Origin of the sequence: Mucilaginibacter agri (assembly GCF_009928685.1) — a bacterium.
GTDB lineage: Bacteria > Bacteroidota > Bacteroidia > Sphingobacteriales > Sphingobacteriaceae > Mucilaginibacter > Mucilaginibacter agri.
Genome location: NZ_WWEO01000041.1, coordinates 519,042 through 575,213, shown reverse-complemented (window position 1 = coordinate 575,213; position 56,172 = coordinate 519,042). Strand labels below are relative to the sequence as shown.

Annotated in this window: 59 protein-coding genes (2 of these 59 running past the window's edge); 27 read left to right on the top strand and 32 right to left on the bottom strand. The window is 42.7% G+C overall.

All coding sequences use genetic code 11. The annotated features are described in order from the left end of the window. Window positions 1-1,592, bottom strand: partial view of a TonB-dependent receptor gene (locus tag GSY63_RS09895; protein ID WP_166585621.1) — the 5' portion only. Its footprint begins 733 nt before the window's first position; the window shows 1,592 of its 2,325 coding nt (coding positions 1-1,592); its start codon is at window positions 1,590-1,592; the stop codon falls past the left edge of the window. Window positions 1,593-1,857: 265 nt separating this feature from the next. Here GSY63_RS09895 and GSY63_RS09890 point away from each other — a divergent pair, with 265 nt between their 5' ends. Together GSY63_RS09890 and GSY63_RS09885 are read left to right on the top strand one after the other, a co-directional pair. Further along, window positions 1,858-2,910 (top strand): sensor histidine kinase, encoded by a 1,053-nt coding sequence (locus GSY63_RS09890; RefSeq protein WP_166585620.1) that lies wholly within the window; start codon window positions 1,858-1,860, stop codon window positions 2,908-2,910. Then, a complete protein-coding gene (locus GSY63_RS09885; protein ID WP_166585619.1) occupies window positions 2,907-3,629 on the top strand; it encodes a LytR/AlgR family response regulator transcription factor in 723 nt (240 codons plus the stop codon). Before GSY63_RS09890 ends, GSY63_RS09885 begins: the two co-directional genes overlap by 4 nt. A gap of 165 nt (window positions 3,630-3,794) precedes the next feature. Here GSY63_RS09885 and GSY63_RS09880 read toward each other — a convergent pair whose 3' ends face one another. The 3 genes from GSY63_RS09880 to GSY63_RS09870 form a co-directional block, all read right to left on the bottom strand. Further along, window positions 3,795-4,904, bottom strand: a complete 1,110-nt coding sequence (locus tag GSY63_RS09880; RefSeq protein ID WP_166585618.1) for an FAD-dependent monooxygenase — start codon at window positions 4,902-4,904, stop codon at window positions 3,795-3,797. 77 nt (window positions 4,905-4,981) lie between these two features. After that, window positions 4,982-5,839 (bottom strand): AraC family transcriptional regulator, encoded by an 858-nt coding sequence (locus GSY63_RS09875; protein ID WP_166585617.1) that lies wholly within the window; start codon window positions 5,837-5,839, stop codon window positions 4,982-4,984. 47 nt (window positions 5,840-5,886) lie between these two features. Beyond that, the gene (locus GSY63_RS09870) at window positions 5,887-7,260 is read right to left on the bottom strand and encodes a hypothetical protein (protein ID WP_243749198.1); all 1,374 of its coding nucleotides are present in this window, start codon (window positions 7,258-7,260) and stop codon (window positions 5,887-5,889) included. 251 nt (window positions 7,261-7,511) lie between these two features. Here GSY63_RS09870 and yiaA point away from each other — a divergent pair, with 251 nt between their 5' ends. After that, window positions 7,512-7,979 carry an inner membrane protein YiaA gene (yiaA, locus tag GSY63_RS09865; protein WP_166585615.1) on the top strand — a complete coding sequence of 156 codons (468 nt, stop codon included), beginning with the start codon at window positions 7,512-7,514 and terminating at the stop codon, window positions 7,977-7,979. A gap of 173 nt (window positions 7,980-8,152) precedes the next feature. Here the strand turns inward: yiaA and GSY63_RS09860 are convergent, their stop codons facing one another. Then, window positions 8,153-10,603 (bottom strand): TonB-dependent receptor domain-containing protein, encoded by a 2,451-nt coding sequence (locus tag GSY63_RS09860; protein ID WP_166585614.1) that lies wholly within the window; start codon window positions 10,601-10,603, stop codon window positions 8,153-8,155. Between the two features lie 165 nt (window positions 10,604-10,768). Between GSY63_RS09860 and GSY63_RS09855 the strand changes: the two genes are divergently transcribed. Both GSY63_RS09855 and GSY63_RS09850 read left to right on the top strand, forming a co-directional pair. Continuing rightward, window positions 10,769-12,049, top strand: a complete 1,281-nt coding sequence (locus GSY63_RS09855) for an MFS transporter (RefSeq protein ID WP_166585613.1) — start codon at window positions 10,769-10,771, stop codon at window positions 12,047-12,049. 102 nt (window positions 12,050-12,151) lie between these two features. Further along, entirely contained in the window at window positions 12,152-12,634 is a 483-nt protein-coding gene (locus GSY63_RS09850) for an SgcJ/EcaC family oxidoreductase (RefSeq protein ID WP_166585612.1), read from the top strand. 4 nt (window positions 12,635-12,638) lie between these two features. Here GSY63_RS09850 and GSY63_RS09845 read toward each other — a convergent pair whose 3' ends face one another. After that, window positions 12,639-13,415, bottom strand: a complete 777-nt coding sequence (locus GSY63_RS09845; protein WP_166585611.1) for a GDSL-type esterase/lipase family protein — start codon at window positions 13,413-13,415, stop codon at window positions 12,639-12,641. A 49-nt stretch (window positions 13,416-13,464) separates the two neighbouring features. Then, entirely contained in the window at window positions 13,465-13,869 is a 405-nt protein-coding gene (locus GSY63_RS09840) for a VOC family protein (RefSeq protein WP_166585610.1), read from the bottom strand. Window positions 13,870-14,038: 169 nt separating this feature from the next. Between GSY63_RS09840 and GSY63_RS09835 the strand changes: the two genes are divergently transcribed. Beyond that, a complete protein-coding gene (locus GSY63_RS09835) occupies window positions 14,039-14,605 on the top strand; it encodes a dihydrofolate reductase family protein (RefSeq protein WP_166585609.1) in 567 nt (188 codons plus the stop codon). Between the two features lie 538 nt (window positions 14,606-15,143). Further along, the gene (radA, locus tag GSY63_RS09830; protein ID WP_166585608.1) at window positions 15,144-16,610 is read left to right on the top strand and encodes a DNA repair protein RadA; all 1,467 of its coding nucleotides are present in this window, start codon (window positions 15,144-15,146) and stop codon (window positions 16,608-16,610) included. A gap of 203 nt (window positions 16,611-16,813) precedes the next feature. On the opposite strand, the gene GSY63_RS09825 is transcribed toward radA, so the two are convergent. Beyond that, entirely contained in the window at window positions 16,814-18,193 is a 1,380-nt protein-coding gene (locus tag GSY63_RS09825) for an NHL repeat-containing protein (RefSeq protein ID WP_166585607.1), read from the bottom strand. Window positions 18,194-18,407: 214 nt separating this feature from the next. On the opposite strand from GSY63_RS09825, the gene GSY63_RS09820 reads away from it, so the two are divergent. Next, the gene (locus tag GSY63_RS09820; RefSeq protein ID WP_166585606.1) at window positions 18,408-18,884 is read left to right on the top strand and encodes a DUF4920 domain-containing protein; all 477 of its coding nucleotides are present in this window, start codon (window positions 18,408-18,410) and stop codon (window positions 18,882-18,884) included. An 86-nt stretch (window positions 18,885-18,970) separates the two neighbouring features. Here the strand turns inward: GSY63_RS09820 and GSY63_RS09815 are convergent, their stop codons facing one another. The 3 genes from GSY63_RS09815 to GSY63_RS09805 all read right to left on the bottom strand — a co-directional run bounded on the left by GSY63_RS09815 (window position 18,971) and on the right by GSY63_RS09805 (window position 23,399). Then, window positions 18,971-20,539, bottom strand: a complete 1,569-nt coding sequence (locus tag GSY63_RS09815; RefSeq protein WP_166585605.1) for a M28 family metallopeptidase — start codon at window positions 20,537-20,539, stop codon at window positions 18,971-18,973. A 316-nt stretch (window positions 20,540-20,855) separates the two neighbouring features. Continuing rightward, entirely contained in the window at window positions 20,856-21,551 is a 696-nt protein-coding gene (locus tag GSY63_RS09810; protein WP_166585604.1) for a response regulator transcription factor, read from the bottom strand. A 9-nt stretch (window positions 21,552-21,560) separates the two neighbouring features. After that, window positions 21,561-23,399: a sensor histidine kinase gene (locus tag GSY63_RS09805; protein ID WP_166585603.1), complete on the bottom strand. Its 1,839-nt coding sequence runs from the start codon at window positions 23,397-23,399 to the stop codon at window positions 21,561-21,563. 129 nt (window positions 23,400-23,528) lie between these two features. On the opposite strand from GSY63_RS09805, the gene GSY63_RS09800 reads away from it, so the two are divergent. Then, window positions 23,529-24,428: a hypothetical protein gene (locus tag GSY63_RS09800; RefSeq protein WP_166585602.1), complete on the top strand. Its 900-nt coding sequence runs from the start codon at window positions 23,529-23,531 to the stop codon at window positions 24,426-24,428. A 157-nt stretch (window positions 24,429-24,585) separates the two neighbouring features. On the opposite strand, the gene GSY63_RS09795 is transcribed toward GSY63_RS09800, so the two are convergent. The 3 genes from GSY63_RS09795 to GSY63_RS09785 form a co-directional block, all read right to left on the bottom strand. Then, window positions 24,586-25,620: an HAD family hydrolase gene (locus tag GSY63_RS09795; RefSeq protein ID WP_243749197.1), complete on the bottom strand. Its 1,035-nt coding sequence runs from the start codon at window positions 25,618-25,620 to the stop codon at window positions 24,586-24,588. A 104-nt stretch (window positions 25,621-25,724) separates the two neighbouring features. Further along, entirely contained in the window at window positions 25,725-27,356 is a 1,632-nt protein-coding gene (locus GSY63_RS09790) for an arylsulfatase (protein WP_166585601.1), read from the bottom strand. A 452-nt stretch (window positions 27,357-27,808) separates the two neighbouring features. Then, complete coding sequence (locus tag GSY63_RS09785; RefSeq protein WP_166585600.1) at window positions 27,809-28,168, bottom strand: DUF3127 domain-containing protein; 360 nt, start codon at window positions 28,166-28,168, stop codon at window positions 27,809-27,811. 77 nt (window positions 28,169-28,245) lie between these two features. Between GSY63_RS09785 and GSY63_RS09780 the strand changes: the two genes are divergently transcribed. The 3 genes from GSY63_RS09780 to GSY63_RS09770 all read left to right on the top strand — a co-directional run bounded on the left by GSY63_RS09780 (window position 28,246) and on the right by GSY63_RS09770 (window position 30,608). Then, window positions 28,246-29,418: a THUMP domain-containing class I SAM-dependent RNA methyltransferase gene (locus GSY63_RS09780; RefSeq protein ID WP_166585599.1), complete on the top strand. Its 1,173-nt coding sequence runs from the start codon at window positions 28,246-28,248 to the stop codon at window positions 29,416-29,418. Window positions 29,419-29,427: 9 nt separating this feature from the next. Then, window positions 29,428-29,925, top strand: a complete 498-nt coding sequence (locus GSY63_RS09775) for a hypothetical protein (RefSeq protein ID WP_166585598.1) — start codon at window positions 29,428-29,430, stop codon at window positions 29,923-29,925. 293 nt (window positions 29,926-30,218) lie between these two features. Continuing rightward, entirely contained in the window at window positions 30,219-30,608 is a 390-nt protein-coding gene (locus GSY63_RS09770) for an RNA recognition motif domain-containing protein (protein ID WP_166585597.1), read from the top strand. 135 nt (window positions 30,609-30,743) lie between these two features. On the opposite strand, the gene GSY63_RS09765 is transcribed toward GSY63_RS09770, so the two are convergent. Then, on the bottom strand, window positions 30,744-31,415 hold the full coding sequence (locus tag GSY63_RS09765) for a lipid-binding SYLF domain-containing protein (RefSeq protein ID WP_166585596.1): 672 nt from the start codon (window positions 31,413-31,415) through the stop codon (window positions 30,744-30,746). A 302-nt stretch (window positions 31,416-31,717) separates the two neighbouring features. Between GSY63_RS09765 and GSY63_RS09760 the strand changes: the two genes are divergently transcribed. Together GSY63_RS09760 and GSY63_RS09755 are read left to right on the top strand one after the other, a co-directional pair. Then, complete coding sequence (locus tag GSY63_RS09760; RefSeq protein ID WP_166585595.1) at window positions 31,718-32,362, top strand: DUF47 domain-containing protein; 645 nt, start codon at window positions 31,718-31,720, stop codon at window positions 32,360-32,362. Window positions 32,363-32,584: 222 nt separating this feature from the next. Continuing rightward, a complete protein-coding gene (locus tag GSY63_RS09755) occupies window positions 32,585-33,235 on the top strand; it encodes a response regulator (RefSeq protein WP_166585594.1) in 651 nt (216 codons plus the stop codon). A gap of 206 nt (window positions 33,236-33,441) precedes the next feature. Here GSY63_RS09755 and GSY63_RS24685 read toward each other — a convergent pair whose 3' ends face one another. Beyond that, complete coding sequence (locus tag GSY63_RS24685; protein ID WP_208094513.1) at window positions 33,442-33,732, bottom strand: hypothetical protein; 291 nt, start codon at window positions 33,730-33,732, stop codon at window positions 33,442-33,444. On the opposite strand from GSY63_RS24685, the gene GSY63_RS09750 reads away from it, so the two are divergent. Beyond that, window positions 33,626-34,009 (top strand): single-stranded DNA-binding protein, encoded by a 384-nt coding sequence (locus GSY63_RS09750; protein ID WP_166585593.1) that lies wholly within the window; start codon window positions 33,626-33,628, stop codon window positions 34,007-34,009. The genes GSY63_RS24685 and GSY63_RS09750 overlap by 107 nt on opposite strands. Window positions 34,010-34,026: 17 nt before the next feature. Here GSY63_RS09750 and GSY63_RS09745 read toward each other — a convergent pair whose 3' ends face one another. From GSY63_RS09745 to GSY63_RS09735, 3 genes are all read right to left on the bottom strand, one after another. After that, on the bottom strand, window positions 34,027-34,566 hold the full coding sequence (locus GSY63_RS09745; protein WP_166585592.1) for a hypothetical protein: 540 nt from the start codon (window positions 34,564-34,566) through the stop codon (window positions 34,027-34,029). A gap of 171 nt (window positions 34,567-34,737) precedes the next feature. After that, a complete protein-coding gene (locus GSY63_RS09740; RefSeq protein ID WP_166585591.1) occupies window positions 34,738-36,171 on the bottom strand; it encodes a sulfatase family protein in 1,434 nt (477 codons plus the stop codon). A 59-nt stretch (window positions 36,172-36,230) separates the two neighbouring features. Continuing rightward, window positions 36,231-36,950 carry an HAD family hydrolase gene (locus tag GSY63_RS09735; protein WP_243749196.1) on the bottom strand — a complete coding sequence of 240 codons (720 nt, stop codon included), beginning with the start codon at window positions 36,948-36,950 and terminating at the stop codon, window positions 36,231-36,233. A 108-nt stretch (window positions 36,951-37,058) separates the two neighbouring features. Here GSY63_RS09735 and GSY63_RS09730 point away from each other — a divergent pair, with 108 nt between their 5' ends. Beyond that, window positions 37,059-37,403 (top strand): ArsR/SmtB family transcription factor, encoded by a 345-nt coding sequence (locus GSY63_RS09730; protein ID WP_166585590.1) that lies wholly within the window; start codon window positions 37,059-37,061, stop codon window positions 37,401-37,403. Beyond that, window positions 37,400-37,825: an SRPBCC family protein gene (locus GSY63_RS09725; protein ID WP_166585589.1), complete on the top strand. Its 426-nt coding sequence runs from the start codon at window positions 37,400-37,402 to the stop codon at window positions 37,823-37,825. Before GSY63_RS09730 ends, GSY63_RS09725 begins: the two co-directional genes overlap by 4 nt. A gap of 163 nt (window positions 37,826-37,988) precedes the next feature. On the opposite strand, the gene GSY63_RS09720 is transcribed toward GSY63_RS09725, so the two are convergent. The 5 genes from GSY63_RS09720 to GSY63_RS09700 all read right to left on the bottom strand — a co-directional run bounded on the left by GSY63_RS09720 (window position 37,989) and on the right by GSY63_RS09700 (window position 41,154). Continuing rightward, a complete protein-coding gene (locus GSY63_RS09720) occupies window positions 37,989-38,399 on the bottom strand; it encodes a nuclear transport factor 2 family protein (RefSeq protein WP_166585588.1) in 411 nt (136 codons plus the stop codon). 93 nt (window positions 38,400-38,492) lie between these two features. Further along, window positions 38,493-39,596 (bottom strand): Gfo/Idh/MocA family protein, encoded by a 1,104-nt coding sequence (locus GSY63_RS09715; protein WP_166585587.1) that lies wholly within the window; start codon window positions 39,594-39,596, stop codon window positions 38,493-38,495. 77 nt (window positions 39,597-39,673) lie between these two features. Beyond that, complete coding sequence (locus tag GSY63_RS09710; RefSeq protein WP_166585586.1) at window positions 39,674-40,120, bottom strand: nuclear transport factor 2 family protein; 447 nt, start codon at window positions 40,118-40,120, stop codon at window positions 39,674-39,676. A gap of 64 nt (window positions 40,121-40,184) precedes the next feature. After that, a complete protein-coding gene (locus GSY63_RS09705; protein ID WP_166585585.1) occupies window positions 40,185-40,652 on the bottom strand; it encodes a hypothetical protein in 468 nt (155 codons plus the stop codon). A 112-nt stretch (window positions 40,653-40,764) separates the two neighbouring features. After that, window positions 40,765-41,154 (bottom strand): hypothetical protein, encoded by a 390-nt coding sequence (locus tag GSY63_RS09700; RefSeq protein ID WP_166585584.1) that lies wholly within the window; start codon window positions 41,152-41,154, stop codon window positions 40,765-40,767. Window positions 41,155-41,413: 259 nt separating this feature from the next. Here GSY63_RS09700 and GSY63_RS09695 point away from each other — a divergent pair, with 259 nt between their 5' ends. The 3 genes from GSY63_RS09695 to GSY63_RS09685 all read left to right on the top strand — a co-directional run bounded on the left by GSY63_RS09695 (window position 41,414) and on the right by GSY63_RS09685 (window position 43,370). Beyond that, window positions 41,414-42,007 (top strand): Crp/Fnr family transcriptional regulator, encoded by a 594-nt coding sequence (locus GSY63_RS09695; protein WP_166585583.1) that lies wholly within the window; start codon window positions 41,414-41,416, stop codon window positions 42,005-42,007. A 107-nt stretch (window positions 42,008-42,114) separates the two neighbouring features. Continuing rightward, entirely contained in the window at window positions 42,115-42,690 is a 576-nt protein-coding gene (locus GSY63_RS09690) for a DUF308 domain-containing protein (RefSeq protein WP_166585582.1), read from the top strand. 107 nt (window positions 42,691-42,797) lie between these two features. Then, entirely contained in the window at window positions 42,798-43,370 is a 573-nt protein-coding gene (locus GSY63_RS09685; RefSeq protein ID WP_166585581.1) for a pentapeptide repeat-containing protein, read from the top strand. Here the strand turns inward: GSY63_RS09685 and GSY63_RS09680 are convergent. After that, window positions 43,367-44,236 carry an alpha/beta fold hydrolase gene (locus GSY63_RS09680; protein WP_166585580.1) on the bottom strand — a complete coding sequence of 290 codons (870 nt, stop codon included), beginning with the start codon at window positions 44,234-44,236 and terminating at the stop codon, window positions 43,367-43,369. The two genes, GSY63_RS09685 and GSY63_RS09680, sit on opposite strands and share 4 nt — an antisense overlap. 206 nt (window positions 44,237-44,442) lie before the next feature. On the opposite strand from GSY63_RS09680, the gene GSY63_RS09675 reads away from it, so the two are divergent. The 4 genes from GSY63_RS09675 to GSY63_RS09660 all read left to right on the top strand — a co-directional run bounded on the left by GSY63_RS09675 (window position 44,443) and on the right by GSY63_RS09660 (window position 47,746). After that, window positions 44,443-45,291 carry a methylated-DNA--[protein]-cysteine S-methyltransferase gene (locus tag GSY63_RS09675; RefSeq protein ID WP_166585579.1) on the top strand — a complete coding sequence of 283 codons (849 nt, stop codon included), beginning with the start codon at window positions 44,443-44,445 and terminating at the stop codon, window positions 45,289-45,291. Between the two features lie 158 nt (window positions 45,292-45,449). Beyond that, window positions 45,450-46,163 carry a 2OG-Fe(II) oxygenase gene (locus tag GSY63_RS09670; protein ID WP_208094504.1) on the top strand — a complete coding sequence of 238 codons (714 nt, stop codon included), beginning with the start codon at window positions 45,450-45,452 and terminating at the stop codon, window positions 46,161-46,163. Further along, window positions 46,163-46,765 carry an alpha-ketoglutarate-dependent dioxygenase AlkB family protein gene (locus tag GSY63_RS09665; RefSeq protein ID WP_166585578.1) on the top strand — a complete coding sequence of 201 codons (603 nt, stop codon included), beginning with the start codon at window positions 46,163-46,165 and terminating at the stop codon, window positions 46,763-46,765. The genes GSY63_RS09670 and GSY63_RS09665 overlap by 1 nt, the downstream gene beginning before the upstream one ends. Before the next feature lie 519 nt (window positions 46,766-47,284). Continuing rightward, window positions 47,285-47,746 (top strand): DUF4268 domain-containing protein, encoded by a 462-nt coding sequence (locus tag GSY63_RS09660; protein WP_166585577.1) that lies wholly within the window; start codon window positions 47,285-47,287, stop codon window positions 47,744-47,746. 2 nt (window positions 47,747-47,748) lie between these two features. Here the strand turns inward: GSY63_RS09660 and GSY63_RS09655 are convergent, their stop codons facing one another. The 7 genes from GSY63_RS09655 to GSY63_RS09625 form a co-directional block, all read right to left on the bottom strand. Next, window positions 47,749-48,975, bottom strand: a complete 1,227-nt coding sequence (locus GSY63_RS09655) for a multidrug effflux MFS transporter (protein WP_166585576.1) — start codon at window positions 48,973-48,975, stop codon at window positions 47,749-47,751. A gap of 114 nt (window positions 48,976-49,089) precedes the next feature. Then, window positions 49,090-49,407 (bottom strand): ferritin family protein, encoded by a 318-nt coding sequence (locus GSY63_RS09650; RefSeq protein ID WP_166585575.1) that lies wholly within the window; start codon window positions 49,405-49,407, stop codon window positions 49,090-49,092. Window positions 49,408-49,466: 59 nt separating this feature from the next. Further along, entirely contained in the window at window positions 49,467-50,165 is a 699-nt protein-coding gene (locus tag GSY63_RS09645; protein ID WP_166585574.1) for an aspartate/glutamate racemase family protein, read from the bottom strand. Window positions 50,166-50,175: 10 nt separating this feature from the next. Then, the gene (locus GSY63_RS09640) at window positions 50,176-51,132 is read right to left on the bottom strand and encodes an ROK family protein (protein WP_166585573.1); all 957 of its coding nucleotides are present in this window, start codon (window positions 51,130-51,132) and stop codon (window positions 50,176-50,178) included. 218 nt (window positions 51,133-51,350) lie between these two features. Further along, window positions 51,351-52,901: an Rne/Rng family ribonuclease gene (locus GSY63_RS09635; RefSeq protein WP_166585572.1), complete on the bottom strand. Its 1,551-nt coding sequence runs from the start codon at window positions 52,899-52,901 to the stop codon at window positions 51,351-51,353. A gap of 222 nt (window positions 52,902-53,123) precedes the next feature. Next, the gene (locus GSY63_RS09630; protein ID WP_166585571.1) at window positions 53,124-53,984 is read right to left on the bottom strand and encodes a tetratricopeptide repeat protein; all 861 of its coding nucleotides are present in this window, start codon (window positions 53,982-53,984) and stop codon (window positions 53,124-53,126) included. Between the two features lie 15 nt (window positions 53,985-53,999). Further along, complete coding sequence (locus GSY63_RS09625; protein ID WP_166585570.1) at window positions 54,000-54,299, bottom strand: HU family DNA-binding protein; 300 nt, start codon at window positions 54,297-54,299, stop codon at window positions 54,000-54,002. A gap of 162 nt (window positions 54,300-54,461) precedes the next feature. Between GSY63_RS09625 and mutY the strand changes: the two genes are divergently transcribed. From mutY to GSY63_RS09610, 3 genes are all read left to right on the top strand, one after another. Further along, window positions 54,462-55,505, top strand: coding sequence for an A/G-specific adenine glycosylase (gene mutY / locus GSY63_RS09620; RefSeq protein ID WP_166585569.1), 1,044 nt, complete (start codon window positions 54,462-54,464; stop codon window positions 55,503-55,505). 32 nt (window positions 55,506-55,537) lie between these two features. Next, on the top strand, window positions 55,538-55,957 hold the full coding sequence (locus tag GSY63_RS09615) for a single-stranded DNA-binding protein (RefSeq protein WP_243749195.1): 420 nt from the start codon (window positions 55,538-55,540) through the stop codon (window positions 55,955-55,957). A gap of 96 nt (window positions 55,958-56,053) precedes the next feature. After that, window positions 56,054-56,172 carry the 5' end (the start) of a serine hydrolase gene (locus GSY63_RS09610; protein WP_166585568.1) on the top strand. The gene runs 1,384 nt beyond the window's last position, so 119 of the gene's 1,503 nt are visible here — the first part of the coding sequence; it begins with the start codon at window positions 56,054-56,056; the stop codon falls past the right edge of the window.

Below are 56,172 nucleotides of genomic sequence, written 5' to 3'. Positions count from 1 at the left end.
GTAGGCGAACTTGTGGTAGAGTTGGTAAGCAGGTGTATATTCTGTGTATTTCGGCTATAAGAGAATTTAAGCGAGCTTACACTATCCAGCTGATAATTGGCAGAGAACCTCGGCTCAGGATTAAAGTAATTTTTTACAACACTACCAGATCCGTAAGTTTTAGTCGTGTTCACATTTCCTAACGCATCATAGGTACTGAATGACCCCGGACCGAATAAAGAGAAATCGCTAAACCTGATACCATAAAGTATGCTTAACTTATTACTCGCTTTCCATTCGTCGCTTACATAAGCAGCGCTCTCAAGCCCATAACGTTGCTCTACGTTAATATCGTTAACCGTATTTGTTGACGATGATATATTGCCAGGCGCAATAGCATGATGGATCACGTTGATACCAAACTTTATCCGGTGATTATCGCTGGCGGCATACTGAAAATCTTGTTTAAAATTCAGGTCGTTTATTTTAGAAGTAGCTTCGAAACTGTTATTGCTCTCAAAACTTTGAATCACATAATTGTAGTTACTATAAATCAACGAAGTGTTTGAAAACAGCTTAGGGCTAAAAATGTGATTGAACCTGATGGTACCGGTTTTGTTCCCCCAATTGGTGCCGAAGATATTGTCCAGCCCGATAACATCCTTCCCAAAATATCCCGAAAGGAAAATGGCGTTATTTTGGTTGAAATGATAATTGAGTTTGGCGTTCACATCGTAGAAATACAACGAGCTACCTTTGATGGACGAATCTTTTGAAAGTTTGGTAAACACATCAACATAGGTTCTTCTGGCACTAACCATATATGACCCTTTGCCGCTGTCAATCGGCCCTTCCACTTTTAACCGTGAGGCAATTAGTCCCAACCCGCCCTGTACCGTAAAGTTTTTACTGTTACCGTCGTTCATGTTTACATCCAGCACAGATGAAAGCCTGCCGCCGTATTCTGCCGGCATGCCTCCTTTGTATATATCCACACCTTTAATGGCATCGGAGTTGAAAGTGGAGAAGATACCGAACAAGTGCGACGCATTATATACAGGAGCACCATCCAGTAATATGAGGTTCTGGTCGGAAGAACCACCACGCACGTAGAAGCCTGTATTGCCTTCGCCTGCTGATTTTACGCCGGGCATTAATGCAATGGTTTTCAGAATATCTTTTTCGCCCAACACAACCGGCACTTTGTTAATCTGCGACATGTTTAGTTTTTCTACACCCATCTGGGGCGAAACGATCTGATCATTATTGGGACGATTAGAACTGATTACCACTTCACTTAAAGTGCTTTTAGCCTCCAGTTTGATGTCTGATGCCTGTGCTTTATGTAACGATACTTGTTTAATATGAGATTCATACCCGATGTAAGAATAGATAAGTGTATAATCGCCCTCGGGGGCCGAAAGCGAATAGAATCCGAAATTGTTGCTGGATGTACCACTTTGTGGCAGCTCTTTAATACGTACTGTTGCGCCAATAAGGGTTTCACCTGTGGAGGCGTCTTTAATCGTACCGCTGATGGTTACTCTTTTTTGGCCGAAGGCAACAACTGTAAGCAATAAAAGCGGAACAAAAAATAAAAGGGGTTTGGGCATGGGTGTTCAAATTTGACGCAAACCTATACGTAGTAGCTATGCCAATTTTTCATATTATACCAAACACTTTATTTATTATACCAATGATATTATATGGTATAGAACTATAATTTGCGAAATCTCATTTTCGTCTGATTCTTTTTAATTTTCATTGAGCAACCGCGCCTTGTATTTTTATTTGGTATAAAAAATAAAGGATTTGGTATAATAGGATAATACAGACAAGCAGGATTATCTAACTTCAAAATTGTTTAACGTAGATAATATGGGGTCGATAAATAGGGTAAAAACTTTTAACAATGATATTATCCTGAGATTAATTGTAGAACCGCGGTACAAGGTGTTGCGGCATTTACTCTTAATCATTGTGTTGGGTATTGCTTTTTACAATGGCAAAATGGATTTTATTGGTCCTGCAGATATATATGTAAAGATCAGCATATTGTTAATTGTGCTTTCTTTATTATATCTTAATATGTATTGGCTGGTGCCAAAATTACTTTTCAAGGATAACTACTTTGGCTATTTTTTATGGAGTGTGGGTTTATTTACCCTGGCCCACGTAGTAGGCTATTATTCGCGGCTTTTTATTATTAATTATTTCGGGCAAACTTATCCAATTAAAGAGCAGAACTGGGTAGCATTCTATTTAATATTTGCGGTATTGATGGGCGCCTCGGCGGCGGTAAAACTCTTCCAACGTTGGATAACGGACTCTCAACGGATCAATGAATTGGAAACAGCAACAATACAATCGGAATTGGAGAACCTAAAAAAACAGATTAACCCCCATTTTCTATTTAATACCTTAAATAATGCTAATGTATTAATCCATAAAGATCCCGAAAAAGCATCTCAGGTATTAATGAAATTAAGCGATCTTTTACGATACCAATTGTACGACAGTGCCCGCGGTAAAATCTTTTTAAGTTCGGAAATTCACTTTTTAGAAGATTTTTTAAACCTGGAAAAAATACGGCGGGATAACTTTGATTTTACTATTACACAGGAAGGCCCATTGAAGGGCATCGAGATTGCACCATTGCTATTCATAACTTTTGTTGAAAATGCGGTTAAGCACAATATTGATGCTGAGGAACGTTCATTTGTATATATATTCTTTGCGGTTGTAGCCAAAGAGCTAAATTTCCATTGTATTAATTCTAAACCAAGGATAAAGGCTAAACGTAATGGCAGCGGTGGCTTAGGATTGGCAAACGTAAAGCGAAGGTTAGAATTACTCTATCCGGGCAGGCACCAACTACGGATCATGGATAACACCGAAACCTTTAATGTGCATTTAACGATAAAAATATGAAAGCAATTATTGTTGATGACGAGCCCTTAGCGAGAGAAGCAATACAGCTTTTAGCCATGAAAACACCCAATTTAGAGGTGGCAGAAACATTCAATAGTGCGTTAACCGCTTCAAAATATATAGAGGAATCAGGTATTGATCTTATCTTTTTGGATATAGAAATGCCGGGGATGAATGGAATTGAATTTGCCAAAACAATACCAGAGAAAACCCTTGTGATATTTACAACTGCTTACCCAGAATATGCACTAGAAGGATTTGAACTCGATGCAATTGATTACCTGGTAAAACCGGTAAAAGAAGAACGCTTTAAAAAAGCAGTTAATAAAGCTTTTGTCTATCATAAATTATTACAGGGCGAGGTTGCTAAAACCGAAGTTCAAAATAAGGGGGATGATTATTTCTTTGTAAAATCGGAAAGAAAGTTTGTTAAAATATATTTTAAGGATATCCTTTTTATTGAAGGGCTGAAAGATTATGTAGTAATGCAAACAGAAGATCAACGAATTATGACAGCAATGAACATCAAGACTATTTACGAACAGTTGCCACAAGATATTTTTGCAAGGATTGGAAAATCGTATTTGATCAATGTAAAGGAGATTGATTCATTCGATAACAATACGGTGCTGATAAGGAAATATGAAATACCAATTGGTGGTTCATATAGGAGCTCTTTTTTTGAAAACTTCGTAACCAGGAAAATTATTGGCAGATAAAATATAATTAGCCTGTAATCGATTTAGAAAATAAAGCTAAGGTATTCGAACTTAGCCTTGTTCCCGCTACCCAGAAAAAAAGCCTTAGATGAAAATCTGAGGCTTTTTTGCGTTTGTACTATTCTGCAAATTAGTATTGCCGTGACGCTGATATGTTCAATAATATTAAAAACTGAATCCTTGTCGGTTCCGTTTAATAATCGCCTCTTCCGTTTTAGGGATCAGTATATCTAGGCCAAAATCTACTACTTCAGATTGCACCTGCTCAATAAACGGGCGAAGACTTGTATTGTACTCCTGAAAAGCAAGTTCAAAATTTCCGTTATGTTTCCCAAAAGAGTCGGCCAGTGCAGCTGCACCGTCGATGGCCAGTGATCCGCCCCTGCCCGCAGCAGGCGACGGGCAATAGCCGGCATCGCCAACCAGCGCTACCCTGCCTTTTGTCCATGAGGGCATTTTCATCTGGCAAAGTTTGTCGAAATAAAAAGATTCGGATTGCCTGATTTCTTTCAGCAATTCGCGGCAGCGCCAACCCGAATTTTTATATTGCTCGGCGATCATATTGCGCATCTGCGTTTCGTTGCGGTAATCATACTGCACTTCTTTTTGCGAAAAATAGGCGAAGCAGATATCAGTTTTTCCGTTATAGGCATTCAGCATCACCGTTTTGCCCACCTCGCTATACAGTTGGGTAGTATTTTCCGGAATCAGCAGTTTATCAACAATAGTGATGGAGAAATAAGCCTGAAGAAAAAGGGAGAACTCTTTTTCTTCACCAAACCATAAGTTGCGTACTACGGAATGGATCCCATCGCATCCGAATACCAGGTCGAACGACCGGGGCTCGCTATTTTTAAATGTGACATGCATTTGCTCGTCATCTTCATTTAACCCGATGATGGTTTCGCCATAGATAAATTCAACCTTGTCCCTCACCAACCCGTGCATCAACTGTAGTAAGAAATCTCTTTCCACCTCATATTCTTCCTGTTCATGGTGCTCGTGATGATCTGTTAGTTGGGTAATATCGTCCGCATTTTTGAACTCTACTCTTTCCATCCGAAGCCTATTAGCATAGATTTGCTCAAACAGCCCCATGTTATGCACTATGTCGATGGTTTTGCCCAGTATATTAACGGGAGTGCCACCCTTTTTTAAACCCGTCGCAATTTCTACGACAGTTACCTGATACCCGAACCGGTTCATCCAGTAAGCTGTAGAAAGCCCGGCAAAGCTTGCGCCGGAAATTAGTACTCTTTTATAATGCTTCGCCATTTTAAATACCTTCTTGTTGATGCAAAGGAACAGTAAAGGGATGCAGCGAAATAGGCATAAACCAGGAAAGACTTGGACTAATCGAGGTTTTGCTGCCTGAAGGCTATAGGCGACATACCCGTAATCTTTGTAAACAACCTCGAAAAGTAAGGGTAATCATCGTACCCCAAAGCTATAGCTATCTCTTTCAACGATTGGCCGGAATGATAAAGCTGCCGCTTGGCTTCCAAAATTACGCGTTCCTGAATGTGCCTCGAGACAGGTTGCCCGGTTGTATTTTTAACGCATTCGTTGAGATAGGGCATAGAGATATGCAGCGCTTCCGCATAATCCGCAGGGCGTTTCTTCTCGGCAAAACTTAGCGCGAGTTGTTGCCGAAAGCTCCTGGTTATTTGTTCCTGCCTGCTCTGATGTTCATTAGGACCTATTTTTTCGAGAAAAAAAGAGACCACAAGGGCAATAAGCGCGTTTCCTTGTTCCCTTAATAATAAATGATATAACGGAACATTTTTCCTTTGCCAGAATTTCATTAATAAAGAGGTGGTGTCCGAAATCAAAATAAACTGGTCGTCGTTAAGTGGGCTTGGGCTGGCGGGAGAAATATCTTCAAGCTGCTTTAAAAGATCATTATTTAGATAATCATAATCTAAAGCCCAGGCACAGACCGTTACTTCTTGATATCCAATGATCCGGTGTACCTGATCAGGGTGCATATAGATGAGCGCCGGAGCTTGGATGTCATATACCTGGAAATCAATTTCCATACTAACGCTGCCTTTTTCCAATAAAAAGAAGGAATGCCGGTCATGCCGTTCGGGTTGTTCCCATTCTCCTAAAGGCGGCAAAGATTTAAAAGAAACCCTGTCGATAGTAATGCGCTCTCCAGGTTCGTTGCCGAAGCTATTTATAGGGATTCTATTAGACTTTTTTCGCATTGGCTGGCCTCTGAAATCAAAGATATGCATTCAGACAGGCAAACCTACTACCGATGCTGAACGAGTGATAAAACAACTTTACACGCTGTTTTTTTCTCCCAACGAGCTATCAACCAGGCAATGAAACTCAAAGTAAAGATATCGTCGTTTTCTTTCTTATCAAGCTGATTTAAAACTGATTTCTGGTATATTGACTCAAAAACCACGTCGGGCTTTTGCAGGTATTTTTCAACCAGCCTCAGATATACCAGCACTCGCTCTTCCGATGTTTTCAACAGATACTTCTTATATCGCCTTCGGAAGCTGTTTAACCGAGACATGGCAAGCTCAATGTTGGAAAACTGCGCCTGAACCAAAATTTCCATCAGATTTTTTCTAATAGTCCATAACATGCCCATTTTTTTTTCGTACCACGCATCGGTACGCGTCAATAATGTAAGTTGCTTCAAACTTCCGCGATCATTACACAGGGCTAAAAACATGGTAAGGCATATGCGTAAATCTTCGATATCTTCTGGTTTAGAGGCATGCTTTGCACCTGATAATGATTGCTGCAAAAGCGCAATCGCGTCTTCAGCAAAGTCCGTAAAGAATAAATTGAGTGCAGAAAGTAACTGGTGGCGTAAATAAAATAATGTATGATAGCGATTATCCGCCACCATTAAATCCATCATTTCCGCAAGGTAAGACCCGCTCCGACCGAAATCCTTTCGCCTTAGATGAAAATTCGCTAAGAAATACAAGATAGATATATGGTAAAAAAGATGAGATTCCTTTTTATATGACCGCCCCTCTATAAATTGATTGGTTCGGTTGATGTAACGCTCTATCAATTCGTAATTCTGCTGTATCGCCGCATATTCATTCGCAATGAAAAGAATTTGATAAATGGATTTATAGGTCATCAAATCCTTTTCGGAGATTTTGTATTTCCGAATTGTTGTAAGCATTAAGGCAGTCAAATTAACAACCTTTCCTTTTAGATGTATTTCCTGCAACTCCTGCCTCAAAAAAGCATAAGCTATATTGAGTTTGGCTTCGCGTTGCATATCCAATTGGTTCTGCAGGAAACGTGCGGTTAAAGCTTCAAAGTTTTCTGCGCCCTTTAAATGGGCATACTGTATCTTCAAAAGTAATAGCTCGTTTAACAAATTAAATTGCTCCAGATGTTCGGCCAGCCGCTCAGCTTTATCCAAACATTTAAACCCAACCTTCACCACATCATTTTCTAACAAAAAGCGCCCCACTACGAGCAGGCGCAGTGCATCATAACTATCGGAATGACCATTCTCAAAGATTCTCTGCGATAAAAACAGCAGCAAATTATCTTGTAGCCGTTTACGCAAAGCATGGTAAGCATCTTTATTTTTTGCTGATTTGTAAAGCTTATTTAAGCCATCTATATCGTCAGTTTCTATCAAATCAAACAGATGCAGGTTTTTTACGTCGTCTCTTTTGTTTTTACGTTGTACAGATTGCCTGAACAGCTTTTTTTCGGCATTATTTAGTAAATTAATTAAGTCAGACAGTGAATCCATACAAATAAACAAACGGTACCTAAAGGTAAAATAATTACAGATTTATATCGTCAGTAATTTTATAAATCTGACTTTACCTGCTCCATTTTGCAGCCGACATTAGCTTCCATATTAATCACTAAAACAAAATAAATATGGAACCGCTACAACACAAAACAGAAGAGAACTCATCGATTGCAAGAAATGTCGAAAACGTTAGAAACCCATTTAAACCAACCGCTGCGTTTATCGGCGCATCCTGGTTTGCTTTATTAACGGGAACCGTAGGATATTGCATAGGCCTATGGAATGCCAGTATCGAGTTGAACGAAAAAGGTTATTATTTCACCATTTTATTATTTGGCTTGTTCGCAGTAATCTCTGTACAAAAAAGCGTAAGAGACAGGGCTGAAGGACTTGCCGTTACCGAACTTTATTACGGGCTGAGCTGGTTTGCCACTATTGCATCGATGATACTATTAACCATTGGCCTGTGGAATGCCCATATTACGCTAAGCGAAAAAGGCTTCTACGCAATGGCTTTCTCTCTAAGTATGTTTTCGGCAATTGCTGTGCAAAAGAATACCCGCGACGCAAAGATGTTCGCTGAAAAAGAGCTGTAACGTAGCGGTTGCCTCCCCGCAGCGCCTTGCTTAGCAAGCCTGCGGGGTTCATTTACAAACTCTATCATTTTCTTACCCCTTCCCTGGCTTTTTCTAAGGCTACCTGTGTATAATGAAAGTCTCGATCAAAAGATTGAGACTTTCATTATACATACCCATTGGCAGCCATCACATTAATGCGCTCTGCCTTGTTCGCTATCGGCGCCGCCGGTATCCCGTTTAGACGGCGTGTTGGTTAGCTTTCCGAAACTATAAGTAAAAGTAAGGGTGGCCACCTGTGTATCCACAAAGTTATGATAGGTTGCCGTAGCGCCTTCAATATTGGTTATAGTTCCGCTGGGGCTAAACGAATGAAATATATCGCGCATGTTAAACCTTATGGAGCCCTTGTTATTCAATATCTTTTTCTGGATCGCAGCGTTAAGCATGCCGGTTGGTATAGAAACAAACTGCCCATAAGTACCACCAGTATTATAAAAACCGCTTATCTCGGCACTCCAGGTTTTTGATAGCGTAAATTGATTACTGCCATTGGCCCCGAAGGTATATTGAGATTGATGCAGATAGCCGGAATAAAATTCGCCCTCGTAAGTATTATTATATACTTCGGCATACAAATTTACGGTCCACCATTTGGTGGGTTGCAGGTTGGTATTGGCAGAGAAATCCAGTGTCTTTTGTTGCCCTATATTGCCGGTTGTGCTTATAAACACGTCACCACTCTTATGAATGGTTTCATTTTGCACATCTGTTGTTAAGTTGTATGAAACAGCAAGCGTAAACAGGCTTTTATAATTATAGGCCAGTTTATAATTATCAGTAAACTGAGGTTTAAGAAAAGGGTTACCCGAGAAATAAGTGAACTTATCTACAAAAAATGTAAAAGGGTTTAAGCTTCCATAATTCGGCCTGCCTATACGGCGACCGTACGAAGCAACCAGCACATTATGACCAGCTGTATCGAGTTTATACGAAAGATAAGCCGTTGGAAACAAATTGGTATAATGGTTAACAAAGGACGAATCCGGCTTTTGCGCGTTTCCTAGTTGATGCCCTGTGCCGTTTGTATTCTCTAAACGCAAGCCTGTTTGTATGTCGAACCGGCCTAAGGTTTTGTTAAAATTGATGTAAGCAGCATTGATGTTCTCTTTATACAAAAACCGGTTGGTGTTATTATAGTCTATAGTGCTTACCCCGTCAACCAGGTTAAAATAGTTGGCAGCATTATCTGTATTTACGTAGCTGCTTTTAACCCCCGCCTCAAACTTTGCCTTGCCTCTTAACGGGTGAGTATAATCTGCCTTGGCAGAGTAAATATTTATGGTAGAGGGTAGGTTATCGGTTATTGTTTGCGAATTGGTTAGCGTACCATCGGGCAAGTAAGTGTTGTTAACAAACTCCTGCTCGCCATTAGATATATCGCGGATATAGTCCAGATCAAATGAAAATACCCTGCCGGTACTATCGTACTTATGGGTATAGTTTAAGTTTACGCCTTTGCTGCTAAATTTACTTTTGGAGGTATTGAGGGTGTTAATGGTAGAATCCAATTGGCCGTCCTGTCCGTAAAGCATACTAAAAACCGGGCTGCTATCATGCTCTGGCGACCAGTTGCCGGTAAATACCACGCCCCAGGTAGTTTTAGGCGACATGTAATAATCCATCCCAACTTTAACATTAGTATTATGATTTGTGGGTCTGAAATAAGAAATATCCGCCAGGGATGAGGTTTGCACACCGTTGGCATCAAAATAATTGCGGTCGATCTCCAGCCTTCTGAAAGTTTTTTGATAATCGTACGAGAGGTTTGCAAACAGGTTCACCTTATCTACACGATAATTAAAATTAAGGCTTTCGCTGGTACGGCCATAAAAACCTTGCGCAATGTTAGCCGACGCCACTGCATTAAAACCTTTAACGCTGTTCTTTTTGGTTTTGATGTTGATTACACCCGCATTTCCTGCGGCATCATATTTTGCGGGAGGGTTATCCATTAACTCAATCTGGTCTAAAGAAGATGAAGGTAATGAGCGTAAATAAGTTGCCAGGTTAGCCGCAGAAAGGTAGGTTGGCTTATCATCAATCATTACCATTACGCCGCTTTTACCCTTAAAGGTAATGTTACCATCGGCATCTACCTGTACACCGGGACTTTTGGCCAGCACCTCTAAAGCATTGGCGCCGGTATTGGATATCAGTGCCCCAACGTTAACCACCGTACGGTCGACCTTTTGTTGTACAAAAGATTTTTGTGCGGTTACCGATACTTCATTCAATGTTTTACCTGCGGGCGATAAAACAAAAGCAGGTAAATTAACCGCTTTTTGCTGTCCGACTTCCACCAAGCCGCTCCGGTAGTTTTTATAACCCATAAAGGTGGCCTTTATGAAATAGGTATTGCTTTTTAAGTTTTGAAAAGCGAAACTACCATCCTGCTTAACCAATTGGGTACTTGTCACTACCGAATCTTTGGCGGTAAACAAGATCACGGTTGCACCGTCGAGTGGCTTTTTGACTTCATCTAAAACCGATCCTGATATTTTGCCGCCAGCGGTTTGCGCATTGGCAAAATTGAAAAATAACACCACAAATAAGATTAAGAAAAACGGGGGCAGTAGTTTCATAAACTACAAGACTACCAATTACCCGGTTGTGTTACAGAAAAAATGAGATTTAACAAATAATTAATGCGTGAAGGGACGGGTGATTGTTTTTCTCTATTAAAAATTTACCTCAGATGTAGAACGGTTCAATTTGCGTATTCCCTCAAATTTGATAAGTTTGAGGCTATGAACCAGCAACCTGCCCCCGGAAACCCGGTTAGTAGAATTCTTACTGCAAGCCTCATCGGCACCACCATTGAGTTTTTTGATTTTTACATATATGCCACCGCTGCGGTGTTGGTATTCCCCAAATTGTTTTTCCCAACGGCTGATCCTACTTCGGCCACACTGGAGTCGCTAGCTACCTTTGCTTTGGCCTTTTTTGCGCGGCCACTGGGTGCAGCAATATTCGGTCACTTCGGCGACCGTAAAGGCCGTAAAGCTACGCTTGTTGCTGCCTTATTAACCATGGGGCCATCAACTGTAGCGATCGGGCTTTTACCAGGCTATAATGCTATCGGTATTGCAGCGCCAATTCTGTTAGCAGTGTTTCGCTTTGGCCAGGGGCTTGGCCTTGGCGGCGAATGGGGTGGTGCTGTACTATTAGCTACAGAAAATGCCCCCGCACACAAAAAAGCCTGGTACGGCATGTTTCCGCAATTAGGGGCACCAATTGGGTTTTTGTTATCAAGCGGTTGTTTCTTTATCCTAAGCAAATGTATGAGCGAAGAGGCCTTTATAGGTTATGGCTGGCGCATCCCTTTTATTGCCAGTGCACTGCTGGTTTGGCTGGGTTTATATATTCGGCTAAAAATATCCGAAACGCCAGAGTTCTCGAAAATTATAGACAATAACGAGCGTTCTAAAGTGCCCTTTGCCGATGTTTTTGTTAAACATACGGCTGCTATTACCTTAGGAACACTAGCAACCATTACCACTTTCTTGCTGTTTTATTTAATGACCGTGTTTACCCTAAGCTGGGGCACTTCGGCGCTGCATATTCCCAAAAGTACTTTCCTGATCATTCAGATGATCTCTATGCTATTCTTTGGTTTGGGCATCCCACTTTCGGCTAAACTGGCCGACAGCTACGGCCGCAACAAAATGCTTATTGCGGCAACTGTTTGCATCATCATATTCGGGCTTATTTTTGCACCGTTTTTTAGTACCGGCAATTTGGTTATAACAGCGATATTCCTATCGGTAGGCATGTTCCTGATGGGGCTTACTTATGGCCCTATAGGTACTGCGCTTGCAGGTATTTTCCCCGCAGCTGTACGTTATACGGGTGCTTCCCTGGCCTTTACGCTGGCTGGCATTTTAGGGGCATCATTAACGCCATACCTGGCAACTACTTTAGCCCACAACTATGGCCTTCCTTATGTGGGTTATTATTTAACGGCGGCATCAACTGTTACGCTGCTAGCTCTTCTTGGAGCCAAAAATTTGATGAAACATAACGCGTAATAATTTTAGGTTACACCACGCTAACCAATAACGGTTACACTTTCAGTACACAAATCGATAATGAGATAAATAGTGGCTACATTTATTTAAAGCCACTATACCATGAAAATCAACACCTTGTTATTTATCACCGTGTCGCTTTTGAGTTTCGCACTTAAACCCGCCTCGGCCCAACAGATAGATACACTGAAAGAGAACACCGCGATAAGGCAGTTAGTTAAAAACTACGAAGATGCCTGGAACCACCATGACCCCAAAGCTCTGGCTGCGAACTACCGTACCGACGCCACTTGGGTAAATTGGTTTGGTGCTTATTATATAGGCAGGCAGGATATTGAAGATCATTACCGAACAACGCATAATACTTATTTTAAGATAAGCCATTATTACACCCGTGCGGTGGAAGATATACAATATTTAAAACCAGATGTTGCCGTAGCACACGTACGGACCGGCTTAACAGATGATACCCGCTATCCGGGTGAAACTTTTGAGTTCAGACGAATGATCGTGCTGACGAAGCGAGATGGCGTGTGGCTCATTCAGGCCGGGCAAAATGCGAAGCTGGAAAAAGGTATAAAGTAATTACTTAATTCAACACCTTAGCAATAGCTTTACCCCAAAACTCGCCCAACGCCGCCGAACCTTTTTGATTTGGATGCAGATAGAAGGTTCCGATAGGCCCGTGTTCGGCATGCATATCCGTAAGGTAGTTCTTGCTGAAATAGGCGTATGCTTTTTCGTCCCCTAAAAAAACCTGACCGGGAAGTAGGCTTTTATATTCTTTTACCAGCGCTTTAATCTGCGGTACATAGCTTAACAAACGGTTTCGGCCTTCTATCAAATAAACTGCGCCATTTTGGGTGCTGTCGCTATACCACAAAGGCTCGTTAATAATAATCTTACAATTAGCGTAACGACTAAGCAAGCTATCGGCAATGCTCTTAAGGTTGGCCTTGTAGTTTTCGGGCGATACCGGTGCGCCGTGCGTACCTTTTACGGCACTATCATTAGTGCCCAGCATTATGCTAAATACTAACGTAGCCGACTGATCTCTATAAAACTCATCGGCTGCTTTAACAACTTTCGGGTAAGCATTATTTTCTGTCGGCAAAAAGTCTAAAGTGGTAAAACCGCTGCGCCCCTGGTTATTAAAGTGGATGCTTTTAAATTTACCGGTGCCTGTTAAGTAAGTGGCGGCCTGTGCGGCCGGCCCTTGCGTACTGGCATCCGGAACCATCCGGGCTTCGGTAATACTATCGCCAATAAAAATAATATTGTAGCTATTATTGCCTACCAGGCGAAAACCTAAAAATGCAGCCGTTAAACATAAACAGCAAATAGTAAGTATTCGTTTATTGAGCATGAGAAGCGTATTGATGCTCTCTAAATTATCATTTTAATTTGAGGATCTATCATTTCATACCCTCCATAAAAAATACATTAAACTTATGTCCATCCGGGTCGGAAAAAACAAAACCGTAGTAACCCGGGCCAAATTCTTCGGGTTGTGAAACCAGGGTGCCGCCCGCCACTTTAATTTCGTCCGCCCATGCATCTGCCTCAGCCTTACTTTGAGCCGCGAGGGTAAATATAATTTCATTCCCCTTTTTCAGATCGGCTAAGTCGCCCTTCATGGCTGGTTGCAGGCTGTCTTTCAAAAAAAAGTGCATGATAAAATTATCGTCGCCGAAAAAGAAACTAACAAGTTCTTTCGAGCTGTGCGGACCATTAGGCTTAAAGCCAAGCGTGGTATAAAATTTATTTGTGCGTTCCACGTCTTCTACGGCCAGGTTAGCCCACATTTTCTTAACGTTCATAAGTTTTTAAATTGGTTGTTAAGGTTAATCAAGGCAATTATTATTCCACAATATGTGCTGCTTTACACGCAAACAGCGCATAAAAATGCCTCTTATATCCCAGCACTGTTTTTTTTTGTAAATTGGATTGCCGAAATCCTATTTATCCGTAAACCTTAACTATTCCTTAATGATAGCGGACGAGTTTAAAATAACAATACACATGGTTATGAGCCTCGACGGTATTATCGCTAAACCAGATAATAGTATTGCCTGGTTCGATACTCCCGACCGCTACGAGAACGGCGTTAACATAACCGACAGCGAGAGAGTAGAATTTCTTAAAGCTATAGATTGTTACGTAATGGGCGCCGCTACTTATGAGCTTGCTCTGGAGCTTTCGAAAAATTATGGCTGGGCTTACGGCGATAAGCCGACCATTGTATTAACCCATCGCGATCTGCCTGTTGAACGGCAGTCCGTCGAAATTTATTCAGGCGATTTAAACCAACTGGTGAACAACCGTTTAAAACCTCATTACAAAAATGTGTGGCTGGTGGGCGGGGCCGAACTGGCGAAAGATTTCATTAATTTAAAACTGGCCGATGAGATCAGGGTATCCATTATACCTGTAATTTTAGGTGAGGGATTAAGGTTGTTTAAGCAAATAGAACACGACCAGCCCCTGCACCTCAAAAATGTAACACCCTACAAGAATGGTATGGTAGAATTGATTTACGAAATAAAAAATAGTTAATTAAGCAGTTGATTATACTTGCAGCTCTTTTATCGGTAATAATTGGAGGTTGTAAAACCTCGCCCGCCGATTGCTTAGGCAAAAAATAGTATTAAACAGCGTCACACCTAAAATATGCACCGAAAAATATTAGTTAATGGTTTGCGAACGGTTACCGCATTGCTTTTACTACTATCGCTTCCGGTACTTTTCTTAGTGTCGAGAAGTAGAGAAGGAGAAATGGAGGATAGCACTATGGGGTGGATTGCCTCGATCTTTATTATGATATTAGCCCTTTTTATTTACAGTTTGAACCTTTCAGAATATTCTCCCAAGCCTGTATACAGAAAGAAAAGTGATCAGGAACTGAGAGAAGAAATTAAGAAGCCGGCCCTAAGAAGACATAGGAGTTAACGGCTAATGTCGCGAATTATGGGGCGGTACTTTTTCAATATAATACTACTAATATAATTAGCATTATTATTACCTTTAAGCCAAAATCATCTGCATATTTGCACGCTTGCACATCTGCACGCTTGCACATCTGCACATTTAAAACATGGCTAAAGTTAAAACATCCTATTTCTGCCAAAGCTGTGGCTACGAGTCGGCTAAATGGCTGGGCAAATGCCCATCGTGCCAGCAGTGGAATACTTTTGTAGAAGAAATTATAGAGAAGCCCAACGCATCCATCCCCGATTGGAAAAACACAGGCTCTACCACTCAACAACGCGCCAATAAAGCCATTGCCGTGCACGATATCACCGTACATGAAGAACAGCGCTATGTAACCCCCGATGCCGAGTTTAACCGTGTATTGGGTGGCGGCATTGTAGCAGGCTCATTAATATTAATAGGCGGAGAACCGGGTATCGGTAAATCTACCCTGATGCTACAGCTTGCACTCAACATGCCTAAGCTAAAGGTGCTTTATGTATCGGGCGAGGAAAGCGAGAAACAGATTAAGATGAGGGCGGAGCGATTAAGCCCCCTGCCCCCTAAAGGGGGTGTTAATCTGCAAAACGAAACTTCTACTCCCCCTTTAGGGGGCGGGGGGGCCAGTGGCTGTTTCATCCTTACCGAAACCTCTACCCAAAACATATTTAAACAGATAGAGCAACTGGAACCCGAACTGGTGGTGATAGACTCTATACAAACCCTATACTCCTCCCATATCGAATCTACGCCGGGGAGTGTATCGCAAGTGCGCGAATGTACTGCCGAGTTATTGCGTTTTGCCAAAGAGAGCGGCACACCAGTGATATTGATAGGCCATATTACCAAAGATGGCATGATTGCCGGCCCTAAAATATTAGAACACATGGTTGATACCGTGCTGCAGTTTGAAGGCGACCGTCACCATGTATACCGCATTTTGCGGGCTGTTAAGAACCGTTTCGGCTCGGCATCTGAGTTGGGTATTTACGAAATGCTGGGAGTAGGCTTGCGGGAAGTATCCAACCCGTCGGAGATCCTGCTTTCGCAACGCGATGAGCCCTTGAGTGGTATCACAATTTCGGCAACCCTAGAGGGTATGCGCCCAATGCTGATAGAAACACAGGCATTGGTGAGCACCTCGCCCTATGGCACGCCTCAGCGCTCGGCTACGGGCTTCGATACCCGTCGAATGAATATGTTATTAGCTGTGTTAGAAAAACGCTGTGGCTTTAGATTAGGAGCCAAAGATGTATTTCTGAATATTACAGGAGGTATCCGGGTAGAAGACCCTGCCATCGACCTGGGTTTGGCAGCTGCCATCATATCCTCGCACGAGGATATGCCGATACCGTTTAAAACGTGCTTTGCAGGAGAGCTTGGTTTATCGGGAGAAATCCGCGCGGTTAACCGCGTGGAGCAACGTATTGCAGAGGCCCAGAAATTGGGTTTCGAAAAGATATTTATTTCAAAATATAACCTACCCAACGCCAAACAAGACAAGCATCAACGCATCGACCTATCCCGCTACACTATAGAGATTATCCCGGTAGCAAGTATTGAGGAAGTGTTTAGTTTATTGTTTGGGTAAAACGCCCCCTTTTCGACTGAGAGATAAAATAATAGTTTGTCATCCGGAGCGCCAGCGAAGGATCTTCCTGAATATACCGAGCGGCTATGCTAAGCGTAGAAGATTCTTCGCTGGTGCTCTGAATGACAACAAATTAGACCATAATAAAAGAGCCTTTCTGCATCAACAGAAAGGCTCTTTTATTATAACTTTTAATACGAACCTTAGTTCTCAGTAACCACTTTACGGATACGGTTGTTGTTAGCATCAGATACGTAAATAGTTCCTGACACAACAGCTACGCCTGATGGCGAATTAAACTGTGCCGCAGTACCAACACCATCGGCAAAGCCATAAACACCACTTGTACCAGCAAGGTCTTGTAATATATTGGTGGTTGAGCTAAATCTTAATACACGGCCAACAACGTCGGTAATAAAGAGATTATCATTATTATCGAAAACAATTGCTCCCGGGTTACCCACCAATTTGGTTTGTAGCGAGTTACCTATAAACGTTGTAACAGCGGTAGTAGAAAGTACTATTTTACGGATAGCGTGGTTGTTATTATCGCACACATATAAATCGCCCTTAGAGTCGAAAGCAAGGCCGTTGGGATTATTGAAATTGGCAGCAGTACCGGTAGTGCCATCAACAAGTGTGGTATATCCGCTACCTGCAAGCGTACTTACTACGCCATCGGTACCAATTTTACGGATACGGTTGTTACCGCTATCTGCAATGTAAATATTACCTGTTGCATCAACCGCAATACCTTTAGGGTTGTTAAATGCAGCTTTAAGGGGCGAAGAAGAGTTGGCGTAACCCGGTGCTCCAATACCGGCAACTGTAGTAGCAGTACCATCGGGCGTAATCTTAATAACCAGATTGCTTACCTGGTCTGTTACAAATACGTTACCCGATTTATCAACTGTTAATGCGTTAGGGCTCGAGAATGCAGCAGTAGCAGCAGGACCATCGGCATGGCCGTTAACACCGCTTCCGCAGAAAGTACTTACCACACCTGCGGTAGTTATTTTGCGGATCACGTGGTTAAACTGGTCGGCCACGTATATGTTGCCTTGTGCATCTGTGGCAATGCCAAGTGGGTTATATAGTTGCGCAGCGGTACCGGTGCCATTTACCAGGCCGCCAGTTGCACTACCTACAAAAGTACTTACAGTAGCACTTGTAACGGTGCTTGGCGTGCTGGTGGTAAATTTAACCACACCGCCATAACCAGTTCCTGCACCATTAGTTGCGTATGAACGTACGTAATAAGTAGTACCCGCCGTTAAGCCGGTTAGCTTACTCACAAAACTTGCAGAGCTAAGGGTATCTGTAGTATGCGTATCTGAAATTGTTGGGGTTTGTGAAGTAGTGCTATAGCAAACACCCACCGTTGTAATTACCGAACTGCCGCCGTCGCTGATTGTTCCGCCGCTGGTAGCAGTGGTGGTAGTTACTTCGGCAAGTATGCTGTTGGTTAAAACCGTAGGTGCAGTTGTATTTGAGTTTGAATCTTTACTGCAACTAAACTGCAGTAATACAACAAAAAGTAAAGCGGTTGTTAATGTAATTTTTACGAGTAGATTTTTCTTCACTGAGCTATAAACTAAATTACCTGAAATTATTGCGGCGGTATAAATTAAACAAAGCCGGTTATTGTGCAAAGCTACACCATTGTATCGGTTATACAATCTTGCAGCCTGCCACTTTAACTATATTTTAACATTTTTATTACCCCTTGCCATCTTTCTTTTTGTGCAAAAGGCAGTATTATTTAAACGAAACCGGCTAAATGCTGTTAAACTGAATATGAAAGGGTTAATAAAACTTATTTCCGTTGTTTTGCTCATAGGAATTTCGACAGCAGTATTTGCGCAAAAGCCAACGCCTTTGCCGCATGGAATGGTGTTTGGCGCATCACCCTCCAATATTGGGCGAATGCCTGCGAGTAAGCTCGAAAGTTTTATGGGCAAACGCACGCGTACAAGCGCCGTTATCTATGGCAAAGTGTTACAGGTTACCAAGAGCAAAGGCGGCTGGTTTGATATGGATGCAGGCAATGGCAAGATCATAGCTGCGCACTTCAAAAACTATGACATTACACTTCCAACTGATTTGAAAGGCCGCGAGGTGATCATAGACGGTGTTGCCGAAAAACAATTTATTGCCGACGATATGCAGCACATGGCCGGCGATACCGCGCAGGGTAAAAAACAACACGAAGTAAAAACTAACCCGAAAGAAAAACTCACCTTCGAGGTAAAGGGCTTAATGGTAAATAAATAGAATTTCGCGCGAGTGAAATATCTTTGATTATAAAACACGAAACCCGGCAAAAAAGCCGGGTTTCGTGTTTTATTTGCTTGGCAAAATTAGTTGGCAGGTGCCGGAGGTGGCTTTGGCAACTCTTTGCGCGGCATCATATCCGGGCGCTGCGAAGTATTGTAAACGAAAGACGCTACGATGGTTGCGGCTTGTTTCAGATCGTCTTCGCTCAAACGGTCGTAAGTATCCTGATTGCTGTGGTGAGTACGTGTGTTATAGTCCATTGGTTCCTGAATAAATTGGAAACCCGGGATTCCTACTGCATCAAACGACAGGTGATCTGTACCACCGGTGTTGCTGATGGTTAGCGTGCTTGCACCAAGATCCTTAAACGGCTCTAACCATGATTTAAAGATAGGAGCAACAGCCTGATTGCCCTGCAAGTATACACCACGGATTTTACCTGTACCGTTATCTAAGTTATAGTAAGCAGACACTTTAGCTTGTTCTGGTTTCAATGCCATTGTTTTTGGATCGCCGAAGTGGTTGGCAACGTAGCCTCTTGAGCCATACAAGCCTTGTTCTTCCGAACTCCAAAGCGCTATACGGATAGTACGTTTCGGTTTAAAGTTAACCGCTTTTAAAATACGCATAGCCTCCATCATTACGGCACTTCCAGCAGCGTTATCTGTAGCGCCAGTACCGCCATGCCATGAATCAAAGTGACCGCCGATGATCACCAACTGATCTTTCAGCTTTTTGTCGGTGCCTGGTATTTCGGCAATAACATCGTAACCATTTAAATCGTTAGTGAAGAATTTGGTTTGTACATCAGCTTCCATTTGTACATTGATGCCCCCGTTTAACAAACGGACAATACGCAAATAGTCCTCGCCGCTGGTCTCCAGCTCTGGTGCTACCGGCTTAGCATCTTCGGCGTACGAAGCGCCGTTGGTAGTAAACACAGTACCATCTGTACCACGAGCCTGGCTTAATACTAAACCAACTTCTTCCTGAACAAAAAATTCGCTCATAGCCGTACGCAATGCACGCAGTTTACGCATAGCTGCAAATGCAGGGCTATTTTGCGGGCCGCCTCTGCGGTCACCCGCAGCTGCTGGTTGCGCGGCTGCCATTTTCTCCAGTTCTTCGTCGGTATAACGGCTAAGGTCTGGCTTGGTGCTGCGCACTAGTGCGGTTTTGGTATCTGTAATTACAATTTTGCCTTTAAGTTTTCCTTTATATTGGTCAAGGTCTGTAATGGTATCGGCTTTAATTAAAACAACATCGCCTTTAATTGGGCCCGCGGTACTTGGCGTCCAGGCCTTAGGTACAGCTATGATAGCATGATAATAAGGCACAGTGATGGCCGCATAGTTTTTCTCAACTTCCCAGCCTTTTCCAAATTTACCCCATGATTCCAAACCGGCATTAGCCAATCCCCACGTTTTAAGCTGACTAACAGCCCAGTCTTGTGCGTGTTTTAAACCCGGCGAGCCAGACAATCTTGGTCCGGAAACATCGGTTAAATAAAATGCGGTTTTCATTACCTGCGAATGGTTCAATCCCTCTTCGCGGATTTTCTGCACCATCGCCTGGTCAACAGTTTCCTGCGCAAAGGTGGCAGTAAAAACCGAGGCAGATAATAAGGTTGTTAAGAGTAAATTTCTCTTCATGTTCAATAGTTTAGTTTTAACAAACATATCAAATTGTTAGGCAAATATTGAGCTGCAGGGATTAACAATAGTGTTACAATATATCACCTATTATTTAATACTAGCCTGTAATTGAACCCATTAACTAAACCTCAAATAACTACAACAAGCCATAGCTCAAGGCTTAATTCTGATTCAAGATGTTTATAGAAGAAGATTATTAATGGGTCATTTATTTTTATAGATATTAATAAGCTTCTACGATCGGTGCTTCACTGCCATTGAGAATAACAGGACGAGAGACGGAATCGAAGAATCGACTTTCGAAATCAAAACCTTAATTCACAAGCAACTTATATCCCCTGCCATGCACGTTGATGATTTCAACCGAAGGATCTTCCTTTAAAAACTTGCGGATCTTGCTGAGGAACACGTCCATGCTGCGGCCGTTGAAATAATTATCATCGTGCCAGATGTTCAATAGGGCTTCTTCGCGGGTAAGTACCTCGTTTTTGTGGAGGCAAAGCAGGCGTAGCAGTTCGGCCTCTTTGGTTGATAACTTTTGCTGATGCCCGTCGGAAGTGATCATTTGCTGGGTATAATCAAAATGATATTTACCGATGTCGAATTGTGATTGCTTAATCTCTTCCTTAGGTTCGGCACTTCCATTAACGCGCTTAAGTAAGGCGTTAATACGCAATAATAATTCTTCTATACGAAAGGGCTTGGTAATGTAGTCGTCGCCGCCAAGGCTGAAGGCCTGGGTTTTGTCTTCTATCATGGCCTTTGCGGTGGCAAAAATAATGGGTATGTCCTGGTTAATCTTGCGCACTTCTTTACCTAGCGTAAAGCCATCTTTTTTGGGCATCATCACATCCAGTATCAGCAGGTCAAAATCCTCTTTGGTAAAAGCTTTTAACCCTTCGTCACCGTCCTTGCATAAAACAACCTCGAATTTACCTTTCAGCTGCAGGTAATCCTGTAACAGCAAACCCAGGTTCGGGTCATCTTCAACCAGTAGTAGTTTCTTCATATTATTTTATCAGGCCAGTGAAAATTTCAACTCAAACTCCGATCCCCTATCTTTTTCAGACCGAACACTAACAGAGCCATTAAGGCGCTTCACGATGGTATTAACATAGCTTAAGCCCAAACCAAAGCCTTTAACATCGTGCAAATTACCGGTTGGTACTCGGTAAAACTGCTCAAATATTTTAACCTGCTGGTCGCGGCTCATGCCTATACCTTCGTCGGCCACCTTTACAACCAACTCGCCATTGGTATTTAACGTAGTGATGGTAATTTTAGGTGCGTCCTTGCTATATTTTAAAGCATTATCTACCAGGTTATACAACACGTTAGAGAAATGCAGCTCGTCCGCCGCGATTACGGCATCTTCAGCATCGAGGTGGAGGATAGTTTCGGCATTGTATTTTTGCAACTTTAACTCCATGCTATCCAGCACGTTGGCTACCGTTTCATTAACATCAACCGTGGTAATATCCAGCTTGAAGTCGTTTTTCTCAATCCTGGCGATGTTCAACACCCTTTCGATGTGGCTGCCCAACCGGGCATTTTCTTCATAAATAATACCCGCAAGTTTCGACACCCTGTTACTATCCTGCGCAATTTCCACATCGCGAAGAGCTTCGCTGGCTATCATTATGGTTGATACCGGAGTTTTAAACTCGTGGGTCATGTTGTTAATGAAATCCGTTTTCATTTCGGAGATCTTCTTTTGCTTCACTATAGTATATATAGTATAGCCGAAGCAAAGAATAAGCACCAGCATCAGCGTGCCGCTAGTGGCCATGGTATAAGTCATGCGGCTTAGCAGAAATGAGTTTCGTTGCGGAAACGTAATCCTGATCTTGCCGGGGTCGTTAATAACCTCTTTGCCAAATATGGCAGTTTCATAGCTGTTAGCCGGCAAAAACTGGGCTTTCTGATCAGTATTCAGCGCCCGCGAAAATATCAGCGAGTCGTTATTAGCCGTGGTAACCTCGTAACTAAAAGGCAAAAGGATCCCCTTATTCTGAAATTCGCGCCGAAGCACCGAATCTATCCAAATGGAGTCGATACGTTTCGTAAGCGGCTGGCCCATGCGCTGGTATTCTTCGGCCAGGTTTTGAATTGGGTTTTGAGGTGGCGGTTCTTTCCGCAGGCTCTCCAGCGAGTCTGTCGCTAACTCCCTTTTCACCATCCGGATCTGGTGATCTTTTTGCTTACGGATCTGCTCGCGCTCCCAGAGCGGATTTATTTGCGGTATAATAATAGTTTGCGGACCGAACTGCGGGTCGTTGTAACTATATTTAACCGTATCGTATTTAGCCAGCGACAAGCGCTTTTTTGGAGCCTGCTTTGCCGGTGCATTCACAATCTCCGGCGTTAAACGCTGATGTACCACCCCGTATTCATCTACATACTCGTAGAAACTTATTTTATAGTTAACAGAACCTTCTTGCGCCAGGTTAAACATTTCTTCATCGAGCTTATTGCGCAGAATAATGCGTTTTAGGCTATCGCGAAGCAGGGCTATTTTATGTTGATGAATGCTTTGTTTACGTTTAATGCGGGTGCTATCGGTATCGGCCATCACATGGTCGAGCGTACTTTTGTGGATGCTTTTTACAATGAGGCTGTAGTTTTTCTGGCGTACATCCTGCTCATTATTCGCCCTTATTTTTTCGTTAATAAAGTTCAGCGCATCTATCTTGCTTACTTTGGTAACTACGTTATTAAGCACTTCGTTAACCGTACGATCAAACAAGGCAGATTGCATAACATATGATTGCCGCAAAAAATACATTTGCATAGCCATTACACCCAACAGCGCAAAACCCATCAAACCGGTAATAAGGCCTATACTTCTCTTTTTCATTACCTAACAAAAATATTTCAAATAAGCTGACGTTGTTAGCCTTTAACAATTTTTAACATTTGGAAGCCAACTTTTAACACATTGGCATTAAGGAGTTTATTAGCTTTGTGCTACAAACTTTAAATAACCATGAATATCAGGAACCTAAGCACCAAACCCGGCTTCGAATTTATTTTCTCGGTTGGCATTGCAGCCATATTTATATTGCCTGCCGCGGTAATGGCGCAAAGCAACAGAAATATAGAAGTAAATATAAACAACGGCGATACCATTGTTAACGGCAGGAACATTAAATCGCTTTCGCCTGTGGAGCGCGACCAGGCCATGAAAGACATTAACACCATTAAAGGCGTGAGACGTGGCGACCGTCGCATGGAAATCCATATAGACCGCAAAGGCGATGACAATGATGGTTTAGGCTACGCCGATAACATCGTAAAAACGCCCGACGGCTACATTGTAGAAGACAACAGCAAAAAGCAGTTGCATTTGAAAAGGATCATGAAGGATACTACTAAGTATACCATGAAATTTAAATTTGATGATGGGCAGGCTATGGATTTCCGCGGACCAGATGGCCCGGGCGGAGGCATGGGAATGGCCTATGTACCAGGCCCGCCTCCACGTATGCGTATGCGCGGCATGGAAATGAAACGCCGTGGTTCACAAAGTTTCTCTTACTCTAACGTTGATGCCAGCGGCGTAGAAACCAATGTATCGTACCGCGTTGCCGACAAAGAAAACAGGATGGATGATGGCGATGGCCCTGAGGTAAGCCCACTACCCTTAACCGACCTTAAACTGATAGCCGATTTTACCACAGGCAAAACCCAGCTAACCTTTAGCTTGCCAACCAAAGCACCTGCCACTGCAGAACTTACTGATGGTAATGGTGCTGTTGTATTTAAAGATAAAGTTGCAGGCGGTAGTTTTAACAAAAGCATTGCTATGCCACTAAACGGCCATTACAACCTGGTTGTGAAACAGGGCGGTAAAACAGCTAGTAAAGTTATTTTTAAACAAGACTAAGTTTTAGTTACCCTATAAATGCAAAGCCCGTTAAGAAAATTTCTTAGCGGGCTTTATGTTTGTAAAAAACTCATCAATTACTTAAACGCTGGAAGTATATTTTTTGCGAGTTTGCCTATGTCGGGTTATTGAATTTGTGATTGATAATTTATAGAGTTCATTTGTCAGACGGGTAAATCACTTTCCAGTCATTTTTCATATCTGCAATAGCCCATTTTTTTGCGATTGCTTCATCGAGCCCCTTATCTAATGTACCTATGTGCGATTTGCGGTCGTAGGCCCATTCCCGTACCGAGTCTGTATGATGTACATACAGTTCAAAGTTTTTCAGCTTGTTTGAGGCTGTCCATTGTAGCATTTGCAAGTCTCCGTCCGAATTACCGGCAGCAAATACAGGCTTGCGCCCTATGAATCTTTGAATACCAACAGGTTTGCCGTCTTTATCATCATTAAATTCGAGCTCAGGTAATTTGACTATTACCGGGTTACCATTATTATAGTCAAATTTAGATTTGATACTGCTGCCAATGATCTGGTCTTTCGGAATACCGTAAACATCTTCGGCCCAGGCACGCATAAAATCTATACCGCCGCCTGATACAATAAACACTTTAAAATTGTTCGCCTGCAGATACTTGACCAGCTCCAACATGGGCTGATAAACAAGGTCTTTGTACAATTTCTTTTTAACAGGGTGTTTGGCGGTATCTATCCATTGCCGTACGCTGGTATCAAATTCATCGGTGGTCATTCCCGAATGCGTTGTGGCAACAATTTGCAGTAATGCTTTTTCGCCTTGTTTCATCAACTCGGGCATATTGTTTTCCAACAGGGCTTTGTAGGGCTGTGTGGTTTTCCATTCCGGATGTTTTGGGGCCATGGCCTTGATTTGATCCACAGCATAAAAAAACTGGAAATAAAGCGGTTGCTCTGACCACAAAGTACCATCGTTATCAAAGGTGGCGACGCGGTCGGCTATAGGGATAAAGGTTTCGCTGCCCGTATCGGTTGCGGCTTTAACGTAGTCGATAATGCTTGTTTTAACCGGGCCACTATTCCAGGAAGGAAGCGGGTTGGAGCTGGTATCCTGTTTACCAGTGCTCTGATCGGTTTCTGCTTTTTTCGTGCTGGAATTACAGGCCATAGTGAGGCAAATAAACGCGCTTATTGCCATATAGTATATCTTTGACATGATAATCTATTTAGGTAAAAAATAGTAACGATCAATTAAACCATTGATGTTAAATAAAAGGTGCATGGAGTTAGTTGCTCCGCACACCTTTTTATATATAAATACTATTGTTTATCCGGAGTAGTCGGCACGTTATCTAGCTTGATACCTTTTTCCTGCAATAGCTTTTTGGCCTCTTGAATAGTCCTGAATTTGTTTATTTCCATTGGCCCGGTATAGGTTTCGCTCTGCAGTGGGCGTGGCGGGTACTTAATATAAGTTTGCATGAGTTCTTGTATGGCCTTGTTAAATATTGCCATAGTCCAGGTTTTCTCTGTAAAACTATTCATAAACAGGTCATATCGTTCTTGTGGGTCTTGCCATATATCGTAAATGGCAGGCGCAGTAGCCACGTAACGCTCATCCCCGCGCCAACCCAATTGTTGCCCAGGCATATCACTACCGGCCATTGCGCCATTATCTCCCCGGGTATTAAATACAGCTTTCCATCTTCCTATCCTTGCAGCACCAGGCGAAAGTTCTGACTCTGTAAAATAAAACCACCTGTCGCGCAGCGGCGGCCCCTGTTTGAACAAAATGTTTGACATGTCATAGCTATCGAAAATAGTTGGCTGTCCGGCGCGGTCTTTAGTTGGCAGAGGGATGCCAGCGAGGCTGGCAAATGTGGCCATTAAATCGAGCCCGCCAACAATATTGTGGTCGTCGGAACCTGCTTGTATCTGACCCGGCCACCAGGCAATTGCCGGTACGCGACTACCACCCTCTCTGTCTGTACCTTTAGATCCCCGGAATGGGGTATAGCCGGCATCCGGGTGTACATCCTGCCAGGCGCCGTTATCAACAGTATAGAATACGAAGGTATTGTCAGAAAGCCCCAATTTCTTGATCTCATCCATTACGCGTCCGACGTTATAATCCATCTCCATTACACAATCACCATATTTACTGGCTGCCGGAGATTTGCCTTTGAACTGTTTAGATGGTAAGTTCGGCTGGTGATTTTTAGCAAAGTTTACGCACATAAAGAAAGGGTCTTTTCCTTTGGCATAATCGTCCAACTGTTTTATCACATTTTCCGTCATCATCATGTCTAACTCGGCAATGTTATCTTCGGTTACTTTACTTATTTCACGTGATTTACCGCCGGCTTCCCCTTCCAATATGCCTGTTGTTGCTTTTTGATAGAAAGTAAGCATATCGGGATTCATATCTGGATTCCATGATTTAAAGGCATATGTATATGCATTGAGGTGATAAAGTACCACGTTTTTCATAATGTCGAACCCATGTGCAATCGGCATAGCATAGTCAGCTTCGCCTAAGTGCCATTTGCCCGAGAAGAATGTTTTGTAATTAGCTTGTTTTAATACCGAAGCCAATGTCCACTCTGCGGCAGGTAAACCACCTCCCTGCCCTTGGAAGGCTACGGTAGTCATACCGCTGCGGTTAGGGATGCGGCCAGTTAACATGGCTGCCCTTCCCGGGGTACAGCTTGGCTGGCCGTAAAAGTCCCAGAACTGCATGCCTTCTTTAGCCATTTTATCCAGGTTAGGGGTTGGCATACCACGGCCAACGCCACCACCATATACACCGAGGTCTCCCCAACCGGTGTCGTCGGAGATTAGCATAATAATGTTAGGTTTTTTAGGTCGTGCTTTTTGCTGTGCAAAAGAACTTATGCAGGTAAAAGCAAAAATACTAATCAGCACAAGTACCAGGGTTTTCTTCCGTTTCATGATTGTTATTTGTAGGTGAATAAAATTTAACGACTATAGATGGCATTAATCAAACGCCGTTTTTTTTAGCAACTGTAAGTTGGAGGCAGATAGTGGCAGAGATAGTTGGTTAGGGGATAAAAAGCCACAGGGGTGCATTGTTAAACGAGTGGCGTTAACGTAATTTAAGGGTCGTTCTGGAATTTGGTAAAATCCATGCCTTCGGGTCGAACTTGTTTAAATAGCGGCAGTTACGCCGACGAGAGATACAAAGTAAAACCACAAGGGGGACCCAGTCATCATAATTTATAGGCTAAGGGGTTGCAGATTAAAAAATGCAACATACTTGCTGTTTAACTAGGCTGTTTGTATCGAATAGGCAATTTAATGGGGTGGAAAAAGGCTAAAAACACAAAGCCCGTTAAGAGATTTTCCTAACGGGCTTTATTATGTTTTCGTTGTAATGCTGCTGCTTAGAACGGCAGATCATCATCGTCCGGCGCAGCGCTCAGGTCAACTGGTGCGGCATACTCTGTGGTAGCACCTGTAGCGCCACCAACCGGAGTAATTCTCCATAATTGTAAAGAGTTGAAGTAGGTTTTTTTACCTGTTTTGTCAGTCCAAGGGCGGCCTTTTAAGTTAAAAGCAACCTCTACATTGTCGCCAACTTTAACACTGTCTAACAGGTTGCAACGGTCCTGAATAGCCTCAAATTTGATATACTCAGGGTATTGCGGGTTCTCAATATATTCTAAAATCAGCTCTCTTTTTTTTAAGCTGTCGGTAACCTGCATAGTTGCAGATACTTCGTGTACTTTTCCTTTAATATCCATGTATCAAATTTTAAACTGTAAAGTTAATGTTTAACAGATAAATTCATACATTTTTAATTCATAAATTTGCCCCCCACATGGAAGTTTTTCAAACGGAGAGTAAAATCATAATTACCTGCAACAAAAGGCTGTCGCCTTACTTGCAGCAGGAGGTAGAAGCGCTGGGCTTCGACATTAAACGCAGCTTTTCAACCGGGGTTGAGTTATTAGGCACTGTAAACGACTGCATTACGCTAAACCTTAATTTAAGGTGCGCCAGCCAGGTACTTTACCTGCTAAAAAGCTTTACCGCCGCAGATCCGCAAGAACTTTATGAAAACCTGGTTACCATTGAGTGGGAAAAGCTCATTGATTTTTCGGGCTATTTCTCGGTTACTTCAAACGTTAATAATGAGCATATCCGCACCCCGCTTTTTGCCAACGTAAAGGTTAAAGATGCCATTGTAGATCGTATTAAATCTGCTAAAGGTATCAGGCCAAATTCGGGCGCCGACCAAAACAAAGCCGTTGTACACCTTTACTGGCAAGATACCGCCGCCGATATCTTTATAGATACCTCGGGCGAAACCATTGCCAAACACAGTTACCGTAAAATACCGGGTAAAGCACCTATGTTAGAGGCCCTTGCCGCAAGTACTATTATGGCTACCGGATGGGATAAAAAAAGCACATTTATAAACCCGATGTGTGGCTCAGGCACGTTGGCTATCGAAGCCGCTTTGTTGGCTACCGAAAAAACTCCTGGCTTCTTCCGCATGAACTACGGTTTTATGCACCTGATGGGTTACGACGAGCAGGTATTTTTCGCCCAACGCCGTATTTTAAAAGATAAAGCCATAAAGCAGCTCGATTTTAAAATTATCGCTACAGATATATCTGACGATGCCGTTGAAGTGGCGCGTAAAAACGCGAACACTGCGGGTGTAGAACATTTAATAGAGTTTGCTGTTTGTGATTTTGCCGACACTGAAGTACCAGAAACTACAGGCGTTGTAATGTTTAACCCCGAGTATGGCGAGAGGCTTGGCGTGCACACCAAGTTAGAGATCACCTACAAACGCATTGGCGATTACTTAAAGCAAAAATGCCGTGGCTACAAAGGGTACATTTTTACAGGTAACCCCGATCTGGCTAAGAAAATAGGGTTAGCAGCTAAACGCCGTATAGAGTTTTATAATGGTAAACTGGATTGCCGGTTGCTGGAGTACGAATTGTATGATGGCAGTAAACGTGAACCAAAAGTTGATTAATTAGATTAAATGAAGAAAGTATTTACGCTGTTTGCAGCCTTATTAATTGCAGGCATGGCAATGGCACAAAAAGAGCTGGCATTCCCATTTCAGGGTGGGCAGCCGGTAATGACCAAATTTTTCACCGATAATTTTATTGCTTCGTCAGATATTAAACAGCAAAATGCTGCGGGCCTGGTTATCTTAAAATTTAGCGCCGATCAAAAAGGCGCCATCAAAAAAGTGATTGTTTATTATGCTGATGATTTTACCTTAGTGCAGCCCGTGGCCGATATCTTAAAAAAATCGGACCATAAATGGATTGTTCCCGACGGCGAAAAACTGCACGACTTTATCCTGCCGGTGTCTATTGCTTTTAACCAGCCAACTACCGGCGTAGCTGAGGCAAACAAAACCTTTATGGCCTACTATAGCAAGCGTAGCCCTGTGCTAACCAACAACCAGATACCGTTAGATCTGGCTACCCTATTGCCAAGCCTTACGCTTAAATATGATCTTGGGCAATAAATACTAAGTATTTATACGGATATTATAAAGAGCTCTTATACAGGGCCCTTTTATTTTATACCACTTTGAAAAACAGGCCAAATATGCCTTTTAATTAAAGCCGATGGCTTATTGTAACCAATAGTATAAATACATGCTGCAATAAGCAATCATCAAAAAATGTTTAAATAGTTATATTTTGCTTTTTTAAGAAGTTTATCTATATATTGCAAGGGATTAAGGAAACATTGTTACTTTTTTCGCGTTAGAGAAAACAGGCCATAAAAAGCCACACATGTATTAAATTAGAATTAATGAACATTTTTGTAGGAAGTCTGCCTTACCAATTGAAGGAAGAAGATTTAAGAGAACTATTTGAAGCTTACGGCGAAGTGAGCTCAGCAAAATTAATTATTGACAGAGAAACCGGCAGAAGCAAAGGTTTTGGCTTTGTTGAGATGTCTGATGACGAAAGCGCGCAAAAAGCTATCGATGGTTTAAACGGAATCGAAGTAAGCGGCAGAAGCATTGCAGTTAGCCAGGCCGAAGAGCGTAAAGCTGGTGGCGGCGGTGATCGCAGAGGCGGTGGCGGCTTTGGCGGTGGCAACCGTGGTGGTGGCGGCTTCGGCGGCGGCAACCGTGGTGGCAACAGCGGTGGTGGCTATGGCTCAAAAGGCGGCAACAGCAGAGGCGGCCGTTACTAAATATTAAAAAGCACCAGCCAATAAGGCTGGTGCTTTTTTGTTATTGCTACCTGTGAAATATACACTGGCCCCATTCATCTAACAGGGCCAAGTTTATCCTATGCTTTTTTTGCAATAGGTTCTACTTGTATTGTATTACATAGCAGATACTGATACCTTAAGATCATTAACGTTAGCCGACTTGCTTTGCGGTGTAGCGAAGATATCTTTTGATGATACTTCTTTGCCGTAAAAATTGGCATTTGCCTTTTTGTCTACGGCCAGGTTAGAACCTGCAACGCTTAAGCCTGCAAATAATCCTTTGCTGCGCGAGTACGAATACACTTCGGCGTTAAGCTTAACGTCGGTGCTTGCTGTTGAACTGCGCCCAACCGGTCCTGCCGCTGCAGATATGTCGCCTCCGATCTGGAAGTCGCCGCTATTCATTTTGGTTAATACACTTTTGTGCCTGAATACCAAAACCAGGTCTACAGATTGCACCCCAATCTGCAAGCCGAAACTACCACCTGTAAAAGAAACAAATACCGGATTGCTCCATTTGCCATCTGCTAATTTTACCATTGCAACACCTTTGCCGTGTTTACCCCCAACGGCCAAACTGGCATTGATCATACTTGGGATGATAACAATCCCTTCCGACATTTTGATCAGATCAGAGGGGATACTTTCTTTCATTTTAGCAAAGTCCTTCAAAACAACGGTTGATTTTTGAAGGCGCTCGTTCTCTTTGCCCGCATCCGTGGCAGATGTAAGTACAATGAACACGCTCAATAAAAGAGGGATCATTAATGTTTTCAAAGTTTTCATTAGATGTGATTTTTAATTGTATATAATAATATCTAGTCATAGAACACGCCTAACAGTCAACGGTTTGATGAAAACTTCGCCTTTAGTTAAAAAATGTAACCCACATTACAATTGGTCATCTTAAAACGACTTACTTACCTGGTTAATACCTAACAATTGCTTAATATTGTATTAACCCGATACTGAAATTTAATAAGTTTATTTGCCCATTAATCGGCCATGCTAAAACTATTGGCGGGTCGTTTATAAGTATTTAGTATTAACACTGTAATTGCTATCTTTCGCACATAAATAATCAGTTGATGAAAACCACCATATTCGGACAGGCGTTGCCAAATAACAACCAGATATTTTATAGTCTGTTTAACAAAGGCGCAAGCACCAGTTATGATATGGCTGCATTGTTATACCAGGCTACCGGCTCAAATGATCTGCAAGACCAGAAAATGAACTTTAACCACATCAGCAGGTTGAAAGAGAAAGCCAGCGGCCTCAAACATCAGGTTTTGGTGGTATCTGGTAAAGCTTTTATCTCGCCGTTTAGCCGTGACGATATGTATGCTTTGGCTTCATCAATTAACAGCGTTTCTGACTTTATTGATATTGCAGCCCGCCGTATCAACTTCTACAACATACAGGTAATTGCCCCCATTAAAGAGTTGGCGGGCATTATTGTAGACAGCTGCACCTTGCTGGTTAAATGTGTAGAGGCAATGAATGACCTAAGCCAGGGAGATATCATTACCGGTTATTGCACCAACATTAAACAACTGGAGCATTACGCAGACCAGGTGTATAACAAAGCGCTTGCTTATTTATTAGATAACGAAACCGATGCACTGGAGGTTATGAAATACTCCGAGGTATTTGCCGCGCTGGAAAGAGCTACCGATAAGTGCGAGCATGTAGTTAATGTGATAGAAAGCATTATTATTAAAAATACTTAGTAGCCGCCCCCCGCGGCTCTTTAGTTTTCTTTTTTAAAGCTCAATTCTCTTTTTTTGAGTAAATTTTTCCTAAAAAATAAATAAAATGCCTGCGGCGTATTATTTATTAATTTATATTGCTTGATAATAATATATCAGCCAATATTTACCGTCACGGAGATTTTATTATCAATCACAAAAGCATTAGGTGCTATTGCGAGTCCGCGTTTATTTTTTTGTGCTATGATTAATATTCTTTTGGTAGAAGACCATAAAATTGTGAGGAATGGTGTCAGGTCTCTTCTGGAAAAAGACCCAGGGTTCAATATCACAGGCGAAGCTGCTAATGGCATCGATATTTTACAAATGCTGGACGCCGGTACTGAGGCCGATATTATTTTGGCCGACATTAACATGCCGGGGCTAAGTGGCCTGGAGTTAATTGCCGAATTAAAAAAAACCACACATAAGGCCAAAGTTATTGTATTGACCATGCTCGACCACGAGCGCTATGTAGCTAAGGCATTTAAGGCCGGAGCGATGGGCTATCTATTAAAAAACACCGGCCCCGATGAGTTGATATTCGCCATAAAACACGTACACACAGGCGGCAAATACCTGTTTAGCGAATTGGCTGTAAAACTATTGGACCGCCTTTCTAACGGTCGTGATATTATGATACTGGACAACCCTTCTGATATTGATTTCTCTAAACGCGAAACAGAGATCTTAACCTTAATTGCAGAAGGCTTTACCAACCAGGAAATAGCCGATAAGCTGTTTACCAGCAAGCGTACCATCGAAGGCCATCGACAAAGCATGATCGATAAAACAGGCACACGTAATACCGCTGCATTGGTAAGGTTTGCCCTGCTAAATGGCGTAATAAGTTAGGCCTGCTCATAGTATTATATAAGTAGGATAAGTAAAAATGTTTTATCCTACAGGAAATATATTAAACCACCAATAAAATCAAGTAGTTTCCGCAGGGCTTTTGCAAGTATTATTACGGGTATGATATTTTAAAACAAAGTTACATTTACTATTAATAATATTTATTTGTAGTGAAGATGCATCTAGCCCCTATGTTTTCCAAATATCTAATAATCAATTTTCACGGCTATCAGTTCTCGCTCCGGAATCATACTGGTAACCCTGTACATGTTTGCAATAAAGCTATACAAGAGTGGCCCGTTAAAAACCATGCGTATTCTTAAAGCAACATAACTACTTATAGAAACATCTACACCTACCCCATTTTTTAAAAGTTTAATAGCACCAGGAATGTTAAGTAACTCCGGAATTAACAAAGTATTTCTAGTAGGATACATTGGTAAAGAACCCAGGTGGCACTCGTTGGGCAACGAACCCAAAATGCTATGCTTCCCCATGGTTACCACAGAATTTATTAAAAAAAATGGCAGCACGATAGAGCACATCGAATGGCATCAGATTAGAGTGTCGACAGGTTTTGCCGATAGCGAAAGCGCATTTAAGAAGGGACAGCTAATTTACGTACAAGGTAAAATACAAACCCGCCAGTTTACAGACGAACAGCAGGTAAAGCGCTATAAAACAGAAATAGTGGTGCAATACATACAAGTACTAAACAGCCTTGCCGAGCTTAACCCAACCGAGCACGCCGATGAACCCCCGGTTACGGGATAAACTCCTACTGTTGCCTGTTAATACAACTTCACCATCGTGCGGCTGCTTTTGACATACTCAAGTATACGCTTAAGTTCAACAGGCGATAAAGAAGCAGGCGCATCATTGCCAATATATACTGCACTTAAAGAAGTGTGATAGTAATATAGCGTGCTATTGTCTTTGAGATAATAAATATCACTGTATAGTCCGGCTTCCGACGTGATAAGCTTACCAGGCACGATAGTAGAGGCCGGTAAAAAAAACTCACAATGATAGTTGCCGCCTACCTGCCCCCAGCCAACCGGTGTTATGGTAGTAGTGTCGGTATCATACGGGCCATGTTTTTCCAGCAAATTATGTTGAAAAGGCAATATACTTTTTTGATACAGGATGCTGCAGGTTTGCTTATTGGCGTTTTCGTAAAAGTAAATAAACAACTCTCCGGTTTTACCTGCGTCGGGCATTGGCGAACTTCCCGAATTGGGATTCAGCGTGTACGTGCCCGCATACCATCCATGTATTAAATTTGTTTCTGATGTGGTTTGTGAGGTAAGTTTAGGTAGATTAAATAGCATAGAGTAAAATAAAATCATCGCGACAACCTCCTCTTTACCCCGTAAAGGGTACTTTTTTTAATAATATGACAGGTTTATCGTTATGCTAAAATCGACATTTATTTTTAAACATACTACAAAAAACCATACTCTTTACGAAACGCTGCACGCAATAGACTGATAAACAAGACATTAATCAGCAATAGCAGTTGTTCGTCGATTTTTACCCGGATTGCCCGTTAAGTCGTCGCCCATATCCTTGCGGGCCAGCTCTGCAAATCCTGTTAACTTCCGCACCATTTCGGGATACAATTGCTGCACATCATAAGCTTCTCCGGGGTCGTGCGCCAAATCATACAGCGCCATTGGTACATTTACTTTACCAATTGGCCCACCATTGCCATTTTTGCCATGCAACCCGGTATACGTACCAGATAGATGAGGCAATACCAGTTTCCAATTTTTATAACGCACCCCTTCGAGGTTGTTCTTGCCGAAATAGTAAAAGAATACTTCGCGCGGGTCTGTTTGGATTTTACCAAGCCAAACAGGCAAAAAGTTAACACCGTCTATCTGTTTTTTAGGTAATCTGGCGCCGGTTGCCGCAACAATAGTAGGCAGCAGATCCATATTGGTCATCAGCATACTGTTAATCCCGCCGGCTGCTACTTTGCTTGGCCATATTAACCAAAACGGCACACGTGTTCCGCCTTCCCAGGTGGTTGATTTACCTTCGCGAAAGCCCCCAGATGAGCCGGCATTATCTCCATAATTTAACCATGGGCCGTTATCACTGGTTACTATCAGAATAGTATTATCAGCCAGCTTTTCCTCTCTTAGGGTTTTTAATATTTGCCCAATCGACCAATCCAGCTCCATAATCTCGTCGCCAAAAGGGCCCAATTCACTTTTTCCCTGAAACCTCACCGACGGTGCTAAAGGCACATGCGGCATAGTATGCGCCAGGTATAAAAAGAAAGGCTTACTCTTATTTTGCTTGATGAATTTTACCGAGCGCTCTGTAAGCGTACTGCACAATTCTGATAGTTTTTGTTTCGATGTGATAGAATCTACTACGCGGTCGCCCTCTATCAAAGGTAGCGGAGGCCAACTGTAACGAATATCATTCTTATCGGTAATGAGGTTACCCTCATGGTCACGGTTCCAGATATCATGCGAATACGGAATTCCATAAAAAGTATCAAAGCCATAATGCGTGGGCCAAAAAGGTGCTTTGTTACCGAGGTGCCATTTACCAAACATGGCAGTTTGATAACCGTCTTGCTTCAACAACGAGGCGATGGTTTCTTCATCAGGATTTAGTGCGCGCTTATCGCCGGGCAGCATAGCGCCCGTCATGCCGATACGGTTAGAATAGCAACCCGTTAAAAACGCTGCGCGCGAAGCGGTGCATATGGGTTCGGCTGCGTTATAATGCGTAAAGCGTGTGCCTTCTTTAGTCAGCCGGTTAAAATTGGGAGTGGGGATGCCTGTCATACCATAGGGTTCGGTATCACCGTAACCCATATCGTCCATCAGAATAACAATAACGTTAGGTTTTTTAGATTGAGCGATAGCGCCAAGCGTTAGCAACACTGCCCATATCACAACGAACATCTTTCTCATAGGCTACAATTATAACAATAGCCCCCGAGTATAGATGCACCCAAACATTATCAATTTTATTACAAAAACGCCAGTATCTGATCTATGCGTTCTACCACCCTAAAGTTTTCGTGCTCGATGGTATGATTTATTTGTTCGTGTACCCAGGTAATATGGTAGGGTACGTGTACAGCGTGCCCGCCTATATTAAGCACGGGCACAACGTCTGACTTCAGTGAATTTCCTACCATCAGCAACTCCTCGGGCTTGATATCCAGATGGCGGATGAGTTTGAGATAGTTTGCGTCGTCCTTTTCAGACATGATTTCGATATGGTGAAAATAATGGCTGAGACCCGATTTTTTTAGCTTGCGTTCCTGATCCAGCAGATCGCCCTTGGTGGCTACCACCAGGCGATATTTGCCCTGCAGGCTTCGCAAAACCTCTTCAACACCATCCAATAACTCTATCGGTTCGTTCAGTAGTTTTTTGCCGAGTTCTATGATCTTATCAATGGTTTCAGCACTAACAGTACCCGCAGAAATACGGGTGGCCGATTCTATCATCGATAACATAAAGCCCTTCACGCCATACCCATAGAGTGGCAGGTTGTCCAGTTCGGTGCGCACCAACTCGCGCTCGAGGTTGTGCATAGAGGCATAACCCTCCAGCAGCTGGCAAAAGGCCTCCTCCGTTTTACGAAAATACGACTCGTTTACCCAGAGGGTGTCATCAGCATCCAACGCTACTACTTTTATACTCATGGCATTATCAAATACGGATACAATAATAGGCAACATTTATGTAATGCGATAATCGGCATCATTTCAAAACACCAAACAAACATTTGCGTAACCAAATGGTTACTTATATATTTGAAACCGTTTGGTTACAGATAAGTATTTGAAATGAGAAGAGATGTATTTCAGGCCATTGCCGACCCAACCCGCAGGGAAATTATTAACATGATAGCGCGTCAGCCACAAAACCTGAATGCGGTGGCCGATAATTTTGATATCAGCAGGCCTGCTATATCCAAACACATTAAAATTTTAACCGAATGCGGGCTGATAGCCATTAAACAGCAAGGTCGTGAGCGTATTTGCGAAGCCCGCCTGCAAAAGCTGAATGAAGTACAGCAATGGGTAGCGCAATACCATAAGTTTTGGACAAACAAGCTGGATGCCCTCGAAAACTTTTTAGAGGAGGACATATCGGCAAAACATAAACCATTAAAACCATTGAAGAAATGAAGAATGAACCATTTGTAATTGAGCGCACTTTGAATGCACCAGTTGAGCGCGTTTGGCGTGCCATTACAGACAAAAACGAAATGAAGAACTGGTATTTCGACATCCCCGAATTTGAAGCTGAAGTGGGTTGCGAGTTTAGCTTTATTGGCGGAACTGAGGAAAAACAGTATGTACATTTATGTACCGTAACCGAGGTTGTGCCCAATAAGAAATTAACCCACAGCTGGCGTTATGAAGGCTATGAAGGCAACTCATTTGTAACCTTCGAGCTGTTTCCGGAGGACGGAAAAACCCGCCTGAAGTTAACCCATGAGGGCATTGAAACATTCCCGCCGCTTGCCGATTTCGCCAAAGAAAACTTCGCCGAAGGATGGACTTATATTATTGGCACGTCTATTAAGGATTATATTGAGGGAAAGTAATAAACTATAAATGCAACCATCCTTGTCATTCAGAGCGCCGGCGAAGAATCTTCTGCGTTTGAATCGGGGGCGTCCTGCGTAGCATACATCCTGATCGTGTGAAGAAGATTCTTCGCTGGCGCTCTGAATGACAATTTAGCTTTAGGTTGGTGTTGTCACCAACCTATAATCTCCTATCGGCTTCTTTAATGGGCACATCATTAATACTTGCATAACGCTTTTGCATCAGGCCGTTCTTGTCAAACTCCCAATTCTCATTACCATAAGCCCGGAACCATTGCCCCTCGGCGTTATGAAACTCATATTCGAAACGCACGGCAATGCGGTTATCGGTAAAAGCCCATAGTTCTTTTTTGAGCTTGTATTTGTGCTCGCGCTGCCATTTGCCGGTTAAAAATTGCACCACTTCCTCTCGGCCGTTAATAAACTGTGAGCGGTTACGCCACTCGGTATCTACAGTATAGGCTAAAGAAACCCGTGCAGGATCTTTACTGTTCCAGGCATCTTCAGCCATTTGCACTTTTTGTTTGGCCGTTTCGAGATTGAAGGGTGGCAGTGGGAATTTCTGTTCCATCTTAAAATCAATTTTGATGAAAGCAAAATTACCGTATAGTATACCACAATTACTGGTTGTAATTGTGGTATTTGTGGTACTGTTTACTGTTTATCAACCTATCTTCTCCCATTTGCCTGTGACAAGGCTTCGATATATAGCATCAACCACGCGCATATCTTTCAGGCCTTCTTCGCCGGGCACGCGGGTTGGTTTGCCGGTAGCCACACAGTTGGCAAAATCGTCCATCTGCGCTGCCTGCTGCACAATCTGCGGAAAATCGATCGGTCCTTTTGATGTTTTGCCCAATATCGGTCCGTAGCCATAGGCTGGGTCAAGCTCAAAGCTGCCACGTTCGGCCTGCGCCTTAAGATAGCCCCAGTTATTATTGTAGCTCGATTTACCTTTGGTATGTAAACCGTTTGGGAATTTTAACTCCCAAAACACCGTTTCGTCAACTTCTTTAAAAAAATCGGGGCGGTTTTTTTCCTGGGTTGCTTTTACGGCAACGGGTTCCATGCCTGTGGTATAGCGCGCGCCTTGTATAGCGTAAATGCCCATGTCCATTAAACCGCCGCCACCAGCCATTGCTTTCTTTAACCGCCAGGCGTTGGGGTCGCCGTTATAAACGAAGCCGTTGCCGTTGTCCATCCCGGTAATTTTACCGAACACTTGTTTCTGTCCGAGGCGCATTACCTCCATGGTATGCGGCTCAAAATGCAAGCGGTAACCGATAGACAGCATTCTTTTAGCCTTCTTGCAAGCAGCAATCATGTCCTGGCAATCATGAGCGTTAAGGGCCATGGGTTTTTCGCAAATTACATGCTTACCGGCCTTTGCCGCTCTGATGGTGTACTCCTTGTGCAGAAACACGGGCAGCACCACATACACAATGTCAATGTCGGGGTTGTGGGCAATGGTGTCGAAATTCTGATAATTGTAAATATTCTTTTGAGGAATATTGTACTTCTTGGCCCAGTCGACAGCCTTTTGCGGGGTGCCGGTTACAATGCCTGCCAGATAGCAGTTGTTCGTTTTCTGCAAAGCTGGGGCAAGCTGCCCGCCGGCGTAGCCGCCCAGACCCACCAACGCAATACCCAGTTTCTTTTTAGATGGCCCGGCAAAGGCTTCGAGCGTAGAGCTGAGGGTTAGCGCGCCTATACCAATTGCTCCGGCGCGTATAAAGCCGCGCCGCGATAATGTAGAAAGTGATTCCATAAGAAGATGATTGTTTGCTGATTTAACAGCAAAAACCGTGCTTAGGAATTTGATATAAGTTTTTGGATAACAAACTGTTACTCAGCGCTAGACATGCTATTGTCGTAGTAAGTTGCGTCGCTTATAATCAGCCCGCTTTTAAAAGTAAGTATGGTGCAGATTGGTAAGGTCCACTTTTGGCCTTTTGCCGAGCCACTCGATACAAACTCCACGAATACCTTATCGCCGCTTGCGGTTACAGATTTAAGCTCATCATGAATATCGGGGAACATTTGCTGCATCTGCCTGTACTTAGCGGCAGTTTCTTTACGGGTTTTGGCAACATATTGCTGGCCGAAGGATGGATCTAAAAATCGCGCGGTATCAACATAATAGCCAGCCATTTTATCCCAGCTGTGTTGGTTAAACGCGTCAAACATGCCTCTGGCAGCTTGCTCGTTGCGGGCGTTGGTTTCGGTTCTGGTGTCGTGTTGCTCACATGCGGCAAGCATTAGCGAAACAATTATTAATGAAGCATATTTCATAATAATAATTTAGGTTACCTAATTTAATAAATCACTTATTAACAGGCAAATAAGATGCCGAAAACTAGGGAGTATAACTACCGTCGCCCCGAAGCAATTCATCAAACCGATAAGCGTTACTGCTTACAATATGATACAACAACAGTACAGATACACATGCAAAAGGCACGGCCGTAACCAAGCCGGTAAGCGATTCATTATCGTTCTTAGCGTTTGCTGTTAAATAAGCAAGGCCAGCATACATGAGCAAAAGCCCTATGAAAGTTAAAGTCCCCTGAGTTAGCCCGCGCTTTTTGAAGAAACCAAGCACCAAAAACACTTGTCCAACTAACGAAAATAAAGCAGCAGTGGGTAGTAGTTGTGTATAGCTATCGGTAAGCGCGAAGTATAAACCGCTCTTCAATATCAAAGGCAGTAAAATGGCCTCTACAATAACCATAAAGCCAGTGCCATTACCGAGGCCCACCAGTATGAGCATGTTGGTTAATAACGCCCAGATAATTAATTGTTTAATATTCTTGTTGACAGGCATAGCAATGGGCGGTTGGTTGATACACAAAAATAGAGTAAAAAACCACTTAATTAGCGCCTAGACCGACATTTATAAACTTGAATACCGTTCTTTTCGTCGTTGCTTTTGCGTTTTATGTTCCGCTAATTTTGCTTTTCAGCCTGCGGACGTTGGCATCGAGCAAGCTGATATTAAAATCGGCATTGCGGTCTAATGGATATTGTTTTAGCTGGCCAATTCCCTTCTCAATGTCTTTTATCTTTCGTTCGATGTATTTCATTGCTCCTGCTTTTGCCATTTCCATAGCCTTTGCTTTACAGGTGTATCCATAGTACATCTCATTGTCGGGCGGCAAACTATAGTAAGATGGAATAGAGCATAAAACGTCAAGAAGCGGGCCTGCCCATCTTTTTGTAGGGGTAGCGTAGATTTTTAGCGGACGAAGGTCGTTAGTGGAGACCTCTATTACTTTAGTGCTATTTTTATACACACGATAATATCGGGTGAAATTATTTCTCTTCATGATAAGGTTGAATGATTATCGGAACGCGCTTAAATATCTCCGTCAGAAAACGGAATGTTTAGGCCAATAGCAAAAAGGGGAATTAAATATACTTTTATTATTTGATAATCAACTAGTTTTAATATTTTTTTATGGGCGCAAAAAATTATCCATTGAAGATCGACAAAAGACACTAACGCCCCCCGCTTTATTAGACATAGTGTTAACTATTATACCGGTAATTTGTGCATTGCAGGTGCGTTGTAATATCTTTACGATTATGAAAAAGCAGGAAGTACTGAATGATGTATTGAAGAACTTTGCCGCATTAACCGAAAACGATATTGTAGCCAGTTTGCACTTCTGGAAACTGCGCAAAATTGCCAAAGGCGATTTCTTTAATATGCAAAGCTTTGTATGCACAGACCTGGCGTTGATCGTTAAAGGAATTTTCAGGGTATACTATGTACACCCTAAAACCCAGGAAGAGAAAAACATGTACTTCTTTTCAGAGAATCAGTTCCTGGTATCGTTTCGTAGTTTTATTACGCAGTACCCCTGTTACTACTTTATAGAGGCGCTGGAAGATTCCGAAATTCTATCTATCTCTTATACCGATCTGCAATACCTGTATACCACGTCATCCGGTTGGGAAAAATTCGGCAGGTTGCTGGCTGAGCTGTTTTTTAATTATTCGCAATCGCGCACCGAAGAGTTTCTGTTTAATACCCCCGAAGAGCGATACCTGAAAATGATAAATGAGCACCCTAACATTATTAACAGGGTTGCTGCTTACCAGATTTCGTCTTATCTGGGTATCAAAAATCCATCGTTAACACGCATTAAAAAACGGCTGCAACAAAAAACAGCGTAAATAGGATTACCGGCTGACAAATGGCCCTTTAATTTTAACCTAAGTTAAAATTTCGGTTTGCAATGGTTTGCAACTTTGCTTTATCAAATCACATAAATCAAAGCAAAATGTTAACCACTAAAGAAACCACCAGCCCACAAATTACAACAGCACGCGCATTGCGTTCGCTGTATATTACACGTACCATATTTTCTGTAACCTGGCTTTTACTCGTAATAGCCTTTGTTAAAACTTCGCCGCTTATTGCTACTGTCCTGTTAATAATTTATCCGGCCTGGGATGTTATAGGAACCTATTTTGACATTAAGGCAAATAAGAATAACGGACCGGTAACCACCCAGTATGTGAATGCTGTAATAAGTATTATCACAACCGTAGCGGTAGCAATTGCCGTTAGTAACAGCGTTGCAGACGCATTGGTTGTGTTTGGTGCGTGGGCAATACTCACAGGCGCTATACAATTAGTGCTCGGCTTACGCCGCAGGAAATTGCTGGGCGGCCAGTGGCCTATGATCATAAGCGGCGGGCAATCAGTAATTGCCGGTGTATCGTTTATTGCCATGGCACATTCGCCCAATATGGGTATTATCAACCTGGCCGGATATGCCGGTTTCGGCGCTTTTTATTATCTATTGGCGGTTATCAGTCTAAGTAAAAGCTTGCGTAAATCAGCCGTTAATTAATTCCCTTTTGTGCCTGCCTGCTAACGTGGGCAGGCATAAATTTAATTGCCGCTTAGCGTTACACCAAATAGGCTATAATGTTATTTTTGCCGCTAAAGAGGGCATAAATGGAACAATTAACGCACGACGATAAGGTTTTTGAAGATATTACTTACGCCGATAAAACGATTAAAGGCCGAGAGTTTCAAAGCTGCACGTTTAAAAAGTGCGACTTCTCTAACAGTAATTTTCTGCATAATAAATTTCTGGATTGCGTGTTCGAGGGCTGTAATCTTTCGATGATGAAACTTGGCGGCTCATCCCTTAGCAATGCTGAGTTTAAGAACTGCAAAATACTGGGCGTAAACTTCAGCGAGTGCCAGGACTTTTTGTTCAGCGTAAGTTTTAAAGATTGCATCCTGGACTACGCCTCTTTTATGGGTAAAAAAATGGTGAAAACCAGCTTTGTAAACAGCTCTTTAAAAGAGGTAAGTTTTAGCCGGGCGATACTCACAGGTTCTGTTTTTGATCAAACCAATCTGGAGAATGCCGTCTTCAATGGCACCGATCTTAGTTCGGTAAATTTTACCACCGCATACAATTACACGCTAGATCCCGAACTGAACACGCTTAAAAAAGCCATATTCGCAACCCAGGGCATACATGGCTTGCTGGTTAAATACAATATCAAGATTGTTTAACTGCCCACATGCATGCTGTTAATTGCCTGTGCCAACGCGCGGTTAAACTCTGCAGGAGCCTCTAACATAGGGTAGTGCCCTGTGCCCTTAATAGTAAACAGCCGGAAGGGGATTTGCTTTTTCTGCATACCTGCAACTGCCGTAGGAGATGGGTCGCTGTTGATGAGATATAGTTTCTTACCCGCTTTCTTAATCTCGGTAGCATCATCCAAATCGCTGCGTTGCATACAAGCTGCAGCAATGGAGCTATCGCAGGTTAGCGCGCCATTAATTACACGCTTTTTGATGCTATCCGGCGTAGACTTCGAGAATAATTGTTCGTTAATATATTCGGTAGCAATGGCCGTAAAGTGGTGCTTTAAGCTATCTATGGCCTTATCGTAAGCTTCATTTGCCTGTGCGGTAGGTGGTGGCGCTATGCCTACGTACTTAAAATTATCAACACCAACCAGGGCTATTACGCGCTTAGGATCATTAGCTGCTGCCTGCACTACGATGTCTCCGGCCATAGAGTGGCCAATCAATACCACGTTTTTAAGATCAAGCTCGGTCATCACTGCATTTACATCTTTGCCGAAAGCCTGCGGACTCCAATCTGTCCGGTTTTTACCCGATTGGCCAAAGCCTGGCAAATCAATAGCAACAACCCTGTAGTTTTTGCTGAAGTAATCGGTTTGGTTATGCCAGTAGCCTTTATTTATACACCAGCCATGTACAAACAGCAGGGTAGTATCGCCCTTGCCAGTGTCGATATAGGCAATGTTTACGCCGTTGTTAGCAATTTTAGGTTTAACGGCCGTATGGTGGCTACTGCATGCAAAAAGCGCCATACAACAGGTGAATAAAATGCAAAATATCTTATTCATAATGAGTAGTTTAAGGTTTAATGCAACTTAGCCAAATAGGTAACGGGATACAAATAATAAGGCGTTATTTAACCTTATTTAACAATTGCCCAGCTAACCGCCAAGTTGGTGTTATAACCGATTTTCGCTACCTTCAACAAAGCAAGAATCGGGTTTTATGCCATCCATTTGCCGGGTACTTTTGTATCATTAAACGTTAACAAATTATGGAAACGCAGCAAGAACTTGATTATAACCGCATAGCCGAAGCCATTGAATTTTTCAGGCTCAACTATAAACGCCAGCCCACTTTAGAGGAGGCCGCCGAACACGTTCATCTCAGTCCGTTCCACTTTCAGCGCATGTTTAAAGACTGGGCGGGCGTAACTCCCAAGCAGTTTTTGCAATACATAAGCGTAGAACATGCCAAGGGTATTTTGAAAGATAAACAGGCATCACTTTTTGAAACTGCTTATGAAACCGGCCTATCGGGCACAGGCCGCCTACACGATCTGTTTATGAAAATAGAAGGTATGACACCGGGCGAATACAAGAACGGCGGCGAACAATTGAACATCAACTACAGTTTTGCCGAAAGCCCGTTCGGTACCCTGCTGGTGGCCTCAACAGACAAAGGCATCTGTTATATGGCTTTTGCCGATGGGAGCTATCCTGAAGCTTTTGCCCAATTACAAAACAGATTCCCAAATGCCACGTATCACCAGGTATTAGACCAGATACAACAAAACGCCATCTTTATTTTTACGCAGGATTGGAGCAAGCTGAACGAAATAAAACTGCACCTCAAAGGCACACCATTCCAGATAAAAGTATGGGAAACCTTACTTAAAGTACCTATCGGCGGCTTAACCACTTATGGTAACATAGCCGGCGAATTGCAGAATCCTAACGCTTACCGCGCTGTGGGTTCGGCCGTGGGCGATAACCCGGTTGCTTTCCTGATCCCCTGCCACCGGGTAATTAAATCAACGGGCGAGATTGGCCAATACCATTGGGGCAACGGCCGTAAGAATGCTATGATAGGCTGGGAAGCAGCCAGGGCACTGACGATGTAAATGGTTGGTGAGAATCAAACAGAAAAAAGCCAAAATTCAATTGTCATTCAGAGCGGCAAAGGGAAAGTGCGATTCCCTCCCTTGGGAGGGAATTGAAATCTCTCGAATACCTATCATCGTATCCTGCCAACCACAGGCAAATCAAAAAAACTTACCACATGAACAACATAATCCAAAGGTTACAGGAAAAAGACTGGGCCGATGCAAGCAGTAGCCTCAATAATAAAGGCTACGCCATACTAAAAGATATACTTACCCCAACCGAGTGTGAAGACCTGATTGCAGGCTACAACGCACCTGATAACTACCGTAAAACCGTTGTTATGGAACGTTACCGCTTCGGCATAGGCGAGTACAAATATTTTAATTACCCGCTGCCCGACCTGATAACCCAGATCCGCGAAACCGTTTACCCGCACCTGGCCAAGGTAGCCAACCTTTGGATGCAGGTGCTAAATATTGACAAAACGTTTCCGCTGCAACATCACGAGCTAAAAGCACAATGCCACGAAGCCGGACAAACCAAACCCACTGTTTTGATATTAAAATATCATGAGGGAGGGTTTAATACCTTGCACCAGGACCTGTATGGCGATATCTACTTCCCCATGCAGCTAGTCCTTTTTTTAAACGAACCCGGTGGCGACTACACCGGCGGCGAATTTGTACTGACAGAGCAGATACCGAGGGCTCAATCTAAAGCTATTGTGCTAAAACCAAAGCGCGGCGACATATTGATATTTACTACTAACTTTCGCCCGGTTAAAGGCAGTAAGGGTTACTATCGCGTAAATATGAAACACGGTGTAAGCGAGCTTCATACCGGCGAACGCCATACCTTAGGAATTATTTTTCACGATGCGTTAAGCTGATGGACCTCTTTAATACCGCAACTAATAACAATTTATTGCCCTATGATGGCGAGGTAAATTACTATGGGCGCATTATGCCTCCTGCCGAGGCAAGCCGTTATTTGCAGATATTGCTTGACACCATTGCCTGGAAAAACGATGAGGCTATTATTTTCGGAAAGCATTTTATTACCAAACGTAAAGCGGCCTGGTATGGTAATGCCAACTATGCCTACACTTACTCTAACACTACCAAGCAAGCACTTCTTTGGACTAAAGAACTTTTAGAACTAAAGATAATGGTTGAGCGGCTTACCGGCACAGTATTTAACTCCTGCCTGCTAAATCTATATCACAACGGCGACGAGGGTATGAGTTGGCACAGCGACGATGAAAGCTCTTTAGGACGCAATACCACAATTGCCTCATTAAGCTTCGGAGCCGAGCGAAAATTTATGCTAAAACATAAAGTCAGCAAACAGCCTGTAGAGGTAATGTTAGCCAACGGGAGCTTGTTGGTTATGAAAGGCAGCACCCAAACTAATTGGCTACACGCCTTGCCCAAGACTAAAAAGGTGAGTACGCCAAGGGTGAATTTGACGTTTAGAACGATGATTGTGTGAAGAGAGCCAAGAATCGGGAATCAAGAATCGAGATAAGGCAACAATTACAGAACAAACCCCTAATTAAAGTCTGTGATAACTTGGGGGCACTAAAATTCCCCTCTCGAGAGGGGAAGCGAGGGTATTGCAATTTGCAGTAGCATTCATGGGGTGTGTCCTATTCGGCATTACGATATTTGACGCAAGGCTGATGTCGCCACCAACCTTCCCATCCATAGCATTCTCTTCCAAACATCCGCTGGCGAGACATTGACAGCGAAAAAGACTTAAAAGTCATACAAAGTGGTGCATTTTTATTTTAGGGGACGCCAAAGAAAATCGTAAAAATTTATAAATCAACAACATAAAAACAAAAATGACTTTTAAGTAGGAACACAGTGGTGCATGTGGAACTTTGCACCATGCACCACTGTGCGGCGTAAAATAGCGCCTTAAACCTCAGCCTAAAGTTGGTGTTATCTCCCACCTTAAAAACCTCGAAATAATTACGGATTTTTGCAGCCAGGAACAAGGCTATACATGTATTCTAAAGATCAGGCATCGCAACTTAAACAGGCTTTCTGGACTGCTTTCGGGCAATATATTTCGCCCCAGCTTTCGGCCGAAGGTATGAGGGTTAACTGGATAAATTATAAAACCGGAATCAAGAACCTGTACTTTCGTATGCATGCCGATAAGCGTTCGGCCAGCATTGGTATCGAGATCACACACCCCGATGCCGGTATCCAGGAACTGTTCTTCGAGCAATTTCTGGAACTCAAAAATATCCTTCACAGTTACCTTGGCGAAGAATGGGAATGGCAATTACACACCACCGATGAGTATGGCAAAACTATCAGCCGTATCTCCAAAGATGTCGGTCCCGTAAACGTGTTCGAAAATAACGACTGGCCTAAACTGATCTCGTTTTTTAAACCCCGCATCATCGCGCTCGACGAGTTTTGGAGCGACGCCAAATACAGTTTCGACGCGCTAAAGTAGCCTTAGTGCGCTGCCATCATTTCGGACGCATCGGGCACAAAATGATGCTTAATATTCCTGCGGCCAATGAATAAAACCAGTGCTGCAATTATAGATGTGATGCCCATAATGGCGGCCATGGGCAAAGCAGAATAGCTGTTAAACATACTTACCCCTGCTGAAGCCAAAGCCCCTATACCCAACTGTAAAGCCCCCATCAAAGCCGAAGCCGTACCCGCATTTTGCGAAAATGGTGCGATAGATAAAGCTGCCGCATTAGGGTTGGTAAGCCCAACGCAGCACAGAAATAAAAATATCATCACTATGGTGCCATACATACCGAAAAAGCCACTTTCGGCCCCTGCACAAAACACAAGGGAGATAATCACCTGCGCAACAATGGCAACCGGCACCACCTGCTCGCTTTTAAAGCGCTTTAACAGCACGTTGTTCACTTGCCCTGCGCCGATCAATCCTACCGATAATATGGCGAATATCCAACCGTAAGTTGTGCCACTAACCTTAAATACATCCATAAACACCAATGGCGATCCCGACACATAGGCAAACAAACCTGAAAAGGCAAAGGCCCCCGATATGGCATAAGTATAAAATTGTGGCTCTGCAATTACGGATAAAAAACTTTGGATGATAGGCTTGGGTTTTAAGGAAAAATCTGGGTTGGGTTTATAACTTTCGGGTAAACTGAATATCACCGCTATCAACATTAGCGCAGCTATAGCGGCCAGGGTAATAAATACCCACTGCCAGCCAAACGCCGCAGTTACGTATCCACCAATTGTTGGCGCCAGCATAGGCGAAGCACTGATCACCAGCATCAACAAGGCAAATACTTTAGCGTTGTCCTTAGCCGGAAACAAGTCGCGCACCATAGCCACCGAGGCAACTGCTGCTGCACAACTGCCTATAGCCTGTACAAACCGCAAAATGATAAGCGCCTCGATGCTCTTAACCAGCAAACAACAAACCGATGCTATGATGTATAAGGTGAGGCCGATATATAATGGCTTTTTACGGCCAAAGCGATCGAGCAACGGGCCATAAAGTAACTGCCCGGCCGAGATACCTACAAAAAAACTGGCTAATGATAGTGATACCTGTGCCGTAGTGGTATGCAGATATTTTGCAATAGCCGGGAAACCCGGCAGGTACATATCTATAGAAAACGGCCCCAGCGTGGCTAATGAGCCCAGTATGAGAATCAGAAAAAAGTAGCGTTGCCTGGTCATGTATAAGTGCAATCAAATGGAGTGCAAAGATGTGCTTTTAGGTTGAGCCTTAGGTTAGCCTAAAAAATTATTACAAAACTCACACCATACGTAATCAGGCAATGCTGCCTAGCTCTATTCTTCAGCCGCTTCTTCGCCTTTAGTGCCCAACTCTACAATGTCGCCTTTTTTAAATAAGATGGCTTTAAGGGTAGTGCGCCAGACATCTTTTTTGCGAAGCAGGAACTCGAGGTCCATGCCAAAGTGTTTAAACTCTTCCTGCTGGGCGTTTTGCATAATGGCTTTGGCGTCTTTATCTTTTTCTACGGCAATGCGTTGCTCGTACCAGCTAATGGCTTCGGCCTCTTCGCAAAGTGAGGTGATCATACGGGCAAAGGTGCGGGTCTCTGCCGATAGTTCTTCTGGTGGTTCGTGGTACTGGTCAAATGACATATCTTCTTTATTTTAATTTGATAAAGAAGATATGCTATGTTTTTGTTTTGGGCTGAAACTTAAGCCTCCGAAACAGCTTGTTGCAAAGCTGCCTCAGCATGCAAAATAGCTGTATCGAATACCGGAACGCTACAATCTTTTTGGCCGATCAATAACGGAATCTCTGTACATCCTAAAATGACGCCCTCTGCACCACGAGCAACCAGCTCATCGATAATCTGTAGATATTGTTTCTTAGACTCCTCCTTACACACACCCCGCACCAATTCATCTACAATAATCTGATGAACAATAGCTTGTTGGCTTTCATCGGGCACAAGCGGATTAAGCCCATTCGCTAACAATTCGTTTTTATAAAAGCTTTCAGCCATGGTGAAACGTGTTCCCAGAAGCCCAATAGTTTTGATTCCCGACTTCTTTATCTCTTCAATAGTCGGTTGCATAATATGAATCAGTGCTAAATTAGTTCTACTTTGAACCCCGTTGAAAACCTTGTGCATGGTATTAGTGGCTATAAGCCCCAAATCAGCTCCGGAATTCTTAAGCAAATCTGCAATGCGTACCATATCATCTTCTATCTTATCCCAGCGGTTCTCATCCCGCCAGGTGTGGTAGTCTTCCAGATTCACGCTGTAGACCAGTATTTCGGGGTATGAGTAATCGCCAAACAGCTCCACATATTTGCGAGTGATATACAGGTAATATGATACGGTTGATTCGGGGCTTAGGCCGCCGATAATTCCAATTTTTTTGTGCACGTGTTTATAATTATCCCCAAACCAAACTGCTGGCCCCTAATATAGCGGCGTCTGCAAAGCGCAGTTCGCTAAACAATAGTTGGACTTGCCCCTTAAACGTTATCAGTAAATGCTCTTCCATTGCCTTTTTAGTCGGAGCCATCAGCAAATCGCCAGCTTGTATTACACCGCCAAAAAGTATAATAGCTTCGGGCGACGAAAACATTACAAAGTTAGATAGAGCTTCCCCCAAAATTTGCCCCGTAAATTCATAAACCTTTTTGGCCAGTGCATCGCCTTTGGTAGCACATTCGTAAACCACTTTTGAGGTAATGTCCTTGTCGTCGTAATTTTTAAGCAGGGTATCTTCTTTCGAATCCTTTTTCATTTCTACCGCCGTAATGGCTATACCGGTAGCGGAACAATAAGATTCAAGCGTGCCTTTTAACCCGGTAGACCAATGAAGACGGCCACCCGGACGGATTATCGTATGCCCGAGCTCGCCTGCATTACCTTTATCGCCGTACAATAGGCCGCCGTTAACCACAATACCGCTGCCGACGCCAGTGCCAAGGGTTATCATAATAAAATCTTTCATGCCCTTGGCTGCGCCGAAGTTAAGTTCGCCAAGTGCCGCCGCCTTGGCGTCATTATTTAAAACGCAAGGAAGCTTAAATTTCTCACCAACCAACTTGGCAATAGGTACTATACCTTTCCAGTGCAGATTGGTTGCATTTTCGATACAGCCGGTAAAATGATTGCCATTGGGTGCACCAATGCCGATACCTTTAATGTTGCAATCCTTGTTGTATTTATCCAATATAGACTTCAAGTGATCGTACAAGCCGTCGACAAAGGATTCGATGGTTGGGAATTCGGCGGTCTTCATTTCACCTTCTTCCAAAATATCTCCCCGGTGATTTACAATACCATATTTAGTATTTGTACCACCCACATCAATCCCTATTGCTAAGCTTGTATTTTTCATATTCTAATATCAATCAAATAATGGATACAAAACAAATTTTCCAGGCTTTGGATTGCGCATTACAGATAAAGATTTAACTAAACAGGATTTAATTACACCCTGGTGAAGTAATATAATTGAATAATACCACGAAAATCGAATATATACAAAACAAAAGAGGCCGATATCACTATCAGCCTCTTTCTATTATCTCATCGGCAAATGCCAGAATCAACAAATTATAACTTAATTTCTTCGTCTTTCGTGTTGAAGAAATGGAACTCCGTGATCTGGTAGGCGGGATTACTCTTCACCTTTATCCACTGGCCATATTTAAAATACCATTTAATCTGGCGGGTAAAAATTCCTTTTTTAATGTATGCCTCAATGTAAGGGTGCACACATAATGTAATGCTTTTCTCGTTTTGCTCAACCAGTATGTAATTGAAATTAGTTTCAATATCATCCAGCAGCAAAATACTTGGCCTGATTACGCCTGTGCCATGGCATGCCGGACAAACTTCGCTGGTTACAATGTTCATCTCCGGGCGAACGCGTTGCCTGGTGATCTGTACCAACCCAAATTTACTTGGCGGCAAAATAGTGTGCTTTGCACGGTCGTGCGCCATTTCGTTGCGCAGGTAGTCGAACAAATCTTTACGATTTGTTGGCTTGTGCATGTCAATAAAGTCAATCACCACAATACCGCCCATATCGCGCAGCCTAAGCTGGCGGGCAATTTCGCGTGCGGCTTCTTTATTAACCTGGAAAGCGTTTTCCTCCTGGTTTTCTTTATTGGCTGTACGGTTACCGCTGTTTACGTCGATAACGTGCAATGCTTCGGTGTGCTCAATAACTAAATAAGCACCACCAGCCAGGTTTACAGTTTTACCAAAGGCAGATTTAATCTGTTTCTCAACACCATAGTGTTCAAAAATGGGTTCCTTGTGCTTGTGTAACCTAACAATGTTCTCCAGATCGGGTGAGATGTCGCGCACATAAGAGCGCACTTCCTCGTATATCGAACTATCGTTTACATAAATATGCTGAAAATCGGGATTTAAAATATCCCTCAATAGCGTTGATGTACGATCGATCTCGCCTAAGATCTTCTTAGAAGGTTCCGTTGCCGGCAGCCTTGTAATAAAAGTTTCCCACTTCGATACTAAATCGAGCAGGTCCTTTTGCAATTCTACTACGCCTTTATCTTCAGAAACTGTACGGATAATTACGCCAAAATTCTTTGGCTTAATACTTTCTACAATTTTGCGCAACCGCGTACGCTCAGTATTGCTTTTTATCTTTTTAGAGATAGAAATAGCCTCTGAGAAGGGCACCAACACCACATACCGGCCAGCTATAGACAGGTCGGAACTGAGGCGGGGGCCTTTGGTTGAAATTGGCTCCTTAGCGATCTGTACCGGTATAAGCTGATTTTTAGTAACCACTTCGGATATTTTACCCGATTTGCTGATGTCGGCTTCGGCTTTAAAATTATCAAGCAATTTAGCCTGATAACTACCTCCGCGTACCTGCTTGGTTAGTTTTAATAAGCTTTGTACCTGTGGGCCCAGATCAAGGTAATGCAAAAAAGCATCCTTCTCGTAGCCTACATCCACAAAGGCAGCATTAAGCCCCGGCATAATCTTTTTGATCCGCCCGAGATATATATCACCAACAGTATAATTATTGCTGGCTTGCTCTTTATGAAGTTCTACGAGTTGTTTATCCTGTAATAAGGCAATAGTAGCCCCGTTTGGGGATGAATCGATAATTAATTCTTTTACCAACTGCTACTCCATTTCTTATATTGCGGCGTGGCCGCAAAAAGGTAAAACAAAAACAAAAAAAATTTACCTGCCTCTCTTGTAAAGAAGCAGGTAAGCAAGCTAAAATAGCTTATTTCTTTTTATGTCTGTTTTTTCTTAAACGTTTTTTACGTTTGTGGGTAGCCATTTTATGGCGCTTACGTTTTTTACCGCTTGGCATAGTCTAATTTTTTTTATTGTTAATTAATCTTTTAATTCTTTGATAAACTGATCAATGCGCTGGTTAAAGGCCGGATCGCCGGTCATTTCCTTGCATTTTTCATAAGCTTCTACAGCTTCCTTTTTCATACCTAGCTGCTTATAGCTTTCTGCCAGGTAGAAATAAGGCTCAATATCAGGTTTCCCTTGCGCAATTACCGATTTAAACCTTTGCACCGCCTTATCATACTGTCCAGATTTAATTGCAAACTGGCCCAGGTTCATATTAGCGTTACGGTTAGTTGGGTCTTGCTTTACCGCATCCAGCAATAAACCTATACCCTGCATAGGGCTTGGTGCACCGCCGTTTACATAGGCAACGCCTAAGCCGACTTCTGCATCAAGGTTTGCTGGTTTTAATTTGCGGGCATGCTCAAATGCTTCTACAGCGTTAGCTACATAAGCAGGTTGCACGGCAGTATCCTGCGTAAATTTATAAGCTTCGTTAAAACGGTTACCGGCATTAAGCCACTGATCAAAATCATTGCTCTTGCGGGCAAGATCCAGATAGTAGAAGCCTGCAGGTGCAAACTGATTAACATCATCCCATTGTTTGGCAAGTTGTTTTTTAACGGCCAGTTTCGCTTCGCCTTCGGGGGCTTTGCTCAACTGATCTTCCAGTGTTGCAATTTTTGCGGCCAAAGCCGGACCAATTGCAGCTTTTGCACTTGCTGATACCATCTCAACACTAACCTGGGCTACAGGGCGGCTGCCCTTATCGGCCATTACCCCATTAGCGTGCCCCGATTCGTCTTTTGGTTTCACCAACCCTTTAACCGGTAAAGAATACAAATAGCCCACAACCACAATAACTGCGAGGATGATAACTATTTGCTTCTTATTCATCTTAATTGCTATAAATTATTTGCTTGATTTGGTTTTGTTACCAGTCTTAACTTTCTCAACAAAAGTTTTTGCTGGTTTAAAACTTGGAACAAAGTGCTCTGGTATAATGATGGCAGTATTTTTTGAAATATTACGGGCTGTTTTTTTCGCTCTTTTCTTAACTACAAAACTACCGAAACCTCTCACGTATACATTTTCGCCACCTACCATAGAGGTTTTTACTACTTTAAAAAATGCCTCAACAGTTTCTTGAACGTCCATTTTCTCGATACCTGTTTTAGATGAGATCTCAGCTATAATCTCTGCCTTGGTCATACCTTATTTTTCTTTAATTATATGATAACTACTTAACTGTTTTGGGGTTGCAAAAGTATGGCTTTATCTGGAAACATCGAAATAAAACGGTGTATTTTTTTTGTTATGCCTTAAAATGGCTGGATAATGCCATTCGGCTGACAATAACTACTTTTGTTTACAATGAGTTTTTCTAATGAAATTACCAGCTGGTACAACAGCAACAAACGCGATTTACCGTGGCGTAACACCACTGATTCTTACACTATTTGGCTCTCCGAGATCATCCTACAGCAAACCCGGGTGGAGCAGGGAATGCCCTATTTTTATCGCTTTTTAGAGCGCTACCCAACCGTTGCCGATTTTGCCGCTGCTACTGAGGATGATATCCTGAAATTATGGCAAGGGCTGGGTTATTATTCGCGCGGCCGCAACATGTTAGCCACCGCGAGGCTTGTAAATGAGCATTATAAGGGAAGGTTTCCAACGCAATATAACGAGCTAATTAAACTCAAAGGAGTTGGCGAATACACAGCTGCGGCTATCGCCTCATTTTCCGCCAACGAAGCCAAGGCTGTTGTTGATGGTAATGTGTACAGAGTACTCGCCCGCTACTTCGGCATTAGTGAACCGATTAATTCGCCCGCCGGCAAAAAGCTTTTTCAGCAAACAGCAAACGATGTGTTAAACATGGAGCATCCGGGTTTACACAACCAAGCTATGATGGAGTTAGGGGCCTTGGTATGCAAGCCCAAAAACCCAGCATGTGGCATTTGCCCTATAAAAACAGATTGCTATGCCTTTTTAAACAATGCAACAACGCAACTACCGCAAAAACTTAAAACAGTTAAGGTTCGCGAACGTTACTTTCATTATTTTTTGGTTACCAACGGCAGTGAGATTTTGATGAACAAGCGGGGACCAAAAGACATATGGGCTAATATGTACGATATGCCGATGATTGAAACATCTGAGAATATGAACGCGTATGAAGTATTAAACCTTGCCGAATCGATTGAATATTTCGGCCATACTCCTCAGGTTTCAGAAGTTTCTGGTCCGCACAAACATGTACTTACGCACCAGCGATTAAATATTAATTTTATAATTTTAAACAGCAGGGAGATTAAATTAAAACAAGAATGGTTTTACGCAAACGAAGAAAAATTAAAAAATCTTGCCATGCCACAAATCATTTTTCTATTTTTAACTAATTTTTTAAATTAGAAAACAATCTCTCCCTCTTGTAATAAACCATTATGTCAGGAATTAACAAAGTAATACTCGTAGGCCATTTAGGTAAAGACCCCGAAATACGTCACCTGGAAGGCGGAGTAGCTGTGGCAAGTTTTCCATTAGCCACCTCAGAGACCTTTAGCAAAGATGGGAAGAAGCTTGAACAAACCGAATGGCACAATATTGTTATGTGGCGCGGCCTCGCCGATGTTGCAGCCAAGTATTTGCAAAAAGGAAAATTGGTTTACATTGAAGGCAAGTTAAGAACCCGCTCTTTTGAAGACAAAGAAGGTATTAAAAAATACACCACCGAAGTTGTTGCCGAAAACTTTACCATGCTTGGCCGCAAAAGTGATTTTGAAGGCGAAGGGGTAAAGCAATTTAAACCCAGCGAAATGGGCACCGGCTTTAGCGCCGACGGGGAAGATGATCTCCCATTTTAAGCAATCACAAACAATCGCATAACGCCCTGATAATCATCGGGGCTTTTTTATTTTACGGGCTTTTTGGTTTATCTTAACAAAACAAATTAGCCTAGAATGAAATATCACTTTACTTATCTCCTTTTCTCTTTTCTTTTTCCCGTTTTTGGAATGGCGCAGTCGGCCAAACAGATTGCCGCTTTCGACCAATATGTACAAAAAGGTGTTACCGATTG

What these genes read in the sequence shown, in the direction of transcription:
- GSY63_RS09890 (WP_166585620.1), top strand. Translation starts at nt 1,858, where the DNA reads ATGGGGTCGATAAATAGGGTAAAAACTTTTAACAATGATATTATCCTG.
- GSY63_RS09885 (WP_166585619.1), top strand. Translation starts at nt 2,907, where the DNA reads ATGAAAGCAATTATTGTTGATGACGAGCCCTTAGCGAGAGAAGCAATA.
- GSY63_RS09880 (WP_166585618.1), bottom strand. Translation starts at nt 4,904, where the DNA reads ATGGCGAAGCATTATAAAAGAGTACTAATTTCCGGCGCAAGCTTTGCC.
- GSY63_RS09875 (WP_166585617.1), bottom strand. Translation starts at nt 5,839, where the DNA reads ATGCGAAAAAAGTCTAATAGAATCCCTATAAATAGCTTCGGCAACGAA.
- yiaA (WP_166585615.1), top strand. Translation starts at nt 7,512, where the DNA reads ATGGAACCGCTACAACACAAAACAGAAGAGAACTCATCGATTGCAAGA.
- GSY63_RS09860 (WP_166585614.1), bottom strand. Translation starts at nt 10,603, where the DNA reads ATGAAACTACTGCCCCCGTTTTTCTTAATCTTATTTGTGGTGTTATTT.
- GSY63_RS09855 (WP_166585613.1), top strand. Translation starts at nt 10,769, where the DNA reads ATGAACCAGCAACCTGCCCCCGGAAACCCGGTTAGTAGAATTCTTACT.
- GSY63_RS09850 (WP_166585612.1), top strand. Translation starts at nt 12,152, where the DNA reads ATGAAAATCAACACCTTGTTATTTATCACCGTGTCGCTTTTGAGTTTC.
- GSY63_RS09845 (WP_166585611.1), bottom strand. Translation starts at nt 13,415, where the DNA reads ATGCTCAATAAACGAATACTTACTATTTGCTGTTTATGTTTAACGGCT.
- GSY63_RS09840 (WP_166585610.1), bottom strand. Translation starts at nt 13,869, where the DNA reads ATGAACGTTAAGAAAATGTGGGCTAACCTGGCCGTAGAAGACGTGGAA.
- GSY63_RS09835 (WP_166585609.1), top strand. Translation starts at nt 14,039, where the DNA reads ATGATAGCGGACGAGTTTAAAATAACAATACACATGGTTATGAGCCTC.
- radA (WP_166585608.1), top strand. Translation starts at nt 15,144, where the DNA reads ATGGCTAAAGTTAAAACATCCTATTTCTGCCAAAGCTGTGGCTACGAG.
- GSY63_RS09820 (WP_166585606.1), top strand. Translation starts at nt 18,408, where the DNA reads ATGAAAGGGTTAATAAAACTTATTTCCGTTGTTTTGCTCATAGGAATT.
- GSY63_RS09815 (WP_166585605.1), bottom strand. Translation starts at nt 20,539, where the DNA reads ATGAAGAGAAATTTACTCTTAACAACCTTATTATCTGCCTCGGTTTTT.
- GSY63_RS09810 (WP_166585604.1), bottom strand. Translation starts at nt 21,551, where the DNA reads ATGAAGAAACTACTACTGGTTGAAGATGACCCGAACCTGGGTTTGCTG.
- GSY63_RS09805 (WP_166585603.1), bottom strand. Translation starts at nt 23,399, where the DNA reads ATGAAAAAGAGAAGTATAGGCCTTATTACCGGTTTGATGGGTTTTGCG.
- GSY63_RS09800 (WP_166585602.1), top strand. Translation starts at nt 23,529, where the DNA reads ATGAATATCAGGAACCTAAGCACCAAACCCGGCTTCGAATTTATTTTC.
- GSY63_RS09795 (WP_243749197.1), bottom strand. Translation starts at nt 25,620, where the DNA reads ATGTCAAAGATATACTATATGGCAATAAGCGCGTTTATTTGCCTCACT.
- GSY63_RS09790 (WP_166585601.1), bottom strand. Translation starts at nt 27,356, where the DNA reads ATGAAACGGAAGAAAACCCTGGTACTTGTGCTGATTAGTATTTTTGCT.
- GSY63_RS09785 (WP_166585600.1), bottom strand. Translation starts at nt 28,168, where the DNA reads ATGGATATTAAAGGAAAAGTACACGAAGTATCTGCAACTATGCAGGTT.
- GSY63_RS09780 (WP_166585599.1), top strand. Translation starts at nt 28,246, where the DNA reads ATGGAAGTTTTTCAAACGGAGAGTAAAATCATAATTACCTGCAACAAA.
- GSY63_RS09775 (WP_166585598.1), top strand. Translation starts at nt 29,428, where the DNA reads ATGAAGAAAGTATTTACGCTGTTTGCAGCCTTATTAATTGCAGGCATG.
- GSY63_RS09770 (WP_166585597.1), top strand. Translation starts at nt 30,219, where the DNA reads ATGAACATTTTTGTAGGAAGTCTGCCTTACCAATTGAAGGAAGAAGAT.
- GSY63_RS09765 (WP_166585596.1), bottom strand. Translation starts at nt 31,415, where the DNA reads ATGAAAACTTTGAAAACATTAATGATCCCTCTTTTATTGAGCGTGTTC.
- GSY63_RS09760 (WP_166585595.1), top strand. Translation starts at nt 31,718, where the DNA reads ATGAAAACCACCATATTCGGACAGGCGTTGCCAAATAACAACCAGATA.
- GSY63_RS09755 (WP_166585594.1), top strand. Translation starts at nt 32,585, where the DNA reads ATGATTAATATTCTTTTGGTAGAAGACCATAAAATTGTGAGGAATGGT.
- GSY63_RS09750 (WP_166585593.1), top strand. Translation starts at nt 33,626, where the DNA reads ATGTTAAGTAACTCCGGAATTAACAAAGTATTTCTAGTAGGATACATT.
- GSY63_RS24685 (WP_208094513.1), bottom strand. Translation starts at nt 33,732, where the DNA reads ATGGGGAAGCATAGCATTTTGGGTTCGTTGCCCAACGAGTGCCACCTG.
- GSY63_RS09745 (WP_166585592.1), bottom strand. Translation starts at nt 34,566, where the DNA reads ATGCTATTTAATCTACCTAAACTTACCTCACAAACCACATCAGAAACA.
- GSY63_RS09740 (WP_166585591.1), bottom strand. Translation starts at nt 36,171, where the DNA reads ATGAGAAAGATGTTCGTTGTGATATGGGCAGTGTTGCTAACGCTTGGC.
- GSY63_RS09735 (WP_243749196.1), bottom strand. Translation starts at nt 36,950, where the DNA reads ATGTTGCCTATTATTGTATCCGTATTTGATAATGCCATGAGTATAAAA.
- GSY63_RS09730 (WP_166585590.1), top strand. Translation starts at nt 37,059, where the DNA reads ATGAGAAGAGATGTATTTCAGGCCATTGCCGACCCAACCCGCAGGGAA.
- GSY63_RS09725 (WP_166585589.1), top strand. Translation starts at nt 37,400, where the DNA reads ATGAAGAATGAACCATTTGTAATTGAGCGCACTTTGAATGCACCAGTT.
- GSY63_RS09720 (WP_166585588.1), bottom strand. Translation starts at nt 38,399, where the DNA reads ATGGAACAGAAATTCCCACTGCCACCCTTCAATCTCGAAACGGCCAAA.
- GSY63_RS09715 (WP_166585587.1), bottom strand. Translation starts at nt 39,596, where the DNA reads ATGGAATCACTTTCTACATTATCGCGGCGCGGCTTTATACGCGCCGGA.
- GSY63_RS09710 (WP_166585586.1), bottom strand. Translation starts at nt 40,120, where the DNA reads ATGAAATATGCTTCATTAATAATTGTTTCGCTAATGCTTGCCGCATGT.
- GSY63_RS09705 (WP_166585585.1), bottom strand. Translation starts at nt 40,652, where the DNA reads ATGCCTGTCAACAAGAATATTAAACAATTAATTATCTGGGCGTTATTA.
- GSY63_RS09700 (WP_166585584.1), bottom strand. Translation starts at nt 41,154, where the DNA reads ATGAAGAGAAATAATTTCACCCGATATTATCGTGTGTATAAAAATAGC.
- GSY63_RS09695 (WP_166585583.1), top strand. Translation starts at nt 41,414, where the DNA reads ATGAAAAAGCAGGAAGTACTGAATGATGTATTGAAGAACTTTGCCGCA.
- GSY63_RS09690 (WP_166585582.1), top strand. Translation starts at nt 42,115, where the DNA reads ATGTTAACCACTAAAGAAACCACCAGCCCACAAATTACAACAGCACGC.
- GSY63_RS09685 (WP_166585581.1), top strand. Translation starts at nt 42,798, where the DNA reads ATGGAACAATTAACGCACGACGATAAGGTTTTTGAAGATATTACTTAC.
- GSY63_RS09680 (WP_166585580.1), bottom strand. Translation starts at nt 44,236, where the DNA reads ATGAATAAGATATTTTGCATTTTATTCACCTGTTGTATGGCGCTTTTT.
- GSY63_RS09675 (WP_166585579.1), top strand. Translation starts at nt 44,443, where the DNA reads ATGGAAACGCAGCAAGAACTTGATTATAACCGCATAGCCGAAGCCATT.
- GSY63_RS09670 (WP_208094504.1), top strand. Translation starts at nt 45,450, where the DNA reads ATGAACAACATAATCCAAAGGTTACAGGAAAAAGACTGGGCCGATGCA.
- GSY63_RS09665 (WP_166585578.1), top strand. Translation starts at nt 46,163, where the DNA reads ATGGACCTCTTTAATACCGCAACTAATAACAATTTATTGCCCTATGAT.
- GSY63_RS09660 (WP_166585577.1), top strand. Translation starts at nt 47,285, where the DNA reads ATGTATTCTAAAGATCAGGCATCGCAACTTAAACAGGCTTTCTGGACT.
- GSY63_RS09655 (WP_166585576.1), bottom strand. Translation starts at nt 48,975, where the DNA reads ATGACCAGGCAACGCTACTTTTTTCTGATTCTCATACTGGGCTCATTA.
- GSY63_RS09650 (WP_166585575.1), bottom strand. Translation starts at nt 49,407, where the DNA reads ATGTCATTTGACCAGTACCACGAACCACCAGAAGAACTATCGGCAGAG.
- GSY63_RS09640 (WP_166585573.1), bottom strand. Translation starts at nt 51,132, where the DNA reads ATGAAAAATACAAGCTTAGCAATAGGGATTGATGTGGGTGGTACAAAT.
- GSY63_RS09630 (WP_166585571.1), bottom strand. Translation starts at nt 53,984, where the DNA reads ATGAATAAGAAGCAAATAGTTATCATCCTCGCAGTTATTGTGGTTGTG.
- GSY63_RS09625 (WP_166585570.1), bottom strand. Translation starts at nt 54,299, where the DNA reads ATGACCAAGGCAGAGATTATAGCTGAGATCTCATCTAAAACAGGTATC.
- mutY (WP_166585569.1), top strand. Translation starts at nt 54,462, where the DNA reads ATGAGTTTTTCTAATGAAATTACCAGCTGGTACAACAGCAACAAACGC.
- GSY63_RS09615 (WP_243749195.1), top strand. Translation starts at nt 55,538, where the DNA reads ATGTCAGGAATTAACAAAGTAATACTCGTAGGCCATTTAGGTAAAGAC.